A 57,671-nucleotide genomic window follows, 5' to 3' on the forward strand; every position below is an offset into this window, starting at 1 on the left:
CCACGTCGGACCCTGCTCACGGAGGCCAAGGCGAGCGTCGCGACGACCGGTCGCGGCAGCAGGTCGGCCCCGGTGCTCGAGATCGCCGACACCCCGACCCGCGTTTTCCTCTCGACGACGGGCCGCGTCCTGCGGGTGGACCACCTCGACCCCGACTCCGCTGCCCCCACTCCCCCGACCCGACGCACGAAGCACGATGCCGTCCTCTCGTCGATCGACACGACGACGCGGACCGAGATCGGCGCCGTGACGAACCTCGGCCGCCTCGTCCGGTTCACCCCCGTCGACCTCCCGTCCGTGCCGCACACGTCCGTCCAGCTGGGTGCGGGGGTGCCCATCCGGGACTACATCGGCGTGGTCGACAAGAAGGAGCGCGTGCTCGGGCTCGTCTCGCTGACCGCCGACCGGAGCATCGCGCTCGGCACGGCCCGCGGGGTCGTCAAACGGGTCGCGACCGGCCAGTACCCCGCCCGACCCGACTTCCCGGTCATCACGCTGAAGAAGGGCGACCAGGTCGTCGGCGTCGCCCAAGGGGTCGACGAGGACGAACTCGTCTTCGTCACGTCCGCCACGCAGTTGCTCCGGTTCACCGCCTCCGCCGTCCGGCCGCAGGGGCCCGCGGGTGGCGGGGTGGCCGGCATCAACCTTCCGGACGACGCGACCGTGATCTTCTTCGGTGCCGTGCCCGCGGGTCGGGAGGCCGTCGTCGCGACGGTCTCGTCGAGCAACTCGACGATCGCCGGCACCGACCCCGGACGTGCCAAGCTCAGCGCGTTCGACGAGTACCCGGGCAAGGGGCGAGCCACGGGCGGCGTCCGGTCCCACTCGTTGCTGAAGGGCGAGGACGCCCTGTCGCTGGCCTGGGTCGGCCCGGCTCCCGCTCAGGCGGTCGGGCCGGACGGTTCGGTCCGCACTCTGCCCGCCGAGCTCTCACGCCGTGACGGATCGGGCACGCCCCTGGACGCGCCCGTGGGCTCGGTCGGCGCCTCGGTGGCGCACATCGCCGATTCGGCCACCGGCCTCGAGGCAGGTGCCGAACCGGACGAGTGACTCCTCGACGGAGCGACCGAGGCGGCGTCCTCGACGTCGAGACAGGGCGTCCTCGTTCTCGGTGACGGCCTGCTCAGGACTCAGACGTCGATGCGGTCACGGCTGAGACCGGCGCCGTCGATGATGAACTCCTTGCGAGGAGCCACGTCGTTGCCCATCAGCAGTTCGAAGACGCGGGCGGCGTTCTCGGCGTCGTCGACCTTGACGCGCCGCAGCATGCGGTTCTGGCGTTCCATCGTCGTGGTGCGGAGCTGTTCGGCGTCCATCTCGCCGAGTCCCTTGTACCGCTGGATGGGGTCCTGGAACTTCTTGTTCGTGCGTTTGAGCCCTGCGAGGACACCGTGCAGCTCTTTCTCGGAGTACGTGTAGATCGTCTCGTTCGGCTTGCTGCCGGGGTGCATCACGACCACTCGGTGCAGAGGGGGGACGGCCGCGAAGACTCGACCGGCTTCGATCATCGGTCTCATGTACCGGAAGAACAGCGTCAGCAGCAGCGTCCGGATGTGAGCACCGTCCACGTCGGCGTCGCTCATGATGATGACCTTGCCGTAGCGGGCCGCCTCGAGATCGAAGGACCGTCCTGACCCGGCTCCCAGCACCTGGATGATGGAGGCGCACTCGAGGTTCGAGAGCATGTCGCTGACCGAGGCCTTCTGCACGTTGAGGATCTTGCCGCGAATGGGCAGGAGCGCCTGGAACTCGCTGTTCCGGGCGACCTTGGCCGTGCCCAGCGCGGAGTCCCCTTCGACGATGAACAGCTCGCTGTTCGCCACGTCGTTCGACCGGCAGTCGACCAGTTTGGCCGGCAGGGTCGAGTTCTCCAGGGCGTTCTTGCGACGCTGGGTCTCTTTGTGCGCCCGTGCGGCGATGCGGGTCTTCATCTCGGCGACGACCTTGTCGAGCACGAGGGCGGTCTGCGCCTTGTCTTCTCGCCGGGTCGACGTGAACAACGCGCCCAGCTCGTTCGCCACGACGTTCGCGACGATCGCGCGGACGGCCGGCGTGCCCAGGATCTCTTTCGTCTGGCCCTCGAATTGTGGCTCGGGCAGGCGCACCGTGAGGACCGCCGTCAGACCGGCCAGGACGTCGTCCTTCTCGATCTTGTCGGTGCCCACCTTGAGGCGACGGGCGTTGGCTTCGACCTGCTGCCGCACGAACTTCAGCAGCCCGGCCTCGAAACCGGTCTGGTGCGATCCGCCCTTCGGCGTCGCGATGATGTTGACGTAGCTGCGGAAGACCGTCTCGTACCCCCCGCCCCAGCGCAGGGCGATGTCGACGTCGCACTGGCGTTCGAGTTCGGTGGCGATCATGGCACCACCGTCGGTGAGCACGGGCACCGTCTCGGTGTAGGTGCCCGACCCGGTCAGACGCCACGTGTCGGTCACGGCGGTGTCGGGGGCGAGGAACTCGACGTATTCGCTGATGCCCCCGTCGAAGCGGAAGGTGCTCTCGAGCGGGAAGCCGCCGTCCGTGAGGGAACCCACGCGTTCGTCGCGCAGGGTCAACGTCAGCCCCGGGATGAGGAAGGCCGTCTGCCGGGCCCTGGCCGACAGCTCATCCGTCTGGAACGAGGCCCCTCGGGTGAAGATCTGGCGATCGGCCCAGTAACGCACCCGGGTGCCGGTGACGCCACGCTTGGTCTTGCCCACTTCTCGGAGCACGCTGCCGGACACGAAGGGGGTGAACGGTGAATCGGGGGTGGGTTCGTCGACGTCCTCGAAGGTGCCGGGTTCACCGCGTCGGAACGACATGGCGTACGTCTTGCCGCCCCGGTCGACCTCGACGTCGAGCCTCTCGGACAGTGCGTTGACGACGGAGGCACCGACGCCGTGGAGGCCGCCGGACGACGTGTAGGACCCGCCGCCGAACTTCCCGCCGGCGTGGAGCTTCGTGAACACGACCTCGACACCGCTCAGACCCGTCTTGGGTTCGATGTCGACGGGCACCCCGCGTCCGCTGTCGCGGACCTCGACGCTGTCGTCGGGGTGCAGAACGACGTCGATGGTGTCGCCGTGCCCGCCCAGCGCCTCGTCGACCGAATTGTCGATGATCTCCCACAGACAGTGCATCAGGCCCCGGGAGTCGGTCGACCCGATGTACATGCCGGGGCGTTTGCGCACGGCCTCGAGGCCTTCGAGCACCGAGAGGTGCCGGGCCGAGTAGTCGGAGGCGGGGGCGGACGAGGTGGGGGGCATTGTTCTCCTGAGGGGCCCGCCGCCATCTCTCGACGACGGGAATGCGGGGAGGCGGTGACCGCGTTACAGCCTACCGAGGGCCGCCGACACGGCAGTCCCGACACTCGACCGGCCCCTCGCCGCTACGCGATGAGCGAAATCCGGTGCCGATGGCACGCGATACCGACGTCGGCGTGTTTTGATGAGTGTCTCACCCACCGCACCACCGTCAGGAGGAGCATCACATGACTCAGATGGCCCCCGACCAGACCGCCGTCGACGAGCTCGGCTCCCGTTACCAGTTGAGCGCCGCGGACCGCTGCGACAGCTGCGGAGCCCAGGCCTACATCCGCGCGACCATGGCCACCGGCGAACTGCTCTTCTGCGCCCACCACGGCGCGAAGTTCAAGGAGAAGCTGCAGCCCACCGCCATCGAGTGGCTCGACGAGAGTTCGAAGCTCCTCGCCCACTGAGACGCCGCGCCTCCCCGGACCACAGCCCGGGCCGGCGGTACGACGAAGGCCCCGCATCCGATCGATGCGGGGCCTTCGTCGTGTCTGCGGACCGACGTCGTCACATGGCCTTGAACGAACGCTCGAGGTTGTCGGCGATGACCTTCTGCGACGCGGCGGCGTACTCGTCGAGCTTCGCGTGCCCGGGGCCTGCCGAGTAGGAGATCATCCGGCGGCTCAGGGCGACGCGGAGCACCCGGTCGGTGAGGACGGGGTTGAGCGGCAGGACCGGGCCCTTCAGCTGCGTGCCGAAGGAGACCCCGCGTCGGACGCCCTCGCGACCGTCTCCGTTGCCGCCTCCGTGGACGACGGTCCCGAAGGGCTCCGCCTCCGCCCCGAGTTCGAGATGAGCGGCGTGGTCCTCGAAACCGAAGAGGGTGACCTCGTCGCCCTGGTAGTCAGTGCTCACCTGCAGGTAGTTCGTCCGTCGCGGAGCCCCGCGGCGGACCACTGCGTCGAAGAAGCCGACACCCTCGACCGTCGCCCCGTCGACGTCCTCGACGCCGCGGCTGAGGAGCTCGAGACCGCCCCCCACCGCCACGACCGGCACACCGGACGCCGCGAACGACTCGAGCGCCGGCGCGAGGCGGCGAGCATCGGCGGCGACGGCTCGCACGCCGGACAGGGGGCCGTGCCCCACGACGACCACGTCGGCCACGGTCGGCACGTCGTCGCCCACGCGGTACTCGAGCACGCGGCTGTCGACCCCGGCTCGCCGCGCGCGCACCGAGAGCGACGTCACGTTGCCCCGATCGCCGCTCACGCCGAGCTCTTCCGGGTAGAGGTGGACGATTCGGAGGACGTCGTCGCTCACGCGGTCTTCTCCAGGTCGGGGTGGCCGAGGATGCGACGGGCCAGCATCATCTGCTCGTAGTTCGTCACGAAGTGCTTGGTCTTGTCGCTCGGGGACGGAAGCGCTCGCATCAGACGGATGGCCTTCGAGATGTCTTCTTCGATCACGTGGACCGGGATGCCCTCGTGCTCGAGCCTCAAGGCCAACTGCCACGCCTTCGCGCCGGCGAGGACGTCGACGTGGTCGAGGTGCGAGAAGTCGATGTCGTAGATCCACGAGATGTCGGGCGTGCCCTCGTCGATGGCCAACATGACCTGCTCGACGCCCTGCGGGAGTGCGTCGAGGTTCATCTGGAGGCTCGCCGCGTTCTTGAACATGATGAACTCGGCTTCGTCGGCGCCGAGGGACATGCGCTCACCACGACCGTAGGCCGGCTTCATGCTCGCGAACGCCCGCCGGACGGCGGCCGGGTCGACCGGGTGCCCCAGGACGACCGAGGCCGTCTGGAGCGCCGCTGCCGCGTCGACCGCGTAGTGGAGACCACGGGCCGGCAGCCGGACGTCGATCGGAGTGCCCGAGACCGTGATGGTGGCACCTGTGCCCGTGAGCGCGGTCACCTCGGTCTCCGCGGTCAACGAGGAGTCGGCCTCACGGCTGAAGTCGTGCGCGTTCTGCAGGCCGTTGGGTGACGCGGAGACGACCTCGGAGGAAGCGCCGAACCGGGTCACCGTCTGGCGACCGACCGGCTGGTAGGGGCCGAGGTGCTGGTCGTCGCGGTTCGTGACGACCGCGACCGTCGCCTCGGCGGCGGTGTCGGTCATCATCGTGCCGACCCGCTCGGTCTCGAAGAACCGGTACAACTGGTCGACCTGCACGTTGAGCATGAGCACCGTGGAGGGGTGCAGGGACTTCGTCAACTCGACCGCGAAGGCCTCGTCGACCTCGATCACCCCGATGTCGTCACGGACGCGACCGAAGGGCGTCACCTCACGGAGAAAGGCCGACGCGATGCCCTGCGGGAGGTTGGCACCCGTGGGGTTCGTGAACACCTTCAATCCGTGGGCACGAAGCGTCTCGGTGAGCATCATCGTGGTCGTCGACTTGCCGTTCGACCCGAGCACGAACACGACGCCGCGATCGAACTGGGACGACACATGGGTGAGGAAGTCGGGCGCGAGCTTCAGGACCGTCTGCCCCGGGTACGCCGACCCGCCACCACGCAACCGGGCGACCGCCCGGACGAGACGGCCGGCCAGCACGGGGACCAGGTAACGCACGGGCCTACTCGAGGTAGTCGCGGAGCGACTGTGAACGCGACGGGTGGCGGAGCTTCGCCATCGTCTTGGACTCGATCTGGCGGATGCGCTCGCGCGTCACGCCGAACGTGTCACCGATCTGGTCGAGGGTTTTCGGCATGCCGTCACCGAGCCCGAAGCGCATGCGGATGACACCGGCCTCGCGCTCGGACAGGCTGTCGAGCAGCGATTCGAGCTGTTTCTGCAGCATCGTGAACCCGACGGCGTCGGCTGGCACGACGGCCTCGGTGTCCTCGATGAGGTCGCCGAACTCGCTGTCGCCGTCCTCACCCAGGGGCGTGTGGAGCGAGATGGGCTCGCGGCCGTACTTCTGGACCTCGACGACCTTCTCGGGCGTCATGTCGAGTTCACGCGAGAGCTCTTCGGGCGTGGGCTCGCGTCCCAGGTCTTGCAGCATCTGACGCTGGACACGGGCGAGCTTGTTGATGACCTCGACCATGTGCACCGGGATGCGGATGGTGCGAGCCTGGTCCGCCATGGCCCGCGTGATGGCCTGACGGATCCACCAGGTGGCGTAGGTGGAGAACTTGAAGCCCTTGGTGTAGTCGAACTTTTCGACGGCGCGGATCAGGCCGAGGTTTCCCTCTTGGATCAGGTCGAGGAACTGCATGCCACGGCCCGTGTAACGCTTGGCGAGGCTGACCACGAGTCGGAGGTTGGCACCGAGCAGGTGGCTCTTGGCCCGCTGACCGTCGCGCGACACCCAGCGCAGCTCACGCTCGAGCTCGCGGCTCAGGCCGGTGCTGTTCGCGAGCTTGTCGTCGGCGAAGAGACCCGCCTCGATCCGCATGGCGAGCTCGACCTCTTCGGCCGCGTTCAACAGGGCGACCTTGCCGATCTGCTTCAGGTAGTCCTTGACGGGGTCGGCCGTCGCACCCGTGATCGTCGTCGAGTAGACGGGCATCTCGTCGTCGTCGTCCTGCGAGATGACGAGCGCGCCGGTGGGGAGGATCTCGGGGACGGGCTTGGCGCCCTCGCCGTCCGCGTCGTCGGCGGCAGCCGGGTCGACCGCGGCCTCGGCGTCGACCTCGTCGTCGGCGGGTTCGGCTGCGGCGGCCTTCTTGGCCGCGGCGGTCTTGGCCGGAGCCTTCGTCGCCGCCTTCTTGGCGGGAGCCCTCTTGGCCGGCGCCTTCTTGGCGGGAGGAGCCATGGTCTCGGCCTCGACGGCCGTGTCGTCGGTCACGGCCTCGTCGGGGGCCGTGGTCGCCTTGCTTCGTGTAGCCATGCGAACACCTTTCAGTTCTCGGTACGTTCCGGACCGGACGCGATCGTCGCGTTCACGTGCGCCGGTGGGGACGTCGACCGGCACTGGGCGTCGGCCGAATTCGGGCAGTACTAGGACCCATGTCAAGTCCTCGATCGAATGCGCGTCGACGACGTCGACGCGGTAACTCGATCGATGGACATGAACGGGTCCGTATCCCATTATTGCACGTCCGACCGGTGCCGAGCGACAAGGGCGACCTCAGGCGGTCTGTCCCCTCCGGGCCCGGGTGCGTGCGGCATGCCATCTCTTGTTGAGGGCAACCCAGAGCGGCGCCACCTCTATTCCTTCCTCCAGCCGCAGGCCCCGGCGGGTGCGCCGACGCTCGACGAGCAGAGCCACCACGCCACCGCCGATCACCACGTACTGCACGAGCAGCGCGATGCGGAACGACTCGAACGCGAAGAGGTCGCTCGGCTGGCCCGAGGCGATGCGGGCGGCATCGAGTCGATCGAGCACGACGCCGATGAGGAACATCATCACGAAGCTCGCCAGGAAGCCACCGACGTTGACCACCCCGTTGGCCACGCCGAGGCTGCGAAGCGGGTTGAAGGTCCGCGCGAAGTCGAAGCCGATCAGGGAACCGGGCCCGCCCACTCCGAGCACGACCACGAGCACGTAGGCGAGCCAGTGCGGGGGTATCCCCGGCCACGCGAGCAGCGTCGTCCAGACCACGGCCAGCACCGTGACGATGCCGAGGACCAGGTTGGAGCGTCGCATCGGGTACCGGGCGACCAGCACCCCGAGGACCGGCCCCGCCACGACACCGGACAGCACGAGGAGGGAGAGCATGCCCGAGGCCTCGGCGGTCGTGAAGCCCAGACCGCCCACCAACAGGGGGACGCCCCACAGCAGGCTGAAGACCGTGCCCGACGACTGCGTCACGAAGTGCGACCAGAACCCCAGCCGGGTCCCGGGACGCCGGACGCTCTGTCCGAGCTGTCGCCCCGCGTCGGCCCAACTGACGACCGTCTCGGAGCGGACGCGACCGGTCGGCGACTCCTTGACGACCATGAGCACCACCACGGCGGCCACGACCGACAACGCCCCCGCGCTGAGGAAGGCGGGGCCCCACCCCGCCCCGTGCAGGACGATCGACAGCGGCACGGCCGACAGCACCTGACCCAGTTGTCCGACGTTGCCGGTCCACTGCGACACCTGCGGCAGGATCGGACCACGGAACCACGAGGGCAGCAGACGGATCACCGAGATGAAGGTCATCGCGTCGCCGGCGCCGACGAGCACGCGGCCCACGACGGCCACGCCGATCGTCGGGGGCGAGAGCGCCACGACCAGCTGGCCCGCCGCCAGCATGACGGCCCCTGCGACGATGAGCCTCTTGGGCCCCACCCGGTCGAGCAGGACGCCGACCGGGATCTGCAGCCCGGCGTAGACGACAAGTTGGACGACGGCCAGGGTCGACAGGGTGGAGGCGGAGACGCCGAAGAGCTGCTGGGCCTCGACGCCCGAGACGCCAAGTGACGACCGCTGCAGGACGGCGACGACGTAGGCGAAGACGGCGGCGCCCCAGACGAGCCAGGCGCGTGCGGAGTTCACCCCGTGACCCTAGCCGACCGGGCGCCGGACGCCGGCCCGCGCCTCCTGCGTCCGCGGATCGGAACGGACCCGGGAGGTGCGGTGCCGGTCAGGCGCGGTCGTCGCCCTCGCCGTCGACCCGCCGGGTGGCGAGGAACTTCTCGAGTTCGGCCGCCAGTGCGTCGGCCGTGGGCACCTGGCCGTCCTGGTCGGTCAGCGGCGACGGCAGCGGGTTTCCCTGCATGTAGGTGTCGTGACGTTCCTCGAGCGTGGCGACCAGCCGGGAGAGCTCGTGGTTGCCGGCGACCTGCTCGTCCACCTTGACCATGAAGTCCCGACCCTCTTCGCGGAGGCGGTCGGTCGGGAAGATCAGACCCGTCGCGGCACTGATGCTCGACAGCGCCGCCACGGCGGCGTCGGGGAACTCGGTGTCGGCGAGGTAGTGCGGGACGAGCAGGACGAAGCCCGCCGTCGGGTGACCCGTCTCGCCGAGCCGGTGTTCGACGAGGTGCAGAGCGTTGGCGGGGGCCTGGGTCACGGGCTTCCAGACGGACATCGCCTCGACCAGGTCGGACCGGTTGCCGCTGACCGTCACGCCGATGGGACGGGTGTGGGGCACGGGCATCGGGATCGAGTGCACCCAGGTCGTGGTCGAGACGCGGTAGCGCTCGACGAGCTGCACGACGGCCGCGGTGAAGCGCTGCCACTGGAAGTCGGGTTCGAAGCCCGCCAGGAGGAGGAACCGCTGACCGAGGTCGTCGTGGACGAGGTAGAGGGAGAGGGTCGACGGCTCGATCTCGGAGATGTGGTCCTGGTCGAACGTGAAGGTCGGGCGACGGGCCCGGTAGTCGAGGAGCTCGTCGGCGTCGAACGTCGCCACGAGGGTGTGGTCGAGGGTGTCGAGGACGTACTCCGCGAGCTGGCTCACCGCCGAGCCCGCGTCGGCGAACCCGGTGAGTCCGGCGACGAGCGGGAGGCCCTCGGGCACGCCGTCGGCGTCGGGGGTGAAGTCGTAGAGAGCTGCGGGGTCGTGCATGGTCTCCATGCTAGGCACCGGTCGTCGCCAGGAGGGCCCGCGACCACGTGCCGAGAGCGAACACCACGGTGGATACGATGGATGGATGACCGTCGCCACCCTCTCCGTCCTGCCGTCCGATCCGATCACCGCCGAGGCCGACGTCCTCGTCGTCGGAGTGGTGAAGGGGGCCGACGGTCCCGAGCCGACCCTCGAGGTCCCGGGGCTCGCCGAGTCCTTCGCCGCCCTCGGTGTCACGGGCGCCCGGGACGAACTCGTCAAGGTCCCCGCGTCCGGCGTCACCGCCACCCTCGTGGCGCTGGTCGGCTTGGGCGACACCGTCACGACCGAGAGCCTCCGCTACGCCGCCGGCTCGGCCGTCCGTCAGCTCACGGCCGTCGACCGGGTCGTCCTGGCCTTGCCCGTGGGCGACGCCGCCGACGCACTGGCCGCCCTCGAGGGCGCCGCGATCGCCTCGTACGAGTTCGACGCGTTCCGGCACTCCTCGGCGTCCGACACCCGTCGACACGCTCGCGACATCGCCCTCGCGACGGCCACGGAGGTCCAGGAGTCCGTCCTCGGCCGTGCCGCCGTGGTGGCCGAGGCGGTGCACACCGTCCGTGACCTCGCCACGACTCCCCCGCAGCAGATGTACCCCCAGGCACTCGCCGACTTCGCCGTCGCGCACGCGTCGGACGACGCCCTCTCGGTGACCGTGCTCGACGAGGACGGCCTCCGTGACGGCGGGTACGGGGGCATCCTCGGCGTCGGTCAGGGCTCGAGCCGCGGTCCCCGACTCGTCAAGGTCGAGTACTCCCCCGCCGGAGCCGCCAAGCACCTCGCCCTGGTCGGCAAGGGCATCACGTACGACACGGGCGGGTTGTCCCTCAAGCCCGCCGGGAGCATGCTCGGCATGAAGGACGACATGACCGGGGCCGCCACGGTCCTCGCCGTGACGGTGGCCGTGGCCAAGCTGCGGCTCCCCGTGCGGCTGACCGCCTGGCTCTGCATCGCCGAGAACATGCCGAGCGGCACGGCGATCCGACCCGACGACGTCCTCACCATCAAGGGCGGCACGACCGTCGAGGTGACGAACACCGACGCCGAGGGCCGCCTGGTCATGGCGGACGGGTTGGTCGCGGCGAGCGACGAGCAGCCCGACGCCATCGTCGACGTGGCCACCCTCACGGGTGCCCAGGTCGTCGCCCTGGGCATGCGCTACGTCGGCGTCATGGGCAACGACGACCTCGCGTCCGAGATCGTGTCGCTCGCCGACACGGCCGGCGAGACCTTCTGGCGCATGCCGCTGGCCTCCGAACTCCGCGCGCGCCTGAACTCCGACGTGGCCGACCTCGTGAACGCGACCCCGGGCAACACGGCCGCAGGCATGCTGCTCGCCGGCGTCTTCCTCAACGAGTTCGTCGGCTCGCGGGAGGGCACGACGACGCCGATCCCCTGGGCCCACCTCGACATCGCCGGTCCGTCCAACAACAAGGGCGGCGGATACGGCTACACGGCCAAGGGCTCGACGGGCGTGACCGTCCGTACCCTGATCGAGCTGGCCGACAAGTTTTCTGCTGCGTAGTAGGGTCGAGGGGGCGGGAGAAACCCGCTGAGATCGGTCCCCCGAGAGCATCCTCCGACGCGCGTCACGACGACGCCGCCGAACGGTGCGGTCGGTTCGGGGACGGGCGTCGTCGCCACCGCGACGGCCCCGCCTCGGCGTCGGGGCACCGCGGACGCACGAGGGAGTTGCTGGGTGTCGGAACAGAATTTTGACCTGGTGGTGCTCGGTGGCGGGAGCGGCGGATACGCCGCAGCGCTGCGAGCGAGCGAGTTGGGCCTGAGCGTCGCACTCGTCGAGAAGGACAAGGTCGGGGGCACGTGCCTCCACCGAGGCTGCATCCCCACCAAGGCGCTGTTGCACTCGGCCGAGGTGGCCGACGTGTCGCGCGAATCCGCCAAGTACGGCGTCAACACCGATTTCCACGGCATCGACATCGCCGCCGTGACCTCGTACCGCGAGGGCATCGTCGCCAGCAAGTACAAGGGTCTCCAGGGGCTCGTCAAGGCACGTGGCATCACGACCGTCGAGGGTGAGGGCAAGCTCACGTCGCCCTCGACCGTCCAGGTCGGCGAGACCACGCTCAAGGCCAAGAACATCGTGCTCGCGACGGGTTCGTACTCGCGGAGCCTCCCCGGTCTCGAGATCGGCGGCAAGGTCATCACCAGTGAGCACGCCCTCGCGCTCGACCACGTGCCGAACAAGGTCGTCATCCTCGGCGGTGGCGTCATCGGCGTCGAGTTCGCCAGCGTCTGGAAGAGCTTCGGCGTCGACGTGACCATCGTCGAGGCCCTGCCGCACCTCGTCCCCAACGAGGAGGAGTCGATCTCGAAGCAGTTCGAGCGCGCGTTCCGCAAGCGCGGCATCGCCTTCTCGCTGGGCGTCCGGTTCCAGGGAGTCGAGCAGAACGACGACGGCGTCGTCGTCACCCTCGAGGACGGCAAGACGTTCGACGCCGACCTCATGCTCGTCGCCGTCGGCCGTGGCCCGTCGACCGCCGGTCTCGGCTACGAAGAGGTCGGCATCACGATGGACCGCGGTTTCGTCCTGACGAACGAACGTCTCGCGACGAACGTGCCCGGCGTCTACGCCCTGGGCGACATCGTGCCCGGCCTGCAGCTCGCGCACCGCAGCTTCCAGCACGGCATCTTCGTCGCGGAAGAGATCGCCGGCCTCAAGCCGCAGGTGATCTCCGACGTGAACATCCCCAAGGTCACCTACTCCGACCCCGAAGTCGCTTCGGTCGGCCTGACCGAGGTCAAGGCCGCCGACCAGTACGGCGCCGACAAGGTCACCAGCTACGACTACAACCTCGCGGGCAACGGCAAGAGCCACATCATCGGGACCAGCGGCTCGGTCAAGGTGGTCCGCGTCGTCGACGGTCCCGTCGTGGGCGTGCACATGATCGGCGCCCGTGTCGGCGAACTGATCGGTGAGGCACAGCTCGCCGTCAACTGGGAGGCCTACCCGGAGGACGTCGCTCCCCTGATCCACGCGCACCCCACGCAGAACGAAGCCCTCGGCGAAGCCATGCTGGCCCTCGCGGGCAAACCGCTGCACGCGATGTAGATCCCTGGCACCATCGCTCCTGCTCAGCAGGGGCCCGCACCACCACCACAGCAACCACAGACACACATGTCGTCAAAGGAGCCCCACAGATGAGCGAATCCGTCAACCTCCCGGCACTCGGAGAGAGTGTCACCGAGGGTACGGTCACCCGCTGGTTGAAGAACGTCGGTGATCGCGTCGAGGTCGACGAGCCGCTGCTCGAAGTCTCGACCGACAAGGTCGACACCGAGATCCCTTCGCCTGTCGCCGGCGTGATCGAGGAGATCCTCGTCGCCGAGGACGAGACCGTCGAGGTGGGCACGGCCCTCGTCCGCATCGGAGACGGCAGCGCCTCCGAGTCGCCGGCGGACGAACCGGAAGCCGCCGCAGAACCGGAGCAGGCACCCCCGGCACCCGCCGAGCCGGAGGCCGAGGAGCCCGAGCTCCCGTCGTCCGCGGCCCCTGCCCCGGGTGAGGACTCCGCCGCCAGCGCGCCCGAGCCCGCCCCCGCGGTGGACCCCGCGCCCGCCGCCCAGCAGGACGGCGCACAGCAGGACGACGCACAGCAGGACGCCGCCGGCCAGCAGCCGGCCGCCGCACAGCCCCAGGCCGCCCGGCCCAGCAGCGAGCAGCCGGCCCCGTCGGCACCGACGCCGTCGCCCGCCATGGGATCGTCCGAGACGTCGGCACCCGCCACGCCGGCCCCGAGCAGCGGTGCGCCGGTCGGTTACGTCACCCCGCTCGTCCGCAAGCTGGCGAACGAGAAGGGTGTCGACATCTCGACCCTGACCGGCAGTGGCGTCGGCGGTCGCATCCGCAAGGAGGACGTCCTCGCCGCCGCCGAAGCCGCCGCGACCTCGACGACCTCGGCGCCGGCCTCCTCCGGTCCCGCCCCGATCGAGGTGTCGCCGTTGCGCGGCACGACCGTTCCGATGTCGCGCCTCCGCAAGGTCGTCGCCGAGCGTGCGGTCCAGTCGATGCAGGCCATGGCCCAACTCACCAGCGTGGTCGAGGTCGACGTCACCAAGGTCGCGGCCTTCCGGGACGCCAACAAGGGTGCCTTCCTCGAGAAGACCGGCAACAAGCTGTCCTTCCTGCCGTTCTTCACCCTGGCGGCCGCCGAGGCGCTCAAGGCGCACCCGAAGCTGAACGCCACCGTCGACGGTGACTCGATCGTCTACCCCGACCACGAGCACGTGGCCATGGCGGTCGACACGGAGCGCGGCCTGCTGACGCCGGTCATCAAGAACGCCTCGGACCTCGACCTCGCGGGCATCGCCGGCCAGATCGCCGACCTCGCGCAGCGCACGCGTGACAACAAGTTGAAGCCCGACGAGCTGGCCGGTGGCACTTTCACCGTCACCAACACGGGATCGCGCGGCGCCCTGTTCGACACCCCCGTGGTCTTCCTTCCGCAGGTGGCCATCCTCGGCACCGGCATCGTCGTCAAGCGCCCCGTGGTCATCAAGGCAGACGGTTCGGAGTCCATCGCCATCCGGTCCATGGTCTACCTGGCCCTGTCGTACGACCACCGCATCGTCGACGGCGCCGACGCGGCGCGCTTCCTGGTCGCCGTCAAGGAGCGCCTCGAGGGCGGGGACTTCACGTCCAAGCTCGGCATCTGACGCCCCTCGCGTGAGGCCCGACCGGCCTCAGCGATCGACGATCACGTCGCGAAGCCGCCAACCGGCCTCGGTCCTCATCACGAGGACCGAGGCCGTTTCGCCGTGCGGGCCCGTCGCCTCGAGCAACGCCGTCCCCCCGGTTCGTGACACTCGTCCCGTGAGCTCGAGAGGGACCATTGCCGCCGCGGCGAGCGAGGGGTCGTCGAGCACGTCGGCGTCCCGGAGGGCGATGGGCGAACCGGGTTGATCGACGGCGTCGAGACAACTCGGCGTGGCGTCGCGCAGGCACGTCAGCCGTGCCTGCAGGAGCACCTCGGCAGCTGCACCGGCATCGTCACCCCCCACCAGGGCTTCGACCTCGCCGGGCGTCACCGCCCCGCCCGTCCGAGCGGGTGCCGGCGTGCGGGTGTCCGCGGAGTCGCCGGACGGGCTCACCGGCGCCGACGACTCGGACCCGGGCGCGAACGGACCCACCCCGTCGGCCGGTCCGTCCTGACGTGGACCGTCATCACGTGCCGAGGCGGCCGCTCCGAGGACGAGAGCCACCCCGGCGACGACGACTCCTGCGGCCGCGAGCAGTCGGTATCGCCGACGGACGGCTCGCAGGGCGTCGACCAGCCGCCGTGGGCGGAGGTCGGCCACGCCCGCGATCACCCGGTCGATCGCCTCCGACTCGGGCAGGAGTGCGAGCCAGCCCGGCATGACCGGTTCGTCCTCGGCGACCGACTCGACGCGATCGCCCCCGGGGACCTCGTCGCCGTCGACCACGGCGTCGACACTCGAGAGCGGGACCGCTTCGCCGAGGTCGAAGACCGATTCGACGAGGGACTCGAAGCTCGTCGAGTCCAGGACCGGCGCCGAGGATCGCGAGGCCGGTCGCACCGCCCGCTCGACCAGGGCCCGGGCGAACTCGGCCGCCACGGGCAGCGACGTGCGCTCGGCGTCCGGCCCCGCATCCGACCCCGCGTCCACAGGATGGACGCCGACCAGGACGGGTGCCCCGCGGGCGTCGATCTCGACGTCGTCGACGTCCAGGGCACGGACGGCCGTGCCCCGACGGGCCAGATGCTGGACCGCGCCGAGCACGGGGACGACGAGGGTGATGACCTCCCCGGTCTCGGGTCGACCGCGGGCGGCCAGCCACGAGGCGAGTGGGTCGCCGCCGACGTCCGCGAAGACGAGCACGACCTCGCCGGACGGGTCCGTCACCACGTCGACGAGGGTGGCGACGTGGGCGTGGTCCGCCCGGGAGAAGGCGACCGCCTCGGCGACGGGAGAGCGCCCGGTCGGACGCGACCCGCGCCTCCTGAGCACGACGCGTGAGCCGTCGGGTGCCTCGGCGATGATGCGCTCCACCCCGCCGTCGAGGCGCCGGGAGAGCACGCGGTAGGGGCCGATCGACTCGTTCGTCATGAGGCGATGGTGTCGTCCGGTGGTCGTCGGCGCCCTCGCGCCGGGGAGCCCTGTCGACCGGCGACGGACCGGAGTCCCTGGGGAGGATTCGTCGGGACCGCCAACCCCGTATCCTGGTGCACATGGCTCGACGCACGTCTCCCGAGAACACGTCCCCGAAACCGCCGAAGGAACCCGGCCGTTTCAAGCAGATGTGGCAGGTCTTCCAGATGACCCGCCGCGTAGACAAGACGGCGCTGCCGATGATGCTGCTGGCGTTCTTCGTGCCCGTGCTGCTCGGCGTGGCCGCGGCGCTGCTGCTCACGGGTGGCAACGTGCTCGCGCTGGTGCTCTACATCGTCGTCGGCGTCATGCTCGGGTTCCTGCTGCTGCTGATCGTGCTGGGTCGTAAGGCCGAGCGCGCGGCCTACTCGCAGATCGAGGGGCAGCCGGGTGCCGTCGGTGCCGTCATGAAGAGCGGCCTGCGTCGTGCGTGGCGTGCCGCCGAGATGCCCGTCGCCGTCCAGGGGCGCAGTCAGGCCGCGGTGTACCGCGCGGTCGGCCGGCCGGGCGTGGTGCTCATCGCCGAGGGCGGCGCCGGCCAGACCCGCCGACTCGTCGACGAAGAGCGTCGCAAGGTCACGCGCATCCTGCCGAACGTGCCGGTCCACGTGCTGAACGTCGGCCCCGATGCCGACTCCGTGCCCCTCCACAAGCTCGCCGGACGCATGAACAAGCTCAAGTCGTCCATCAACCGCAACGAGGTGCTGGCCGTCAGCAACCGCCTCCAGTCCCTCGGCCAGAACGGCCTGCCCATCCCCAAGGGCGTCGACCCCTTCAAGGTGCGGTCGGGCCGTCCGCGCTGACCCGGCGACCCCCGCCTCGACGTGACGTGACGACGGCGCCCCTCCGACCAGGAGGGGCGCCGTCGTGCGTGCGGGACGGGTGCCTCAGACGCGGACGAGCAGCGTCCCGGCGACGCGATCGTGCAGCCCGCGCTGGTCGAGGTCCCAGACGACGGCCGGGATGACGAGCACGAGCAGCACCGACCGCAGGACCGGCCGGCCGACGCCGATGCGACCGCCCGCCATCGGCACGAGGCGCATGCCCAGGGCGAGGTGCCCCAGGGTGCCGCCGAAGAGCACCAGGAACAGGATCTGCATCAGCAGGAAGACCCCGGTGATGGCCAGGCCCTCACCGCCGAAGAAGAGTGCGGCGACGGCGTAGGCGATCGCCCAGTCGACGGCGAGCCCCGCCACGCGCCGTCCGAGTCGGGCTACGGAGCGCGGCCCCTTCTCGGGCAGCCCGAGACGCTCGCCCGGCCAGCGTTGCGCGCCGTCGTCGGGGCCGCCCACGGAGGCGGGACGAGAAGGAGGCGCGGTGCGATCGGGCATGCATCGAGCCTACCGAGGGGCCGAGCCGTAACATGCCCGAAACATCAGGGACACCGCAGCGAAACGGCCCCTCCGTAGCCTCGACGGAGGCTGCGTCCCGCATCCGATCCGTTCCAAGCCCATTGGAGAGACATCTAGATGTTCACTGATTCTTCCGAGGTGCTGAAGTTCATCAAGGACACCGACGTCAAGTTCCTTGACATCCGCTTCACCGATCTTCCCGGTGTCCAGCAGCACTTCAACATCCCCGCCTCCACGGTCGACGAGGAGTTCTTCTCCGTCGGACAGCTCTTCGACGGGTCCTCCATCCGGGGCTTCGCCTCGATCCACGAGTCGGACATGCAGCTCATCCCCGACGTCACGACCGGGTACGTCGACCCGTTCCGCGCCGAGCGCACGCTCGTCCTCGTCTTCGACATCTTCAACCCGCGCAACGGCGAGCTGTACAGCCGTGACCCGCGTCAGGTCGCCAAGAAGGCCGAGAAGTACCTCGCGTCGACCGGCATCGCCGACACCGCCTTCTTCGCCCCCGAGGCGGAGTTCTACATCTTCGACGACGTCCGCTACGAGGTGAAGCAGAACGCCAGCTTCTACAGCGTCGACTCCGAAGAGGGCGCCTGGAACACCGGCCGCGTCGAAGAGGGCGGCAACCTCGCCAACAAGACGGCGTACAAGGGCGGCTATTTCCCCGTCAGCCCCGTCGACAAGACGGCCGACCTGCGCGACGACATCAGCCTCAAGCTGATCGACTCGGGTCTGGAGCTCGAGCGTGCGCACCACGAGGTGGGCACCGGCGGCCAGCAGGAGATCAACTACAAGTTCGACACGATGGTCCACGCCGCGGACGACATCCTCAAGTTCAAGTACATCGTCAAGAACACCGCCGAGCAGTGGGGCAAGGTCGCGACCTTCATGCCGAAGCCCCTCTTCGGCGACAACGGCTCGGGCATGCACACCCACCAGTCGCTCTGGAACGACGGCAAGCCGCTGTTCTACGACGAGAACGGCTACGGCGGCCTGTCCGACCTCGCCCGCTGGTACATCGGTGGCCTGCTCAAGCACGCTCCCGCCGTCCTCGCCTTCACGAACCCGTCGATCAACTCGTACCACCGTCTGATCCCGGGCTTCGAGGCCCCCGTGAACCTGGTGTACTCGGCCGGCAACCGTTCGGCGGCCATCCGCATCCCGATCACCGGCACGAACCCGAAGGCCAAGCGCATCGAGTTCCGCGTCCCCGACGCCGCCTCGAACCCGTACCTGGCGTTCGCCGCGCAGCTGATGGCCGGCCTCGACGGCATCCAGAACCGCATCGAGCCGCACGAGCCGGTCGACAAGGACCTCTACGAGCTGCCGCCCGAGGAGGCGAAGAACATCCCGCAGGTGCCCGCGTCGCTCGAGGGTGCGCTCGACGCGCTCGAGGCCGACCACGAGTTCCTGACCAAGGGCAACGTGTTCACCGAGGACCTCATCGAGACCTGGATCGCCTACAAGCGCGAGAAGGAGATCCTGCCCATGGCGCAGCGTCCTCACCCCTTCGAGTTCGAGCTGTACTTCGGCGTCTGACGCCGTCGCACCACGAGAGGCCCGCATCCCCGAGGGGGTGCGGGCCTCTCGCGTCGCTGCCGCAGCGGTCCTCGGGGTGACGACCCGCGCCTCCTCTGGGTCACCCCGGACCAGGAGGCGCGGGGGCGCACGCAGGACGGGCCGCCTCCCGAGGGAGGCGGCCCGTCAGCCCGTGCCCGACGATCCGGTCAGGCGGGTACGGCGGTCGGCGTCAGCACGCGACGCTGGGCCGGCGTGCGACGGCCGCCCAGCGGACGGACCTCCCAGCCGGCGGCCGACCAGACCTCGGCGTCGAGCACGTTGCGCGCATCGATCACCACGGGGTTGGCGGCGAGCTCGGCGAGCCCGGCCGCGTCCGCCCCGACGAACTCGGGCCACTCGGTGAGGAGCAGCACCGCATCGGCGTCCGTCACGGCCTCGGCAGCCGAGTCGGCGAACGACAGCGTCGGGAAGCTCCGCTGGGCCGTCTGCGTGGCCTCGGGGTCGACGACGAGCACCTGGGCGCCCCGGAGGTGCAGGGCCGCCGCGACGTTGAGGGCCGGCGAGTCGCGCACGTCGTCGGTGTGCGGCTTGAAGGCCGCCCCGAGCACCGCGATGCGCCGGTTGAGCACGGAGCCGCCGCAGGCGTCGATCGCCTGGTCGATGACCCGCTGGCGCTGGGCCATGTTGATCTCGTCGACCTGTTGCATGAGCCCGACGACGCGGTGGGCGGACAGCTCGTTGGCCCGGAACATCAGGGCACGGATGTCCTTCGGCAGGCACCCGCCGCCGAAGCCGAGCCCCGCGTTCAGGAACTTGCGTCCGATGCGGTCGTCGAAGCCCAGCGCGTCGGCGAGAGTCGAGACGTTGGCACCGGCCGCCTCGCACAACTCGCTGATGGCGTTGATGAACGAGATCTTCGTCGCGAGGAACGCGTTGGCGCTGACCTTGACGAGTTCGGCGGTCGGCAGGTCGCACGAGATGACGGGCGTGCCCGTGGCGATCGGCAGGGCGTAGACCTCACGCATCAGGGCCTCGGTGCGGACGTCGGTGCCGCCGAAGACGATGCGGTCGGGACGCAGCGTGTCCTCGACGGCATGGCCCTCGCGGAGGAACTCGGGGTTCCAGACGAGGTCGGCCGAGACACCGGCGGGGACGACGCCCGCCACGATCTCGCGCAGGTGCGCCGCCGTTCCGACCGGGACGGTCGACTTGCCGACGATGAGGCCGTCGTGGCTCAGGGCGGCGGCGACGTTGCGGGTCGCCTCCTCGACGTACGAGAGGTTCGCGGCGTGACTCCCCCGGCGCTGCGGCGTGCCGACGCAGATGAAGTGCACGTCCGACAGGGCCACGGCCTCGGCGAGGTCGGTGGTGAAGGAGAGTCGACCGGAACCCACGTGCTCGAGGATGAGTTCGGGCAGGCCGGGCTCGAAGAACGGCACGCGCCCCTCGGCCAGGGCGGCGACCTTGGCGGGGTCGGTGTCGACCCCGATGACGTCGAAGCCCATCTCGGCCATGGCCGCCGCGTGCGTGGCGCCGAGGTAGCCGGTGCCGATGACGCTGATTCGGGGCTTCACCGAGGTGGCGTCGGCCCCCGTCGCGGCGACGGCGGACTCGGGGGTGGTGGCGTCTTTCTTCATGATGCGCTCCTGGGGATGGGGAAGAGGCGGGAGAAGGGGAAGGTGGTGGCTGTCGTCACGGCGACGGCTGCAGGTCGTAACCGACGTCGCGTCGGGTGATCCCCGCGGTGAAGGCGGCGAGGCTGTCGGACCGGGACGTGAGGCGCCAGTCGTTGGTCGACCGCACCCCGTCCACGACCGTGGTGGCGACGAGGTCGAAGTACGAGAAGCCGATGATGTCCGCGTTCGCCGGATCGGCCAGCGCGGCGAACAGCGAGTTGAACCACTGCGCCTTCTCGCTCGTGGCCGTCGGATCCGACGAGCCACCCGTCTCGCTGGCGCCGATCTCGGCGAGCAGGATGTTCTTGCCCGGTGCGATCGCCCGGAGCTGCTTCAGGGTGGCCCCGAAGGTGCTGTCGAAGGTCGGCTTGGACTTGTCGTCGTACGGCGGACGGTAGTAGCCCGACATGCCCACGATGTCGACGTACTCGGGGCCCGGGTAGAGGGTCGCCAGGAAGGCCTCCGTGGTGTGGTTGCTCCCGCCCGTCTTGCCCGTGGCCAGACGGTCGACCCGCGTGGGCGCCCAGATCCAGGCGACCAGGTCGTTCGCACCCTGCCGCTCGAACAGGTCGTGGACGTGCTGCCAGGCCTTCACGTAGTCCGCGGGACCGTTGCCGTTGACGGCGCCCTTGCTGTTGCCGTAGTCGGTGCTCCAGGGGTACCAGGTGCCGTTCATCTCGTGGTCGAACCGCAGGGCCAGCGGCATGCCGTTGGCCACGATGTCGTCGGCGTAGGTGGTCAGATACGAGTCGAAGCTGCCGTCGATGATCTTCGTCAGGCTGTAGTCGGGCTGTTCGGGCTCGTTGTTGCCGGCCTTGATCGGCTGCGACTCCCACGTCAGGACGGGCAGCTTGCCCCGCGACCAGGACGAGCGGACGGCGTCGGCACGGAACTCCTGGTCGAAACCCTGGAAGTACCCGACCATGTTGGCCTCGGAACCGACCGCCGCCTCCTGCGCGTCGTAGGTCGCCCAGTTGAACGGCGCCTGGTCCGTGAAGAGCCCGAAGTACCGCGAGTCGGGGTCGATGATCGAGGCGAGGGACGGCGTCTCGACCGTGACGGGGCCCGTGGCGCCGCCTCCGGTCGATCCGTTCGACCCCGTGCCGCCCGACCCGGAGCCGGTCGACGCGCCGGTCCCCCGACCGCCGGCGGTGCCTGCGGCGCCCGACCCGGTGCCCGCGCCCCCCGACTCCGCGGCGGTCTGTGCCTGGGCCAGCGCCGACTCGGCGGAGGCGAGCTTCGCCTGCGCCGCGGTCAGCTGTCCCTCGGACGTCCAGGCCTGCTGCTGCACGTCGGCCAGGGCGGCCTTGCTCTCGGCGAGCTGCTTCTTCGCGGAGACCAGCTGGTCGAGCAAGGCGGACCGGTCCGCCTTGAGCGACGAGACGTTGATGGACGGGTCGACGCCCGTGACCTCGGTGACGGCACTGCGGACGATGTTGTCGGACGGCGAGACCCAGATGAGCCACGAGATCATCGCGAGCAACACCACCACGGCGGTGGCGCCGAGCGCCGTGCGTCGGGCGTTGCCGTGCGAGGTGGCCCACCAGGCGCCGGAATGCATGTGGACGGGAGTGACGAAGTCCTGCGTCGAGTCAGACAATGAAGAAGACCTCCAGGGCGATGATGGCGGCGCCGATCAGGTACGGGAACCCGGCTTTGGGGTTGAGGCGACGACGAGGAGGCGCGGTGGCGGTGGCCACGGCGGCCACCGGTGCCGGCGTGGTCGCGCCGTCGGCCTCGGCGGCCAGGGCCGCCTTGCGGCTCCGGACGAGGACCGCACCCTGTTCGTCCGTCTCGTCGGCAGTCGAGCCGAAGTCGAAGAGCGTGTCGACCCCCGGGTCGACGCCGTCGCGGAACTGCCGTTCGAGGGCGTCGATGGGGGCCTCCTCGGCCACCTCGTCGAGCGCACCCTGCATCTCGTCGTTGGCCGCGCCTCCTGCGTAGGCCCCGGCCCGGGTGCCCCAACCGCTGGCGTGACCCATGCGGAAGAACCCGATGACCCGGATGGGCATGAGGAAGAACGTCGACACGATGATGAACACCGGGAGGCGGAAGAAGTCCGAGGGCTTCTCGGCCAGGTGGCGCATCTGACGGATCGACATGCTGAGCACGGACGAGACCACCATGAGGACGACGATGCTGATGAGACCGGTCTGCACGCCGTACTCCTCGAGGATGCCGCGGTACAGGTTCACGCCCTGGCCGGTGATCCCCCGGTAGATCCAGCCGCCGATGACGCCCATGAGCATGAAGGGCAGCACGATGTCCATGGCGAAGAAGAACGCGAGGAGCGGGGCGTGCCCGACCATCCACGGCATCATGCGGAGGGTGTTGTACTGGCTCCCGCGAGCCCAGCGCAGCTGCTGCTTGTAGAGCTTCTTGACCTGGAGCGGGGCGTCCGTGTAGACGAGGCTGGTGTGCTGGTAGACGGTGCGGTAGCCCTCCTTGAGCGTGAGGTTCGTCAGGGTGCGGTCGTCACTGACCTCGAGGAACACGCCCATGAACTTCTCCGTCATGAACTTGTCCATGACCCGGACGAGGATCTCGCGGCGGAAGGCGATGGTGCGGCCCGGCAGGCAGCCGATCTGCCCCAGCACGCTCTGCGCCGGCATCGAGTAGAGGGCACGGGAGTTCTCGAGCCAGTCGGCCCACCGCGTGATCCAGCTGCGCTCGGGCTCGAGGATGCGCTGGCGGGTGGTGACTCCCCCGACGTTCTCCTGGGCGAACGGACGGAGCAGCTCGGAGAGGGTGCCCGGCGTCCAGACCGTGTCGGAGTCGACCAGGACGGTGATGTCTCCCCGGCTGAGCTCGGTGCCGATCATGACGGCGTTGCGCTTGCCCGGGATCGGCGTGTGCACCCACCGGACGAGCGGCCCGAACTCCTCGCAGACGGCGGCGAGCTCGGGGTTGGGCTTGCCGTTGATGACGACGATGATCTCGCCGGGACCCTGTTCGACCATGCGGCCGATGACGTCCCGGAAGAGGTCGAGCGGTTCGTCCACGACGGGGACGACGACGCTGGTCGTGCCGCGGAACTCGCCCGTGAAGGGGCGGTAGCGGCGGGAGAGCAGGACCTTGATGATCCAGAGCACCCAGATGAGGGCGCTGTAGGCGGCGAAGAGGTAGATCTCGGGGTATCCGCCCGCCATGGATCGGATCTGCAGGATGAAGGTCAACACGATGGCCACCTGAGGTGTGAGAAGGGATCGGCTTCCGCAACGCTGGGGAATTGGTCTATCGGGTTGAGGGAATTCTCAGTCACTCACGGGCGGCTCACAACCACCCCCCGACCGCGGGTGGCCTGGCGCGCCGGTCGGGGTACGTCGGGTCGGGCAAGGTGCTGTCGACAGAAGTGCTGACACGTCGGTGAGGGCTCGACGTCCGAACGGAACCGTTCGATCGGTCCGCAGGTGGGACGGGCAGCCGTGATCCGACGCCGAACGAAAAGCCTGGTCACGAGCCCGGAATCAGCGCCCGGCACGGGCGTTGCCCAATGGGCAGCGATGGGCCTCGACGCCGCCGTCGACGACCACCCCCCACCCGTGGGTCATCTGCCCGAAATCCGATGGACACGTGCACAGGGGTACAACACCGCCAAACGGGGTACAGCGGAATGGCCCGACGTCGACCCGAGCGGATCGACCGCCTCCGGCGCAGCCCGGGCGTGTCGCACGTCCCGGACGGGTCAGCCGAGCGGCTCGGGTGCCTCGTCGATGCCGTAGAACTCGCGCTCGAAGACGGCGCGTGACCGACGGGTGGCCGCGAGGTAGTCCTCTTCGAGGGTCGTGGCGGAGCCCGGCGGGTACTCCATCAGGCGCGCCACGCCTTCCAGCTGCCCACGGTCCCGTGGCAGGACGTCCTGTGTCCGGGAGGTCCAGAGGGTGACCGCCGAGCGCGCCCGGGAGGCCATGATCCAGGCGTCGTGCAGCCGCCGGGCGTCCTCGTCGGCCACCAGGCCGGCGTCCACCGCCGCGGCGAGGGCGTCGAGCGTCGACGGGGTCCGGAGGCCGGGCACGTCCACCCCGTGCTGCAGCTGGAGCAGTTGGACGAACCACTCGACGTCGCTCAGCGAGCCCCGACCGAGCTTGAGGTGACGCGAGGGCTCGGCGCCCTTGGGCAGACGCTCGGACTCGACCCTGGCCTTGATGCGCTTGACCTCGCGGACCTGCTGCTCGGTCAGCTCGGCGGGGTACCGCACCGCGTCGGCGACGGCCATGAAGTCGTCGAGGAGCGTCTCGTCACCGGCCACGGGCCGGGCGCGCAACAACGACTGGGCCTCCCAGGTGAGCGACCAGCGAGCGTAGTAGGCCCGGTACGAGGACAGCGATCGGACCACCGGCCCGTTCTTCCCCTCGGGGCGCAGGCCGGTGTCGAGGTCGAACGGCACGAGGGCGTCGGACGTGAGTCGGCTCATCTCGGCGGCCACCGTGAGGGCACGCCGATGGGCCGTCTCGTCGCCCTCGGGAGCGCGGTAGACGTAGAGCACGTCGGCGTCGGAACCGAACCCGAGTTCTTCTCCCCCGTACCGGCCCATGGCGATCACGGCGAACTCGAGGTCGCCGGCGTCCCGGCGGGCGAGGGCCAACGCCCCGGTCACCGAGGCCGTCGTCACCGCGGTCAGGCCCCGGGCCAGGGTGCCGATGTCGAGGATGCCCAGGATGCCGCCCACGGCGAGCCGCAGGATCTCGCGGCGCCGCGCCTGCCGCAGGACCGTCGCCGCCGCGTCGGGCGAACGGTGCCGCGCCAGGGTGGCGGCCGTCTCGTCGAGGAGGCTCGAGAGGGAGCGGGCCTTGAGCTCCGCGTCGTTCTCGAGCCACGCCGCGGCCTCGGGGATGCGCTCCAGCAGGTCGGCGGCGAAGGTCGACGACGACAGGACGGTCGTCAGTCGGTGGGCGGCCCCCGACGAGTCCCGCAGCATGCGGAGGAACCAGTACGACTCGCCGAGGCCGTCGCTCAATCGCCGGAACGCGAGCAGACCGAGGTCGGGGTCGGTGCCGTCGGCGAACCACTGCAGCATGGCCGGCAGCAGGTGGCGCTGGATGCTCGCCCGGCGGGAGACGCCGGCCGTCAGGGCGGCGATGTGACCGAGCGCGCCCTTCGGGTCGGCGAATCCGATGGCCGCGAGCCGCGCCGACGCCTGGTCGGAGCTGAGCGCCAGGTCTTCTTCGGGTCGCGCCGCGACGGCCGACAGGAGCGGGCGGTAGAACAGCCGCACGTGCAACGTACGGACCCGACGCTTCACCCCTTGCCACAGGTCGACGAGTTGGGCGGCACCCGGCGCGAGACCGGTGCCGCGGGCGAGGACCCGGAGGGCGTTCTCGTCCGTCGGCATGAGGTGCGTGCGCCGCAGTCGCGTCAGCTGGATGCGGTGCTCCAGCAGGCGCAGCACGCGGTAGTCGCGGTCGAACTCCGCGGCCTCGGCTCGTCCGACGTAGCCCCGCGCGGCCAGGGCGCCCAACGCGTCGAGCGTCGAGCGCTGGTGCACGCGTTCGTCGGCCTGCCCGTGGACGAGCTGCAGCAGCTGGATGGTGAACTCGATGTCGCGCAGTCCGCCGGGACCGAGTTTGAGCTGCTGGTCGACCTCGCCCGCCGGGATCAGGGCCGTGACCCGTTCGCGCATGGCCTGGACCGACTCGACGAAGTTCTCGCGTGAGGCGGCCGACCAGACGAACGGCGCGACGGCCGCGACGTAGCGCTCGCCGAGGTCGACGTCGCCCGCGAGGGGCCGCGCCTTCAACAGGGCCTGGAACTCCCACCCCTTGGCCCAGCGCTCGTAGTACGCGACGTGCGACTCGAGCGTGCGGACGAGGGCGCCGTCCTTGCCCTCCGGCCGCAGGTTCGCGTCGACCTCCCAGAGGTCGGGTTCGACGGCGAGGTCCGAGATCGCCCGAGCCGCGTGCATCGCCAGACGGCTGCCGATCTCGACGGCTCGACCGTTCTCGAGCCCGTCGACGCCCTCGGCGACGTAGACCACGTCGACGTCGCTGAGGTAGTTCAGCTCGCGGGCCCCGGCCTTGCCCATGCCGATGACGGCGAGCCGGGTGCGCTCGACGTCGGCGGCGGGGAACGGGACCTCGCGTCGGGCCACGTCGACGGCGGCGTCGAGGGCGGCGCCCGCGAGGTCGGCGAGGGCGGCGGCCACGCGGGGCAGGACCTCGACGGGGTCGTCGGCCTCGAGGTCGAACGACGCCAGCTGCAGCAGGTGACGCCGGTACCGGACCCGGAGCGCGACGCGCGCCTCGTCGCCGGTCAGCCCGGTCGCCGCCCGACGGACGTCGTCACGGTACGTCGCGGCCGACGGTGGTTCGTCCAGCGGTTCGAGCAGGACGCCCGCCTCGGCCGGGCGACGCGCGACGAACTCGGCGAGGCCCTCGGAGGCACCGAGGATCCTCAGGAGGCGCGGGCCGGCCTCGCCGTCGAGCAACTCGACCACGCCGGCACGATCCCGCTCGACCGATCGCTCGAGGTGCGCCAGGGCCGCGTCCGGGTCGGCCACCGTGGCGAACCACGGGACCAGGTCGCGCACCTGGGGCACCTCGGCGACGAGGCGGTCGAGCCGGTCACGCCCGGCACCGAGGTCGGAGAACCCGAGCCGCGCCAGCTCGGAGAGACCGGTCGCGGATCGGGGCATGAGGGCGGGGTGGCCGGTCGACTAGAGGATCTCGAGGTTCGAGCGCAGCTCGAACGGCGTGACCTGTGCCCGGTACTCTTTCCACTCTTGTCGCTTGTTGAGGAGCACGTAGTTGAAGACCTGCTCGCCCAGCGTCTCGGCGACGAGTTCGCTGTTCTCCATGATCGACAGGGCGTGGTCGAGGCTGGCGGGCAGCTGACGGTAACCCAGGGCACGACGCTCGGCGTCGCTCAGGCCCCAGACGTTGTCCTCGGCCTCGGCGGGCAGCTCGTAGCCCTCTTCGATGCCCTTGAGCCCCGCCGCCAGCATCAGCGAGAAGGCCAGGTACGGGTTCGCCGCGGAGTCGATGGCACGGTACTCGACCCGGCTCGAGTTGCCCTTGTTCGGCTTGTAGAGCGGGACGCGCACGAGCGCCGAGCGGTTGTTGTGGCCCCAGGTCACGAAGCTCGGCGCCTCGTCGCCGCCCCAGAGGCGCTTGTAGCTGTTGACGAACTGGTTCGTCACGGCCGTGATCTCGGGGGCGTGCTTGAGCAGGCCCGCGATGAACTGACGACCGATGGTCGACAGCTGGTACTCGGCGCCCGCCTCGTAGAAGGCGTTGGAGTCGCCCTCGAAGAGCGACATGTGCGTGTGCATGCCCGAACCGGGGTGCTGGCTGAACGGCTTCGGCATGAACGAGGCGAAGACGCCCTGCTCGATGGCGACCTCTTTGATGACCGTCCGGAAGGTCATGATGTTGTCGGCCGTCGTCAGCGCGTCGGCGTAGCGCAGGTCGATCTCGTTCTGACCGGGCCCCGCCTCGTGGTGGCTGAACTCGACCGAGATGCCGAGGTCTTCGAGCATGCGGACGGAGCGGCGACGGAAGTCGTGGGCGGTCCCGCCGGGGACGTTGTCGAAGTAGCCGGCCGAGTCGACCGGCTGGGGGCCGTCGGCGCCGAGCTGGGCGCTCTTGAGGAGGTAGAACTCGACCTCGGGGTGCGTGTAGAAGGTGAAGCCGCGCTCGCCCGCCCGGGCCAGGGTGCGCTTCAGGACGTTGCGCGGATCCGCCACGGCGGGCTGGCCGTCGGGCGTCGTGATGTCGCAGAACATGCGGGCGGTCGGATCGATCTCGCCCCGCCAGGGCAGGATCTGGAAGGTCGTCGGATCGGGCTGCGCGAGGACGTCGGCCTCGTACGAGCGCGTCAGGCCCTCGATGGCCGAACCGTCGAAGCCGATGCCCTCGGCGAACGCCCCCTCGACCTCGGCCGGGGCGATGGCGACGGACTTGAGGGTGCCGATCACGTCGGTGAACCAGAGGCGGATGAACTTGATGCCGCGCTCTTCGATCGTGCGGAGGACGAAGTCCCTCTGTTTGTCCATGCCACGGCCTTTCTGCTCCGCCACTACGGTAGTGGACATGCCCCGACTCCGCTTGGCGCTCGCGCAGACCAACCCCGTCGTCGGCGACCTCGCCGGCAACTCCGCCCAGATCGTCGAGGCGGCCCGCCGGGCCCACGCCGCCGGCGCCGACCTCCTCGCCGCGGGCGAGATGAGCGTCACGGGGTACCCGATCGAGGACCTGGCCAGCCGGCCGAGCTTCCTCCAGGCCAGTCGGCACGCCGTCGAGGTGCTGGCCGAGACCCTCGAGGCCGAGGGCCTGGGCGACCTCCCCGTGGTGGTCGGCCACGCCGACGGACCGTTCGAGCCGCGCCTCCTGGGCACGAGCAACGCCCCGACCGCCATCGCGAAGAACTGCGCCAGCGTCCTGCAGGGCGGTCGCGTCGTGACGACCACCGCCAAGTACCACCTGCCCAACTACTCGGTCTTCGACGAGTACCGCGTGTTCATCCCCGGCGACGAGTTGCTCGTCGTCCGCGTGGCGGGCGTCGACGTCGCCCTCGTGATCTGCGAGGACCTCTGGCGCGACGGCGGCCCCGTCGAGCGCGTGCTGCACGCCGACGCGGGCCTGCTCGTCGTGATCAACGCGAGCCCGTTCGTCCGCGACAAGGACGAGGTGCGCCTCCCCCTCGTCACCCGCCGGGCCGTCGAGAACGACACCCTGGTGGCCTACGTCAACATCGTCGGCGGTCAGGACGACCTCGTCTTCGACGGCGACAGCGTGGTCGTCGACGGCAGCGGCACGATCCTGGCCCGGGCCCCGCAGTTCGACGAGCACCTGCTCGTCGTCGACCTCGACCCCGAGCCGGCCACGGACACCGAGCTGCCCGAGGGCATCCGCCGCGTCGAGCTCGACCCGGCGTCCGACGCGACCGTCGGTTCCGGTGGCTCCGGGCCGGACGCCGGGCGCGCCTCCTCGTCCCCGGTCGAGCGCGACGTCGCCGACCTGCCCGACGACCGCCAGCAGCTCTGGAACGCCCTCGTGCTGGGCACTCGCGACTACGTGCGGAAGAACGGGTTCCGCAGCGTGATCCTCGGACTCTCGGGCGGCATCGACTCGGCCGTGTGCGCGGCGATCGCCGCCGACGCCATCGGGGCCGACGCCGTGTACGGCGTCTCGATGCCCAGCCAGTGGTCGAGCGAGCACAGCCGCAGCGACGCCGACGACGTCGCCGAGCGGATCGGCGTGCGGTACTCGACCGAACCGATCGCCGGCCTCGTCGCACCGTTCGAGGACCAGTTGCACCTCACCGGCCTCGCCGCCGAGAACGTCCAGGCCCGCGCCCGGGCGCTCGTGCTGATGGGGTTGTCGAACCTGCACGGCCACCTCGTGCTGACCACGGGCAACAAGACCGAGCTCGCCGTCGGCTACTCGACGATCTACGGCGACTCGGTCGGTGGGTTCGCCCCGATCAAGGACGTCCCCAAGACGATGGTCTGGGAGCTCGCCCGGTGGCGCAACGCCCACGCCGAGTCGATCGGCGAGACCGCGCCCATCCCCGAGAACTCGATCACGAAGCCGCCGTCGGCCGAGCTGCGGCCGGACCAGAAGGACGAGGACTCGTTGCCGCCCTACGAGGTGCTCGACGGCATCCTCGAGGGGTACATCACGAACGCGCTCGGGGCGGCCGACGTCGTGGCGCTCGGCTACGACGCGGACACGGTGGCCGAGATCACGAAGCTGGTCGACCGCTCCGAGTGGAAGCGCCGCCAGGGGGCGATCGGCCCGAAGATCTCGGGCATGGCCTTCGGCCGGGACCGCCGTCTGCCGATCACCTACCGGCCGACGACGGTCTGACGCCCGATCGGCCCGTCGGCGACCGGTCGTCCCGACGGCGACGCGCCGACCGGACGACCGGACCGGTCAGTCGTTCGCGGCCTCTTCGGCGTCGAGGGCGGCGTTGCGGGCCTTGATCGTCTCGATCGCCCGGGCCGCCTCGTCGCGGGTGGCGTAGGGCCCGGCGCGGTCGACGGCCGGAGAGACCTTGCCCTCCTCGACCTCGTGCGTCTTCGTGTTGAACCAGAACTCGGCCATGGTGTCGTCCTCTCGGTGCGGCTGTCGAGAACGCGAGCCCGTCGCGCTCCCCCTAAGCTTGATCGTATGCCCCGGGACTCCCACGGATTCTTGACCCCGGGCCGGATCTCAGCGCAGCGTCCGGTCCCCCCGTCGATCGCCCGACCCGAGTACGTCGGCAAGGCCGCTCCGGCCGAGTACACCGACGGCGACGTCTACGACGCCGAGACCGTCGAGCTGATCCGCGAGAGCGGCCGCATCGCCTCGCAGGCCATCGACGCCGTCGAGGCCGCCCTCCGCCCCGGCGTGACGACCGAAGAACTCGACCGCATCGCCCACGAGTTCGTCGTCGCCCACGACGCCTACCCGTCGACCCTGGGGTACCGCGGGTACCCCAAGTCGGTCTGCACCTCGGTGAACGAGGTCATCTGCCACGGCATCCCCGACGACACCGTCCTGGTCGACGGCGACCTGATCAACGTCGACATCACGGCGTTCAAGAACGGCGTCCACGGCGACCTGAACCGCACCTTCGTCGTCGGCGAGGCCGCCCCCGAGACCGTCGACCTGGTCGACCGCACCCGTGAGGCGCTGAGGCGCGGCATCAAGGCCGTCGCCCCGGGGCGTCAGGTGAACGTGATCGGTCGGGCGATCGAGTCGTACGCCAAGCGCTTCGGCCTGGGCGTCGTGCGCGAGTACACCGGCCACGGCGTCGGACGCGCCTTCCACTCCGGCCTGATCATCCCCCACTACGACGCGCCGCAGTACGACGACGTCATCGAGGTCGGGATGGTGTTCACCATCGAGCCCATGTTGACCCTCGGTGGCATCGAGGCCGACGTCTGGGACGACGACTGGACCGTCACCACCCGCGACAAGAGCCTCACGGCCCAGTTCGAGCACACCCTGGTCGTCACCGAACGCGGTGCCGACATCCTCACGCTCTCCTGAGAAAGGACCACCCATGGCACGCACCGCAGTGGGAATCGACATCGGCGGCACAGGCATCAAGGGGGCGATCGTCGACCTCGACAGCGGCGAGCTCCTCTCGGACCGCATCAAGAAGAGCACTCCCGAGGGCGGCGAACCCGACGCCATCGTCGCGGTCGTCCGGCAGATCGTCGACGAACTCGGCCTCGACGACGCCTCGGTGCCGGTCGGCGTCTGTTTCCCGGCCGCCATCATGGACGGCAAGACCCTCTCGGCCGCCAACGTGTCGAAGAAGTGGATCGGCTTCGAGGCCGAGAAGCTCTTCGAGACCACACTCGGCCGCGACATCCACTTCGTCAACGACGCCGACGCCGCAGGCTACGCCGAGACCCGTTTCGGGGCCGCGAAGGACGTGAAGGGCCTCGTCGTCATGACGACGCTCGGCACGGGCATCGGCACCGCCCTGATCAACGACGGCGTGCTCATCGTCAACGCCGAGCTCGGGCACCTCGAGATCGGTGGCAAGGACTACGAGACCAAGGCCTCGTTCGCGGCGAAGGAGCGCGACGACCTCAGCTGGAAGCACTGGGCGAAGCGCCTGCAGAAGTACTACTCGCACCTCGAGGCCCTGCTCTACCCGCGCCTGATCATCGTCGGCGGCGGCGTCTCGAAGCACCACGACGAGTTCTTGCCGCTGCTCGACCTGCGGGCCGAGATCGTCCCGGCGAAACTCCGCAACAACGCCGGCATCATGGGTGCCGCCGCCCTGGCCGCCGACTCGAACCCGGCGTTCTGAGGCGAGACGCGACCGACGCGAGACGACCCCGGCCGAGGAGGCGCGCCTCCTGGGCCGGGGTCGTCTCGCGTGAGGCGAATGGGCCGACTGCTACGCCGGGTTCTGTCCCGGTGCCGAGGCACCATGGACGGCCATCTCTCTCGGAACTACGTTGCCGCAGCTCTCTAGCGGTCTACCCGGGGACTCGGCGAGCAGCCTCGTCGTCCCCTCTTTGACCTTGCTCCGGGCGAGGTTTACATAGCCGGCCGGTCACCCGAGCCGCTGGTGGTCTCTTACACCGCCGTTTCACCCTTACCCCGTGTCGCACCCGGAGGTGCGACGCGTGGCGGTCTGCTCTCTGTTGCACTTTCTCGCGGGTTGCCCCGGGTGGGTGTTACCCACCGCCCTGCTCTGTGGAGCCCGGACGTTCCTCGGCGACGGGCTCTCGCCCGCCGACGCGACCGTCTTGTCGACCCATTCGCGACCCCGAGCCTAGCGGTGCGACGCCCCTCCGTGTGCCACGGCTCGTGCGGGGGCCCCGCCCCTGGTCAGAGGCCTGATTCGTAGGTGCGGACGAGGACCGCGTTGCTGTCGGGGCAGAGCACGACGTCGTCCTCGGCGGCGGCACGCACGGCCGCGAGGTCGCTGCCCGTCAGGGCCACGCCACTCGCGCTCGACACGCCACCACGCAACAACGAGGCACCCACGCCGTAGCGGTCTCGCTGACGCTCGTAGAGGGCCAGCAGATCGGCGGGCACCGTGGCGGCGATGGTCTCGCGGTTGGCGACGACCTCGGCCCGGTCGGCCTCGAGCTCGGCGAGCTTCGCGTCGCGCCCGGTCTCGGCGTCGACGCGGCGGGTGTCGAGCTGGTCGAGCTCGCCCCGCGTCACCGCCGCGACGGCACCCAGGCTCTCGACGCGTTCCATCACCTCGAGCTGGAGGTCCTCCAGGTCGGAGCGACGCTTGGCGAGGGCGGCGAGCTCGCCCTCGAGGGCGGCCACGTCCTTCGAGGACGACGACGACGCGATGCGCTGTTCGTCACGGACGACGCGCGCCTCGACGACGGCGACGTCGGACTCGATGCGCTTGAGCTCGCTCTGCGCGTCCTCCCAGGCGCCCTGCTCGGTCGCGAGGCGGCTGCGGAGGCGAGAGCCGTCGCCCTCGAGCGACGCGAGGACGGCGATCTCGGGGAGGTTCGCCCCCTTGTGCGCGATCTGGCGGAGTGCGGTGTCGAGTTGCTGCAGGTCGAGCAGCAGGGCCTGGTGCTCGTAGCTGGCTTTCATCAGGGGCATGGGGACTCTTCTCGGGGTCGGGGGGAGGCAGGGACGGGGCGACGAGGAGGCGCGTGCCGCGAGGTCTCGCGGCTCGCGACCCGGCGACGTCGCGACGGGCGGCTCGGCGTGCTCACTGCACGACGGCGAAGTCCCACGGGTCGGTGCGCAGGTCGCTGAGGGTGACCTCGACGTCGTGCAGCTCGCGGCGGAGCTGCGCGGCCGCCGTGTCGAGCCAGAGCCACTCGGCCGCCCAGTGCGACACGTCGACCAGGGCGGGGCCGCGGCCGAGCCTCATGAGTTCGCGCGCGTCGGAGGCGGGGTGGTGGCGCAGGTCGCTGGTGACGTACACGTCGGCGGCCAGCACCGCCGGGTCGGCCAGCAGCGAGTCGCCGGCACCGGCGCAGAGGGCGACGGTCTCGACGACGCGGTCGGCGTCACCTGCCACACGGATGCCGGACGCGGTCGGGGGCAGCACGTCGCCGAGCTGGCGGGCGAGGGCCACGAGCGTCATGGCGTGCGGCAGGCGCCCGACGATGCCGAGTCCCGTGTCGTCGGTGGCACCCCGGGTGATCGGGCGCTGGTCGACGAGGCCGAGCTGGTGCGCGAGCACGCGGGACGTGCCGGTCTCGACGACGTCGGCGTTGGTGTGGGCGGCGACGAGGCCGCACCCGGCACGGACGAGCCGTGCGACGAGGGCACCCTTGGTGGTGTCCTCCGACACCGTCGAGACGCCGTGGAACAGCAGCGGATGGTGGACCAGCAACAGGTCGGCCCCCATGCCGACGGCTTCGTCGACGGTGTCGAGCACGGCGTCGACGGCCAGGTGCACGTGGGTCACGGGCCGGTCGGGGTCACCGACGACGAGACCGGGAGAATCCCACGACGACGCGCCCGCGAGAGGCCAGAGACGTTCGATGACGGAGTTGACCGAGGCGAGGGTGGACACCTCGACAGCCTAGTCGCGAGCCGTCGAGCGGAACCCCGTGATCATGACCGCGACGATGAACGCGACGACCGAGGCGCCGAGCAGGGCGACGACCACCGAGACGGACGTCGACAGGCCGGTGAGGCCCACGGCCCGGACGACGAATCCCTGCCAGGCGAACGAACCGAGGTCGCTCAGGAGCAGACCGAAGCCGACGACGGTACCGACCACGACGCCGGCGACGACGCCCACCGGACCGCGGCGGGCGACGCGGGTGGCGTCGTCGGGGCGGGTCGAGACCGAGGCGAGCGCGGTCAGGCCGACGAGGCCGGTCGCGACGGGGACGGCGACCGTGGCGAGGACGGCCGAGGCCACGGCCAGGGCGGGGACGAAGGCCAGCACGACGGCCGCGACGACGATCAGCGCGGCCGTGGCGGCGACCACGAGCGCGAGGGGACGACGCAGCAGGGGCGGGACGGGGGCGGAGGCGACCGTCTGCCCGTCGGAGGCCGACCGGGTCGGCGTGACCAGCGCCTCCTGGTCGGCTGCCGCCCGGGCGTCCGGGGCGTCGGCGGAGTCGCCGGCGTCGAGCGCGAGGGGACGGGGACCGGTCGACGGGACGACGACGGGAGCCGAGGTCGGGGTGGCGGCGGCCGGGCGCGCGTCACGGTCGGCGTCCGGCGCGTGGCCCGCCTCGACGACGGGCCTGGCCTGACGGATCGTCCCGGGCGTCACGACGGGCAGGACCCCGGTGAACCGGAGGCGCGTGGCCTCGAGGGCGCGCGCCGCCTCGTCCGTGCCGACGCGGGTGATCTCGTCCTCCCAGGAGGCGAAGCGCGCGGCCTCGACCTCACGCAGGGCCAGCTGGGCCTGGACGACGGCCATCAGGTCGATGGTCGCGGTGTCCTCGAGGCGCTTCTCGACCAGGCGGGCGAGCACCTCGTCGTCGAGCGTCATGCGCTCCGGTGGCTGGGGCAGATCGTCGGGCACCGACACGGCGAGCACCGGCAGGGTGATCGCCGAGGTGTCGACCGAGTGGCGGGCCACGCTCGCCGGGCGGGCCTCGAAGGCGTCCGTGGGCACGACGTCGTCGAGGACGACGTCGGCGCGGTGCGAGGGGATCGAGACGGGACGGGGCACCACGGGAGTGGCGGAGTCGACGGGGCGGGCCTCGGTGTGGCGCGTCTCGGCCTGACGTGTCTCGGCCTGACGGTCCTCGGTCGTCTCGTCGAGCCGGTCGACGAGGGCCTCGGCGGCCTCGGAGGTCTCGGAGGTCTCGGGGGCGAGGGTCTGGTTCACGGGGTGGTGCTCCTGCTGGTCCGGGCGAGCGGAGGGCTCGGGGCCGGTGTCGTCGAGGGGTGCGACGAACGTCACACGGCGCCGGTGGAACGTGACGTCGTCGTCGAGGGGTGCGATGCCCCCGACGCTCGCGGTCTGCACGTTGTCGGCCATGCTCGGATGGTAGGTGACGAACGACCCCGTGACGGGCGGACTCGCCGGTCCGACCGGCACATTCGTCGTCCGGGGTGCCCCGGCCGACCTCCGGCCGACCCCCGGCCGACCCCCGGGCGTCCGCGAGGCCCCGAGCGTCAGGAGGCGCGGGTCAGGTGGGCGAGCACCTCGCGGGACACTCCTCGCGAGCCCAGGCCGAGGTGGCCCGACCGGGGGTGCACGGCGAGCGTCGCGTCCGGCAAGCCGGCGACGGTCCGCGCCACCAGGTCGAGGGGGTAGAAACCGTCGGCGCCACCGGCCACGACGAGCGTCGGGGCCGTGACCTCGCTCAGGCGGTCGCCCACGTCGAACGAGTCCTCGGCGTCCAGCGTCACGACCAGGTCGTCGTGTCGGTCGCCGACGACGAAGTGGTGTGCCACCCGTCCGAGGCGCCGCAGGGCGTTCGAGGACGGGACGCCGGTGGTCGTCTGACCGAGCATCGCGGCCGAGGCACCTCTCGCGTCACCGGCCCGGAGGCGCTCGGCCGTGCGCCGCTGGGCCTCGCGCCCGGCCTCCCCCAGCCGGTGGGCGGAGGACACGAGGACCAGTCGACGGACGAGCTCGGGGTGGTCGACGGCCAGTCGGAGCGCGATGCTGCCGCCCGTCGAGGTGCCGACCACGTCGATCGGGCCGTCCGCGATCTCGGCCGCGGCCCGGGCCACGTCGTCGGCGAGGTCCTCCATCGTCGTGCCCTCGGGCAACCCGCGGCGACGACCGAGCGTCCACAGGTCGAGCCGCCGGACGAGCGGCGCCGTCTCGAGCCGCAGCAGGGTCCGGTCCCAGGTCGAGGGGTGGTGGCGACCCGGGCCGACCCCGGGCAGCAGGATCGTCGGGACGCCGTGCCCCCGGCGCACGAAGGGCAGGCCCGCCACGGTGCCCCTGGTCGTCGCGCTCCGCGGGCTCACGGCCGGCCCAGCCGCCGGAACCGCGCGGGGGCGTCGCCACCCTCGACGAGGTCGACGAGGATCGACCCCACGAGAGGCGTGAACTTGAAGCCGTGCCCGGAGAACCCCGCCCCCACCACGACGGGGCCGACCCGGTCGAGCACGAAGTCCTCGTCGTCGGTGGTCGTGTACGTGCAGCTGATCGGGTCGGCGGTCTCGGCGTCGACGCCGGGCAACCACTCGCGGGCGTACCGCCGCAGCTGCTCGAGCTGCCCGGGGTCGGGTTCGAACGACCGGCGGTCGGGGTGCACGACGGGTCCGGCTCCGTGCCAGCCCGCCTTGACGCCCTCGCCCGGCGTGAGCATGCCGTAGACGACGCCCGGCCACCACGACTCGCCGGGTCGGTCGGGGTCGGGACGGTGGTTGACGCTCGGCCACACGGCCTCGGCGTCGGTCACGGCGAAGTGCGCCGGTTGCTCCTGGGTCACGGTGAGGCGAGGGAGGCGGACGAGGCCCCCGACGACGTCCTCGGTCCAGGCGCCCGCCGTCACCACGACCCGCCGGGCGACGATCTCGTCATCGGCCGTGACGACCCGGACGCGCTCCGGCCCCTCGACGTGCAGGCCCGTGACCGGCGTCGACCAGCGCAGTCGCGCCCCGTGGGCCTCGGCCGCCCGGGCGAGGACCGTCAGGGCCTCGGCGGCCCGGATGCGACCGCTGCCCGGCACGTGCAGCACCTCGGTCTCGAAGCGGAGGCCCCTCCACCGCTCCCCCGCCTCGGCGGCGTCGACCAGCTCGCTGGGGACGCCCGCGTCGACGTGCAGGGCCCGCATCCGACGGAGCATCGCCGGGCGACCGTGGTTGACCACCCCGACGAGGTCGAGCAGCGGGGTGCCGGTCTCGTCGGCCAGCGCGTCCCACCGCCGCCGCGCCTCCTGCACGAGGGCGACGTAGTCGGCGTCGTCGTAGGCGACGTTGAGGTTCCGGGTCGCGCCGTGGGAGGCACCCCGGTGGTGCCCCTGCTCGAAGCGCTCGACGAGCACGACCTCGTGTCCGCGCGACGCGGCCTGCCAGGCCGTCGCGAGGCCCATGGCGCCGCCGCCGACCACGACCAGGTCGACGTCGACGCGGGACGGACTCGGCTGACCGGACGACATCCCCCGAGCATAGGAGGCGCGGTGCGGCCGCGCCCCCGGCTCACGCCCCGTGGCACGCCCGTCCCCTGGCCCGCCGACGGGGGCTGCTGTGGCCGGGCCGCGTGCCGGTAACATCCCTCGACGGCCGCCACGGGACGCGGCTCGCGCAGCAGCAGGGGGAACTCGTGGACCGACCAGACGACCGGACGACGACCGAGGGGGCCTCGGACGCGACCCCCGTGTCCGTCGTGGCCGAAGGACTCGTGCAGCGGTTCGGACCGCTCGAGATGCGCGTCCTGCCGAGCGACTACCCCGCCGGCGCCGTCGGGGTCCCGGGAGCCGGCCACCCCGAGATGCTGCGCGTCCGGCTCGGCGCCACCGAGTTCGTCGACCTGGGGCACGACGGATCGCACTGGTTCGCGGTGCCCCTGCGCATCGACGCCTCGGGGCCCACGCCCCTCGAGCAGCGGCGCCGGGACCCCCTCGACATCGGGGTGGGCGAGGAGACGTCCGTGGTGCTCGACGCGGCCTCGGCCATGGTGCGACGGTGGGCCGCCCTGGTCCCGCCCGCGTCCCGTCTGGGCACCGCCTGGCCCGCACCGCAGGCGTTCGCGTCCGGTGCCGTCGCGGGTGCCCCGGCACCGAGGCGACGGCGGGGCGTGCTCCTCGGCGTGCTGGGTGCGGTGGGCGTCCTCGCCGTCGGCGGGATCTGCTTCGCCCTCTACCAGGCGAACGGGGGCGAGGGAGGCGTGATCGAGACCGGTTCCGAGCTCGTGAGCGAGCTCACCACCGGGGACTGCTTCGACATGACGGAGGGGATCGACGACGAGTACCAGACGTTCGTCGACGTGACCGCCTGCGGCGAGGTGCACCACTTCGAGGTGTTCGCCGAACCGGTCCTGGACGACGAGGCGTTCCCCGGCGACGACGAGGTCGGGCAGCTCGGCGACGACGCGTGCTTCGAGGTCTTCGACGACTACGTCGGGTCCGCCTGGGAGGACTCGGCCCTCGACTACGGCTGGTTCACGCCGACCGAGGACACCTGGGCCACCGGCGACCGCGAGGTCACCTGCTACCTCGCGACCGCACCCGAGGGCGAGTCGGCCAGCCTGGCGGGCAGCGGTCGCTGACCTGCGGGGCCGGGGTCGAATCCGCGACACGAACGGGGGCGGCCCCGTCCGCCGTCGACCTGCGATGATCGGCGGATGACCTGGCGCAAGCTCCTCAAGGCGTTCCCCACCGTGATCCTGGTGGTCGACATCCTCATCAGGATCGTGTCGGTGGCGGTCGTGCCGCGCAACCGGCGACCGAGTTCGGCCATGGCGTGGCTGTTGGCGATCTTCGTCGCCCCCATCCCGGGCAGCGTCCTCTACGGTCTCCTCGGCAGCACCAAGCTGCCGAAGGACCGGCGGGACAAACAGCGCGAGATCAATTCGCTCATCCTCGAGAACACGCAGGGTCTCGACAACCGCGTGCCGACCGACACCCAGCCGCCGTGGTTCGGGACGGTGGTCCAGCTGAACCGCACGCTCGGTGCCATGCCCCTCATCCCCGGCAACACGACGCGGCTGCTGCCGGACTACGCCGGATCGATCGCGGCCATGACCGGGGCCGTCGACGCGGCCGAACGATACGTGCACGTCGAGTTCTACATCTTCACGCGCGACGAGTCGACCTTCCTCTTCTTCGACGCGCTCAAACGTGCTCACGACCGTGGCGTCAAGGTGCGGGTGCTCTACGACCACTGGGCCACGATCCGCAACCCCCAGGGCCGGGTGACGCGCACCTGGCTCCGCGATTCCGGCATCCGTTTCGAGGAGATGCTGCCGTTCCACCCCACGAAGGGCATGTGGCGCCGACCTGACCTGCGCAACCACCGCAAGATCGTCGTCGTCGACGGCGACGTGGCGTTCACCGGCTCGCAGAACATGACCGACCCCAGCTACAACAAGCGCGGCAACATCCGGCGCGGCCTGCAGTGGAAGGACCTCATGGTGCGGCTCGACGGTCCCGCCGCCATCGGCCTCAACGCACTCTTCATCACCGACTGGTACAGCGAGACGGACGAGTTGCCCACGGACGCCGGGGCCGAGCCGCCCGTCGAACGACGCGGGGGCGACGACGCCTACGAGTGCCAGGTCGTGCCGAGCGGACCCGGGTTCGACGGGGAGAACAACCTCCGGTTGTTCAACGCCCTGGTCTACGGCGCGCAGGAACGCCTCATCATCGCGAGCCCCTACTTCGTGCCCGACGAGTCGATGCTCTACGCCATCACCACCGCGGCGGAGCGCGGGGTGGACGTGCAACTCTTCGCCTGCGAGGTCGCCGACCAGTTCCTCGTCTACCACGCGCAACGCTCGTACTACGAGACGCTGCTGCGGGCGGGGGTGCGGATCTTCCTCTACGAGAAGCCGATCGTCCTGCACTCGAAGCACTTCACGGTGGACGACGACGTGGCGGTGATCGGCTCGAGCAACATGGACATGCGGTCGTTCAGCCTCAACTTCGAGGTGTCGCTCATGGTGCGCGGAGCGGGCTTCGTCGACCAGGTCCGCGAGGTCGAGGCGGACTACCGCGCGAAGTCGCACGAGATCACCCTGGCGAGCTGGCTGACGAGGCCCGCTCCCCTGCAGGTGCTCGACAACGTCGCGCGCCTCACGGCGGCGGTGCAGTAGGTCCGCCGTCTCCGGGCGGCCCGGCCAGGGGTGGTCGGCCGGTGGACGGTCGACGCCCTGAGGGGCAGAGTGTCGGCATGGACCAGAAGGAACACCTCAGCCGGTACCTGACCCGTTCGCGCGACGACCTGGTGCGCAAGCTCGACGGACTGTCGGAGTACGACGTCCGTCGCCCGCTGGTGCCGAGCGGCACCAACCTGCTCGGGCTGGTCAAGCACGTCGCCACCGTGCAGCTCGGCTACCTCGGCGACGTCTTCGGGCGACCGAGCGGCATCGAGACGCCGTGGTTGACCGACGAGAGCGAACCCGGGGCCGACCTGTGGGCGACTCCGGACGAGAGCCGCGGCTTCGTCGTCGACCTCCTGCAGCGGTCGAACGCCCACGCCGACGAGACCGTCCGGGCGTTGCCGCTCGACGCGCCCGGTGACGTCCCCTGGTGGGGACCCGACCGCCGTGCCGTCACGCTGCACCAGATCCTCGTGCACCTGACCGTCGAGACCGCCCGGCACGCCGGCCACGCCGACGTCGTCCGCGAGTTGATCGACGGCGGCCTCGGCAACGGCCCCGCCGACCCGAACGTGCCGGACCGCGATGCCGACGGATGGCGACGACACCACGACCGCGTCGAGGCCGCCGCCCGCGCCGCAGGCCACTGAGCGCCCCGCGCCACCGTCCGCCCCGGGCCCGCGTGCGCCTGACCCGTGACGTCGGCAATTCCTGCCTCCCGGCGCGAGACCGGCCTGACCGCCCCGCGGGCGGCACGTACCGCCGCAGGGACCAGGAGTTGCCGACGCGCGGGTCAGGCGAACAGCTTGCCGACCTCTGTCGCGAGCTGCTGCGCACCCAGCACGACGAAGAGCACGGCGCAGATCCCCATGAGCGAGTTGCTCACCCACCGGCTGCGCCACTCGGCCGGCGTGCGTGACGAGTTCAGCAGCCAGAGCAGGGTGATCGCCAGGAACGGCATGAAGAGCGCCCCGAGCACCCCGTAGAGCACGATCAAGCCGATCGGCCGGTCCAGGAAGAGGATCGCCATCGGAGGAACCGTGAGCCAGACGACGAAGACCCGGTAGTAGAGGCCGCCGATCCGGCGTCGGGGGTCGTCCGCGTCGAGACCGCGAAGGGTGCCCACGAAATCGGCGAACATGAGCGACACGCCGTTCCACACGCCGAGGATCGACGAGAACGAGGTCGCGAAGAACCCGATCAGGAAGAACCAGGTCATGAAGGTGCCGTAGCGCTCGCCGAGGACGGCCGCGAGCTGGACCAGCCCCCCTTCGCCGTCGGCCAACGCGATGCCGCCGGAGTACAGGAGCTCGGCCCCGACCACGAGCATCGCGAGGACGAAGACGCCGCTCACGACGTAGGCGACGCCGTTGTCGAGTCGCATGACCTTCATCCAGCCCGGACTGTGCCAGCCCTTCTCGCGCAACCAGTAGCCGTAGGCGGCGAGCGTGATGGTGCCGCCGACCCCGCCGGTGACGCTGAGCGCGACGACCAGCCCGTTCTCGGGGATGGTCGGCACGAGACCGGCCGCGAGTTCGCCGAGGTTCGGCAGGGTGACGATCGCCGAGCCGACCACCGTGACGAACATGAGGCCGACGAAGAAGGCGATGACCTTCTCGAAGAACGAGTACTTGCCGAACCACACCATGACTCCGCCGAGCACGCCGGCACCGATCGCGAACACCTTGAGGTCGACCCCCGGGAAGAGCGCCTGCAACGGCAGCGCGGTCGAGCTCATCGCGGCGGCCCCGTAGACGAAGCCCCAGACGACGACGTAGACGCCGAAGTACACGCTCGTCCAGCGCCCGAGCGATCGCCACCCCTCGAAGATCGACCGCCCCGTGGCCAGCGACCAGCGCCCGGCACCCTCGACGAGGGCGATCTTGACGACGACGCCCACGACCACGGTCCAGGCGAGGGCGTAGCCGAAGCGGGAGCCCGCGACGAGGGTGGCGACGAGGTCTCCCGCCCCGATGCCGGTGGCCGCGACCACCAGCCCGGGGCCGATGACGCGCCATCTCTTCGTCGAGACGGGGGTCGTGAGGTCGGGTGTCCGGAGGACGTCGTCGTCGGCAGCCATGTCGGCCAGTCAACCGGCTCCGACGAGAGGCGACCACCGTCGCGCGACGGATGTCGTCGAATCGTGACGTCTCGGCAAGCTCGCAGGAGGCGCCCCTCGCCAGGTCCGGGTCGGGAGCGTAGCGTCACCGGGGTGATGCCTCCCTCCGCGAGAACCGTCGGCGAACTCAGGCGCTCGGGGCACGTCCCCAAGCCCCTCCGCACCGAGATCCGAGACAACCTGCTCGACGCCCTGCGCGAGGGACGTGATCCCTGGCCTGGACTCCACGGCTTCCGGTCCACGGTCATCCCGCAGCTGGAACGGGCCTTGATCGCGGGCCACGACATCGTCCTGCTGGGAGAGCGCGGTCAGGGCAAGACCCGCCTGCTCAGGACGCTCGCCGGTCTGCTCGACGAGTGGTCCCCCGTGATCGAGGGGTCCGAGCTGGGCGAGCACCCGTTCGAGCCGATCACGAGCGAGAGCCGCCGTCGCGCCGCCGAGCTCGGCGACGACCTGCCTGTCGCCTGGCGGGGACGCGACGAGCGCTACGTCGAGAAGCTGGCGACGCCCGACACGAGCGTCGCCGACCTGATCGGCGACGTCGATCCGATGCGGGTGGCCGAGGGACGCAGCCTCGGCGATCCCGAGACGATCCACTTCGGGCTCATCCCCCGGGGCCACCGCGGCATCGTCGCGGTCAACGAGTTGCCCGACCTCGCCGAGCGCATCCAGGTGGCGATGCTCAACGTGATGGAGGAGCGCGACATCCAGATCCGCGGTTACGTCCTCCGCCTCCCGCTCGACGTGCTCGTCGTGGCCAGCGCCAACCCCGAGGACTACACCAACCGCGGGAGGATCATCACGCCCCTCAAGGACCGCTTCGGTGCCGAGATCCGGACGCACTACCCGGCCGAGCTCGCCGACGAGGTCGCGGTCGTCCGTCAGGAGGCCGACCTCGTCGCCGAGGTGCCGGACCACCTCGTCGAGATCCTGGCGCGCTTCACGCGCGCGCTCCGCGAGTCCCCCTCGGTGGACCAGCGCAGCGGCGTCAGCGCCCGCTTCGCGATCGCCGGAGCCGAGACCATCGCGGCCGCCGCCCTGCACCGCGCGACCCGACAGGGCGAGGACGAGGCCGTGGCACGACCGATCGACCTCGAGACGGCCGTCGACGTGCTCGGCGGCAAGATCGAGTTCGAGTCCGGAGAAGAGGACCGTGCCGAGGAGGTCCTCGAGCACCTGCTGCGGACGTCCACCGCCGAGACCGTCCGTGCCCACTTCCGCGGGCTCGACTTCGACGGGCTCGTCGACGCCCTCGAGTCGGGCGTCATGGTGACCACCGGTGAGCAGGTCACCGCCCGGGAGTTCCTGGCCGGTCTGCCCTCGCTCGGCGAGGACGACCTCTACGACCGCGTCGCCGAACGGCTCGGCGCGACGACCGACGGCGGTCGGGCCGGCGCCGTCGAGTTGGCGCTCGAGGGCCTCTTCCTGGCCCGACGCGTGAGCAAGGAGAGCGGCGACGGTGAAGCGGCCTACGGGTTCTGAGGTGCGACGTGGCTAGGGCGAACCGTCGCCTGCACCGGGCCGCCCGCTACCAGAGGTACGCCGACGGGCCCGACCCGCTCGCGCCTCCTGCCGATCTCTCCGAAGCACTCGACGCCGTCGGACGGGACGTCATGGCGGGCACGAGCGCCGAGGCGGCGCTCCGCGAGTTCCTCCGGCGCGGTGGTCGCGACCAGACCGGTCTCGACGACCTCGCCCGCCGGGTCGCGGAACGTCGGCGGGCCCTGACCCGCGACCACCACCTCGACGGCACGCTCCACGAGGTCCGTGAACTCCTCGACCGGGCCCTGCGGGCCGAGCGCGCCCAGCTCGCCCGGGACGTCGACCTCGACGACGGCGACCGCGCGCTCGCCGAGCTCCAGCTCGACAGCCTTCCGCCGTCCCCGGCCGGCGCCGTCGCCGAGCTGACGGAGTACCGCTGGCAGAGCCGGGAGGCCCAGGACGCCTACGACGAGATCAAGGACCTGCTCGGTCGCGAGATGCTCGACCAGCGCTTCGCGGGGATGAAGACCGCCCTCGAGAACGCCTCGGACGCCGACCGCGAGGCCGTGGCCGAGATGCTGCGCGACCTCGACGGCCTGCTCGCCGCCCACGCCCGTGGTGACGACACCCCGGAGCAGTTCGACGACTTCATGGCGAAGCACGGGGCGTCGTTCCCCGAGCAACCGGGCGACGTCGACGCGTTGATCGACGCCCTGGCCGCTCGTGCGGCCGCCGCCCAGCGTCTCCGCAACTCGATGACGGCCGAGCAACGGGCCGAGCTGGACGCCCTGGCCCAGCAGGCCTTCGGCTCCCCCGACCTGATGCAGTCCCTCGAACGGCTCGACGGCACCCTGCGTGCCCTGAGACCGGGGCAGGACTGGAGCGGCTCCGAGGGCATGGACGGCGAACAGGGCCTCGGGCTCGGCGACGGCACGGGGGTCTTCCAGGACCTCGCCGACCTCGACGCGCTCGCCGAGCAGCTGGCCCAGCAGTCGAGCGGCTCGTCGCTCGACGACGTCGACCTCGACGCCCTGCGCCGCCAACTGGGCGAGCAGGCCGCCGTCGACGCCGCGGCCCTGCGGCGGCTCGAGAAGGCCCTCCGCGACTCGGGTGCCCTCCGCCGCCGGGCCGACGGCACGCTGGCCCTGACGCCCCGGGCCATGAGGCAGCTCGGCAAGGACCTGCTGCGCGACGTCGCGGCGAAGATGTCGGGACGAGCGGGGAGGCGCGAGTTGCGGTCCGCGGGAGGCCTCGGCGACCGCTCCGGCGCGAGTCGCGAATGGGCGTTCGGCGACACCGAGCCGTGGGACGTCACCCGGACGATCACGAACGCGATCACGCGGACCGCCGCCGGGGGCGGCCGGACCGACGGCGGGGTGCGGATCGAGATCGGCGACGTCGAGGTGCACGAGACCGACGCCCGGACGCAGGCCTGCGTCGCCCTGCTCGTCGACACGTCGTTCTCGATGGCGATGGAGGACCGCTGGGTGCCGATGAAGCGCACGGCCCTCGCCCTACACACCCTGATCACGTCGCGCTTCCGCGGCGACGACCTGCAGCTCATCGGGTTCGGCCGGCACGCCGAGGTCATGCCGATCGAGCAGCTCGTCGCCCTCGACGCGAAGTGGGACAAGGGGACGAACCTCCACCACGCCCTTCTGCTGGCGAATCGGCACTTCCGCAAGCACCCGACCGCGCAACCCGTCCTGTTGATCGTCACCGACGGCGAGCCGACCTCCCACCTCGAGCCTGGCGGTGAGGTCTTCTTCGACTACCCGCCGCACCCCGTGACGATCCTGCGGGCCGTGGAGCAACTGGACGTGGCCCGCCGCCTCGGCGCGCACACGACGTTCTTCCGGCTCGGCGACGACCCGGGGCTCGCCCGCTTCGTCGATGGGATGGCGCGGCGCGTCGACGGCACGGTGACCGCCCCCGACCTGGACGACCTCGGAGCGGCCGTCATCGGGTCGTACGTCAGAACACGGGCCACGGAACCGCCGGCATAGGGCCGTGCGGCTCGGGGAAGACGGAGGACGCGAGCAGGCGGGCGCAGCGGTCGTCGAGCGCCTCGAGTTCGTCCGACGTCACGAGCGGCGCGAGGGCCGTCCCCAGGCAACCGGACAGACCGGCCCGGACGCGCTCGACCCCGGCGAGTTCATCGGTGGTGAGCGGATCGCCGATCCAGCCCCAGAGCACGGTGCGCAGTTTGTGCTCGGCGTGGAAGGTGAGTCCGTGGTCCACGCCGTGCCGTCGTCCGTCGGGCAGGGCGAGCACGTGGGCACCCTTGCGGTCGGCGTTGTTGACCACGACGTCGAAGACGGCCATGCGGCGGAGGGCATCGGTGTCCTCGTGGATCAGGGCGACCGGCCCGTCGTCGCCCTCGCCCTCCAGCACGAGGCGCCACCCGTCGTCGGGCAGGTCGTCGACCGGGACGAGGTCGACGGCGTCCTGCTCCGGGTCGACGTCCTGCCAGAGCTGGACCATGCCCTCGCCGAGCGGGCCGTCGCGCAGCCAGGTGCGCGGGACGACGTCCCAACCCAGGGCCTCGGAGACGAGGTAGGCCGCGACCTCACGATCGGCGAGGCGACCGTCGGGGAAGTCCCAGAGCGGCCGTTCGCCGGCGACGGGCTTGTAGATGACCGACACGTCGCCGAGGCGGGCCAGGAACGACGCGTTCGACGCCGTGCGGATGCGACCGGTGAGCTCGAGCTCGACGTCGTCCGGCGGAACGGTGGCGGACGCCTCGGGGGGAGCGTCCTCGGCCGACGCCGAGGACATCAGAGGTCGCCGGACAGGACGCAGACGTGGCCCTCGGGGTCGATCGGCTGCCCACAGAAGGGGCAGAGCGGTCGACCGGCCCCGACGATCTCGAGGGTCCGAGCCGCGAACGCCCTCGCCGTGCCGACGGGGATGCGGACGACCAGGACCTCGTCCGGCTCGAGCTCGGCCTCGTCGACGTCGGCGTCGTCCGCCACCTCGACCAGCGGGAACGCCTCGATGACGACCTGGGCGGTGGACGGGTCCCAGCCGAGGCTGAGCGCCCCGGCCCGGAACTCGGGCTCGACGGGCTGGTCGAGGGGCTCGTTGTCGACGAGCTCGACCGGGATGCCGGTGGGCACGCTGACCGGGTTGCCGTCGGCGGCCATCACCTGGTCGAGGATCTCGTCGATCTTCTCGGCGAGGGCGGCCGACTGCATCTTCTCGAGGCCGACGCTCGTGACCCGCGACCCGTCACGGGCCTGGAGGTAGAACGCGCGGGAGCCGGGACGGCCGATGGTCCCGACGACGACCCGATCCGGCCAGTCGAAGGTGTGGACGATGGAGGGCATGCCGCGAGTCTACGAGCGCCCCGCCGCCGACGCTCAGGTCGCGGGAGGCTCGTCGCCGGCGGCGTCGCCGCCCGCAGGACCCGCGCCTCCCCCGACGGCGGCGTCGCCGGCGGGAGCCGCCTGCCGCAGCCACGAGAGGTCGCCCGAGTCCGTGTTCGTCGCGACGACGTCGGGGCGGTTCGGCCCGTAGCGCACGATCGACACCGAGGCCGGGCCGACGCTGATGCGCTGGAACAGGTCGAGGTGCATGCCGTAGGCGTCGGCGAGGATCGACTTGATGATGTCACCGTGGCTGACGGCGACCCACACGGCGCCCGGACCGTGTTCGGCCTCGAACGCGGCGTCGTGCCGGCGGACCGCGGCGACCGCCCGGGACTGCATGGTCTGCAGCGACTCGCCACCGGGGAACACCGCGGCCGACGGCTGGTTCTGCACGACCGACCAGAGCGACTCGCCCGCGAGCTCCTTGAGCGGCCGACCCTGCCAGTCGCCATAGTCGCACTCGGTGATGCCCCGGTCGATCGGCGTCGCCGGCCTGCCGGACTGGCGGTCGAGGATCGCCCTCGACGTCTGACGGCAGCGCTCGAGGGGGCTCGACACGACGCCGACGAGCGGCACGACCGCGAGCCGCTCGGCCGTCCGCCGCGCCTGCTCGCGTCCGACGTCGTCGAGCCGGACGCCCGCCGTCCGTCCGGCGAGCACGCCGCTCGCGTTGGCGGTGGTGCGTCCGTGCCGGACGAGGACGAGGGTGGCCATGCCCCGAGCCTAGACACCGACGCTCGCGGCGGGGGCGCGACCGCCCCCGTGCCCACCGAGGACGACGAGGAGGCGCGGTGCCCGTGTCCCGGCACCGCGCCTCCTGCGGTCTCCCGCCCGGCGGTCGGCGTGACTACGCCGAGGCGGCGGAGAGCGCCTCGACGAGCGGGGTCGTCGGGCGGCCGATCAGACCGGAGAGGTCGCCGCTCGTGTCGGCGAGCAGCCCGTCGCGGATGTTGCCGTCGAGGGCGACGACGAAGCCGACCGTGCCCTCGTCCAGACCGAAGCCCCGCAGGCGCTCGGCGTGCTGCTCGGGCGTGAGCGACTCGTAGCGGACGGGTCGGCCCGTGACGGTCGTGAGCGCCTCGGCGAACTCGTCGAAGTCCCAGGCGTGGTCGCCGGACAGCTCGAAGGTGCGACCGGCGGTCGACTCGTCGAGGGCCGCGACCGCGGCGGCCTCGGCGTAGTCCCGACGGCTGGCGCTGGCGAGACGGCCGTCCCCCACGCTCGCGGCGACCATGCCGGAGTCGCGGGCGGTGGCGATCTCGCCGACGTAGTTCTCGGTGTACCAGCCGTTCCGCAGCAGCGTGACGGGCACGCCGGAGGCGGCGAGGTGCTCCTCGGTCGCCTTGTGCTCGGGCGCGAGGATCAGGGGCGAGGTCGAGGCCGCGAGGACGCTCGTGTAGACGATGCGGGCGGCACCGGCCGCCTTCGCGGCGTCGATCACGGCGGCGTGCTGCGGGACGCGCTGGCCCACGGCGTCGCTCGAGATCAGGACGACGACGTCGCCCGCGTCGATGACGGCCGCGATCGTGTCGGGTCGGGTGTAGTCGAGCTCGGCGGTGCGGACGCCGCGCTCGGCGAGGTCGGCCAGCTTCGAGACGTCGCGCGACGTGGCGACGACGCTGTCGGGGGCGGCGCCGCGGGCGAGGAGGGACTCGACGACGAGGCGGCCGAGCTGGCCGGAGGCGGCGGTGACGATCGTGGACATGGTGTTCCTTTCGGTTGCGTGCCCGGGACAACGACGACGATCCACTGGGACTTCCCATCTGCAGGTACGCACCTTTTCGTAAGCTACTGACGTGGACGTCGGAATCGTGAATGCTGCCCGCCCTGCCCCCTCCGGTCGTTTTCCGGCGGAGTGCCCGAGCCGCGTGGTGCTGACCCACGTGACGAGTCGGTGGGGCGTTCTGATCTTGTTGGCACTGGAACGCGGGCCGATGCGGTGGGGCGAGTTGCGACGCGAGATCGAGGGCGTCAGCGAGAAGATGCTCGCCTCGACCCTGAAGACCCTCGAGGCCGACGGCATCGTCCATCGCGCCGCCCAGCCGACGATCCCGCCGCGGGTCGACTACTCGCTGACCGAGCGTGGCACCGACCTGGCCGCCCGCCTCGTGCCGCTCATGGACTGGATCCTCGACAACGCCGACGAGATCGTCGCGGGCCGGTGAGCGATCGGTCGACCGATCAGGACGACGCCCCCGCTGCCAGGTACGTGGACGCGAGGTAGGCCGTCGCACCCACGATGAAGACGACGAAGATCGGCATCGCGACCAGCAGGAACGTCCTCTCGCGGGGCGGGACGTAGGCACTCGACTTCCGCAGGGTCGACGCGAGCATCCCGACCCCGAGGCCGGGGAAGAGCAACAGCGCGAACGTCGGCAAGGAGTGTTCGACGCCGTGTCGCCGATACGGCGTGGTCGTCCACACCGGGACCTGGGTCCAGACGAAGACGACCAGGCCGAGCGAGACGACGATGCCGACGACGAGGGCCACGCGCATCCACCGGACGAGCACCCGCCCCCGAGCGACGTCGTCGTCCGTGAGCGGCAACGTACGGGGCGTGCCGTCGGGCCGGGTCGTCTTCAGGTCGATGGTCACGTGGTGATGCTAGCGAGTCGGGACGGACCTGTCTGCTCGTCCGCCTCGACTTGCCTGCACGGGCGTCCGCCCATCCGCAGCTGGTTGAGTTCGACCTGACGACCGACTCGACGAAGGGGCAGGCAGCACATGGGCATCTCGGAGAAGGACTACGACGTCGCCGTCATCGGCGCCGGTCCGGCGGGCACCGCGGCGGCCCTGCGTGCAGCCGAACTCGGGGCCCGCGTCGTCGTCCTGGAGGCGGGGCGCGAGGGAGGCACCTGCGTGAACACCGGATGCGTGCCCACCAGGGTGCTGGCCAAGACGGCCCGGCTGATCCGCGAGACCCGGCACGCGGACGTCTACGGCGTCGGCGTCGCTCCCCCGACGATCGACTGGGCGACGACCGTCGCGCGCGTCCGGGAGCGCGTCGACGCGGTGCGGTCGATCAAGCGGGAGGCCGAGCGGTTCGAGGCCGCGGGCGTCGAGCTGGTCCACGAGGGCAGGGCCCGGTTCGTCGACGACTCGACCCTCGTCCTCGACAGCGGGCGGACGATCTCGGCGGCGTCGATCCTGATCTGCGTCGGCGGTCACTCGCGCCGACTGCCGATCCCGGGCAACGAGTTGGCGACGGTCCCCGAGCACGTCCTCGACCTGCCGTCCCTCCCCCACCGGGTGGCCGTGATCGGCGCGGGCAACACGGGCGCACAACTCGTGACGGTGTTCGACGCGTTCGGCAGCGACGTGACGCTCCTCGACGTCGCCCCGCGGGTGCTGACGACGTCGGACGCGTCGATCTCGGAGGCGGTCTCCGTCGCGTTCACCGAGCAGGGCATCGACGTGCGCACCGGGATCGACGGCGTCGAGAGCCTCGCCCGAGCCGACGACGGCTCGATCACCCTGACCTGGCGGCAGGACGACGCGCACGCCCGGGCCGACTTCGACGTGGTCGTCATGGCCACGGGGTGGCCGGCGGACGTCGAGGACCTCGGCCTGGAGAACGCCGGGATCGAGGTGGAGCGCTCGTCCGTCCCCGTCGACCGGTACTTCCGGACCGTCGTCCCGCACGTCTTCGCCGTGGGCGACGCCAACGGCCGCGACATGCTCGTCCAGGCCGCCCAGTTCGAGGGGGAGGCCGCCGCCGAGAACGCCGTCCTCGGCGCCAACCGCCGCACGCCGCACCACCTCCTGCCCGCCGGTGGGTTCACCGACCCGGACTACGCCGGCGTCGGCCTCACCGAGGACGAGGCCCGCGAGGCGGACGAGTCGTGCGTGGTCGTCACGATCCCGTACTCGACCGTGGACCGGGCCGTGATCGACGACCGCGAGACGGGGTTCCTCAAGCTGATCGCCGACCGCCGTCGTGAGCTCGTGCTCGGTGCCCATGCCGTCGGTGAGAACGCCGTCGAGGTGGTCCAGGCGGTCACCACCGCCATGGCCGGCGGTGTCGACGTCGCCACCCTGGCGGAGGTGCGCTTCGCCTACCCCACCTACAGCGCGGTGATCGGGATGGCGGCCCGGGCCGTGCTGGCGGATCGCACCGCGCGCTAGGAGTCGGCGGGCGCCGTGACACGATGGACGCTCCGCCCCGACCGAAAGCCACGATGCGCCTCCTCCTGATCCGCCACGGCGAGACCGCCGACAACGTCGCCCGCACCATCGGCTCGCGCCCCCCGGGCCCGCCGCTGTCCCCGCTCGGCCGCGAACAGGCCGCCGACCTCGGGACGGCTCTGGCGGGCGAAGCGATCGTCGCCGTGCACTCCTCGCGCCTGCGCCGGGCCGGTGAGACCGCCGCGATCGTCGCCGAGGGTCTCGGCCTCCCCCACCACGAGGTCGATGGTGCCCACGAGATCGACGCCGGCGACCTGGAGGGTCTGCCCTACGCCGAGGCCCTGCCCCGGTACGCCGGCACCATGCAGCAGTGGTGGACCGACCCGGAGGCGCGCATCCCCGGTGGTGAGAGCGGCAGCGAGTTCACGGCCCGGTTCCGCGGGGCGGTCGATCGGGTCGTGGCGTCGACACCGGCCGACTCGACCGCGGTGCTCGTCTCGCACGAAGCCGCGATCTGCGTCTGGGCGGCCGACACCGCCCGCAACCTCGACGCCGCGTTCAGTCGCACCCACGGACTCCGCAACACGGGGTCGGTCGTCCTCGAGGGCTCGACCGAGGCCGGCTGGGTCGCCGTCTCGTGGGACGGCGAACCCCTGGCGCACTGACGCGCGCGTCCGTCGACGGCGCCGCAGCGCCTCCTAGGGGCCGCCGAGCCAGTGGTCGATCCGATGGTGGTCCGGCCGGAAGCCGTTCTGGACGCCCCACAGCACCGCCTGCGTCCGACTGGTCGCGCCGATCCGCCGGTAGACCGACCGGATGTACGACTTGACCGTGTTCGGACTGAGGTAGGTCAGTGCCGCGACCTCGGCGTTGCTCTTCCCCTGGGTGATGAGGGCCAGGATCTCGGACTCGCGGTCGGTGATGCCCTCGCGGCGGCCGGGCCAGTCGAGGCCCGGTGCACTCGGCCCCCGCCCCCGCACCTCGCTGACGACGCGCTCGCCCCGGTGGACCGCCTCGAGCGCCTCGACCAGCTCGCGGGCACCGAGGGTCTTCGACAGGTACCCGTGCACGCCCTGCGCCAGAGCCGACTCGACGAGCTCGGGGTGGAAGTTCCAGGTGTAGACGACGACCTTGCCGGCCGCCGGGTTGGCGACCAGCTCGGCGAGCTCGTGATGGTCGGACTCCGGCTGGGCGAACGAGTCGTAGAGGACGACGTCGACCCGGTCGGACAGCGACGTCGTGGCGTCGATCTCGGCGACGACGACCCGGTCGCGGTAGCGGTCGAACATGTGGGCGAGACCGGCGAGCACGACGTCGTGGTCGTCGACGAGTGCGACGGTGATCGACCGGGTCGGAGCGAGGGGCATGAGGACACCATCCCACCCCGAGGGGTGTGCCGCCACACCTCCAGGGGTGGTCTGCTGGGTCCTGCGACACCACGGCACCGACGGTGCCGGTCGCCCATCTCTCCCGGAAGGAGAACACCATGATCGGTCTCATCATCAGCTTGCTCGTCGTCGGCCTCATCGCAGGGTTCATCGCCCGCGCGGTCGTCCCGGGTCGCCAGAGCCTCTCGATCGCCATGACGATCCTGCTGGGCATCATCGGTTCGTTCGTCGGAGGGTTCCTCGGCTTCCTGCTGTTCCAGCACGACCCCACGGACGGGTTCTTCCAGCCCGCCGGCATCATCGGCTCGATCATCGGCGCGATCGTCGTGCTGGTCGTCTGGGTCGCCGTCTCGGGTCGCCGCGGCGCCGCTCGCCGCTGATCCCGTTCCCGGTCGGGGCGGCCGCGGACGGCCGCCCCGCGGGCATCGTCCTGCCGGCGGCGTCCGCGGCCCGCAGGACGGAACGACGACCTCGTGCTCAGGCGGACTCCTCCGCGCTCGTGGTGTGCGGTGCCCCGACGGGCTTGGACTCACTCGAGCCACGCTGGCGGAGGAAGATCGAGAACACGATCATCGCTCCGACCGCCAGGAACTCCGACTGCCAGTTCTGCAGGGTCCTGTTCCAGAAATCCGGGGACGTGACGTACTGGAGCCAGGTCTCCGGTGGTGCGCCGTGTTCCGCGTTCTCCTCGTTCGCGACCACGGTCCCGCCGAGGGACTGTGCGAGCCAGGACGACACGAAGAGGGCGCCCATCACCAACAGGAGCGAGTTCGAGTACACGATGGATGCCCATCCGCCCCGGCGCGCCCACGCGGGCGACCCCGGCCGCGCGTGGTCTCCGACCGATTGTGCCTCGTCGCTGCCGAGGCCCTCGTCCCCCGGTCGCTTCGACTCGGGCGACCCGCGTTGCACCAGCCAGATCGTCGCGGCGATGAACAAGAAGAACTGCAAGAACTCGGACTGCCAGTTCTCGGCCACGTCCACCAGGAAACTCGACGACGACACGAAGTCCCAGTAGGCGAGGAGCGGAAGACCGTGCACCGCGAGTTCCTCGTTGGTGGCGGCGAGCCCGGCGAACGACTGGCCCACGAGGGCGGCGACGAAGATCACGAGGAAGGCCGTGCTGAGCCCCTGGTCTCGGATGGCTCGACGCATCCTCGTCACCGAGCCGTCAACGGGACGGCGATCATCACGACGAGTCCTGCGACGATCACGCCCATCCACAGCCAGAAGACGGCGCGCATCCCCCGCGTCGATCCGGCGTCGTCGTCCTGCCGATCGCTCACCTGGTCACCCTCCTCGACGGGAATCGCCACGAGGCAGTCCTACGTCACCGACTGCGCGGCGACAAGGGGCTTGCTTTCTCCTCCGGGTGCTGCTGTCGGACCGTCGCCAGCCACGCGCCGACGTCGACGCCCGCAGGCGCGACCCGACACGGCGTCCGTGTCCCGCCGGGCCGTGCGACCGAGGAGAACCGCGGTCGTCCGACCACCGTTCGTGAGGTGGGCCCTACCGGGCTCGAACCGATGACATCCACGGTGTAAACGTGGCGCTCTACCAACTGAGCTAAAGGCCCTCGCACCGGGACGAGCCGGGCGAGCGACTACAGGTTAGCGGGTGGACGAACGGACCCGCGCCTCCTGCGATCGTGATCGCGGTCGTCAGGCCGAGACGGGGACGAGGAGGTCGAGCGCGGCGCGGTAGTCGGCGAGCGAGCGCTCCTGGCCGGGCTCCGTGCCGAAGTGTTCGCGGATCACCCCGTCGACGTCGATCAGGAAGGTGGTGCGGGTCGCGAAACCCTTGTTCTCGAGGAAGACGCCGTACTCCTTCGAGACCTCGCCGTGCGGCCAGAAGTCCGCCAGCAGGGTGAAGTCGTAGCCCTTCTCCTCGGCGAAGGCGCGCAACGTGGCCTTGGAGTCGACGGAGACGACGAGCAACTCGACGCGGTGGTCCTGGAACATCGCGAGGTTGTCGCGGAGGGTGCAGAGCTCTTTCGTGCAGGTGCTGCTGAACGCCAGGGGGAAGAACACCAGCGCGACGGGCTTGACGCCCCGGAAGTCGCTCAACCGGACTCGCTCGCCGAACTGGTTCGGCAGGTCGAAGTCGGGAGCCTGGATGGCGTTCTCCAAAGCCATGGGTGCGTTCCTTTCGCGTCGACCCGGGCGGTCGGCGACTGACACGATCGCCGATCCTACGCCTCACTCGTCGGTTTCCACACGGTGGCGTGGCCGGACGTTCCCAGCGCGTGCCGAGCCTGTCCCGGTCCGGGCAACTAGAGTGGGCTGGTCAGGCGGAGTGCGTCTCGGAACCCGGGCACGACGGGCCTGACATCTGTTTGTCCACTCCACGCGGTGGCCCTCCAAGAGACGGCTGCTCCACACAGATGATTGAGGTCAAGGGTGACGGTTAACGATCAGGACCCGTACACGGTCGACAAGGCCGATCGCGATCCCGAAGAGACCGCCGAGTGGCGTGAGTCGCTCGACGCTCTCGTGAAGGCGCAGGGTCACGAACGTGCCCGCGAGATCATGAAGAGCCTGCTCACCCGGTCGAGCGAGCTGCACCTGGGCGTGCCGATGGTGCCGAAGACGGACTACGTCAACACCATCGCCCCCGAGGACGAGCCCGAGTTCCCCGGCGACGAAGACCTCGAGCGCCGCTACCGCAAGTGGGTCCGCTGGAACGCCGCCATCACGGTGCACCGCGCCCAGCGCCCCGGCGTCTCGGTGGGTGGCCACATCTCGACGTACGCCTCGTCGGCCGCCCTGTACGAGGTCGGCAACAACCACTTCTTCCGCGGTCAGGACCACTCCGGTGGCGGCGACCAGGTGTTCTTCCAGGGCCACGCCTCCCCCGGCATGTACGCCCGCGCCTACCTCGAGGGCCGGCTGGGCACGGACCAGCTCGACGGCTTCCGCCAAGAGAAGTCGCACGCCTCGGGCGGACTCAGCTCGTATCCGCACCCGCGCCTCATGCCCGACTTCTGGCAGTTCCCGACCGTGTCGATGGGCCTCGGTCCGATCAACGCGATCTACCAGGCGCAGGTCGCCAAGTACCTCACCAACCGTGGCATCAAGGACGCCAGCGACCAGCAGGTCTGGGCGTTCCTCGGCGACGGCGAGATGGACGAGGTCGAGAGCCGCGGTCAGCTGCAGGTGGCGGCCAACGAGGGCCTCGACAACCTGAACTTCGTCATCAACTGCAACCTGCAGCGCCTCGACGGTCCGGTCCGCGGCAACGGCAAGATCATCCAAGAACTCGAGTCGTTCTTCCGCGGCGCCGGCTGGAACGTCATCAAGGTCGTCTGGGGTCGCGAGTGGGACACCCTGCTCGCGAACGACTCGAGCGGCGCACTGCTCAACCTCATGAACACCACGCCCGACGGCGACTTCCAGACCTACAAGGCCGAGAGCGGCGGCTACGTCCGCGACAACTTCTTCGGTCGCGACCCACGCGCCCTCGAACTCGTCTCGGACTACTCGGACGACGACATCTGGAACCTCAAGCGCGGTGGCCACGACTACCGCAAGGTCTACGCCGCCTTCAAGGCCGCGACCGAGCACAAGGGCCAGCCCACGGTCATCCTCGCCAAGACGGTCAAGGGCTACGGCCTGGGGCCGTCCTTCGAGGGGCGCAACGCGACCCACCAGATGAAGAAGCTCACGCTCGACAACCTCAAGCAGTTCCGTGACGAGCTCCGCATCCCGATCAGCGACGCCCAGCTCGACGAGAACCCGTACCTGCCGCCGTACTACCACCCCGGTCAGGACGACGACGCGATCCAGTACATGCAGGAGCGTCGTCGTGCGCTCGGCGGCTACGTGCCCGAGCGCCGGACCAAGTACACCCAGATCGCGGTCCCCGAGGCGAAGACCTACGACGTCGTCAAGAAGGGGTCGGGCAAGCAGGAGGTCGCCACCACGATGGCCTTCGCGCGCCTCCTGAAGGACCTGCTGCGCTCGCCCGACTTCGGCCACCGCATCGTGCCGATCATCCCCGACGAGGCCCGCACCTTCGGCATGGACGCGTACTTCCCGACGTCCAAGATCTACAACCCGAACGGTCAGCACTACACGTCGGTCGACCGCGAACTTCTGCTCGCCTACAAGGAGAGCCCGCAGGGCCAGATCATCCACGTCGGCATCAACGAGGCCGGCGCGTTCGCGGCCTTCACCGCCGTCGGCACCTCGTACTCGACGCAGGGCGAACCGCTCATCCCGGTCTACGTCTTCTACTCGATGTTCGGGTTCCAGCGCACCGGCGACGCCATGTGGGCCGCCGGCGACCAGATGGCGCGCGGCTTCATCATCGGTGCCACCGCGGGTCGCACGACGCTGACCGGCGAGGGCCTCCAGCACGCCGACGGCCACTCCCTGCTGCTGGCGTCGACGAACCCCGCGGTCGTCTCGTACGACCCGGCGTTCGGCTACGAGCTCGGGCACATCGTCAAGTCGGGCATGGACCGCATGTACGGCACGGACGAGCACGGCAACGCGTCGCACTCCGACCCGAACGTCATGTACTACATCACCGTGTACAACGAGCCGATGGCCCAGCCCGTCGAACCCGAGGGCCTCGACGTGGACGGCGTGGTGCGCGGCATCTACAAGCTCAAGGACGCCGAGAACCTGGGTCCCCGCGCCCAGCTCCTGGCGTCCGGCGTC

Annotated in this window: 49 protein-coding genes, 1 tRNA gene and 1 other RNA gene (2 of these 51 only partly in view); 20 read left to right on the forward strand and 31 right to left on the reverse strand. The window is 70.8% G+C overall.

Features of this window, described 5'->3' with window-relative positions; genetic code table 11:
- Window positions 1–1,050, forward strand: partial view of a DNA topoisomerase (ATP-hydrolyzing) subunit A gene (locus tag EDF21_RS02090; protein WP_123570131.1) — the 3' end only. It extends 1,464 nt beyond the left edge of the window; the window shows 1,050 of its 2,514 coding nt (coding positions 1,465–2,514); the start codon falls outside the window, past its left edge; its stop codon occupies window positions 1,048–1,050.
- Between the two features lie 80 nt (window positions 1,051–1,130).
- Here EDF21_RS02090 and EDF21_RS02095 read toward each other — a convergent pair whose 3' ends face one another.
- A complete protein-coding gene (locus tag EDF21_RS02095) occupies window positions 1,131–3,245 on the reverse strand; it encodes a type IIA DNA topoisomerase subunit B (protein ID WP_056045466.1) in 2,115 nt (704 codons plus the stop codon).
- Window positions 3,246–3,469: 224 nt separating this feature from the next.
- On the opposite strand from EDF21_RS02095, the gene EDF21_RS02100 reads away from it, so the two are divergent.
- Window positions 3,470–3,697, forward strand: a complete 228-nt coding sequence (locus EDF21_RS02100; RefSeq protein ID WP_123570132.1) for a hypothetical protein — start codon at window positions 3,470–3,472, stop codon at window positions 3,695–3,697.
- Window positions 3,698–3,797: 100 nt separating this feature from the next.
- Here the strand turns inward: EDF21_RS02100 and EDF21_RS02105 are convergent, their stop codons facing one another.
- The 5 genes from EDF21_RS02105 to EDF21_RS02125 form a co-directional block, all read right to left on the reverse strand.
- Window positions 3,798–4,550 carry a hypothetical protein gene (locus EDF21_RS02105; RefSeq protein WP_123570133.1) on the reverse strand — a complete coding sequence of 251 codons (753 nt, stop codon included), beginning with the start codon at window positions 4,548–4,550 and terminating at the stop codon, window positions 3,798–3,800.
- Complete coding sequence (locus tag EDF21_RS02110) at window positions 4,547–5,806, reverse strand: MurT ligase domain-containing protein (protein WP_123570134.1); 1,260 nt, start codon at window positions 5,804–5,806, stop codon at window positions 4,547–4,549. Before EDF21_RS02110 ends, EDF21_RS02105 begins: the two co-directional genes overlap by 4 nt.
- A 4-nt stretch (window positions 5,807–5,810) precedes the next feature.
- Entirely contained in the window at window positions 5,811–7,070 is a 1,260-nt protein-coding gene (locus EDF21_RS02115; RefSeq protein ID WP_123570782.1) for an RNA polymerase sigma factor, read from the reverse strand.
- A gap of 240 nt (window positions 7,071–7,310) precedes the next feature.
- A complete protein-coding gene (locus EDF21_RS02120) occupies window positions 7,311–8,666 on the reverse strand; it encodes a nitrate/nitrite transporter (protein WP_123570135.1) in 1,356 nt (451 codons plus the stop codon).
- An 88-nt stretch (window positions 8,667–8,754) separates the two neighbouring features.
- Complete coding sequence (locus EDF21_RS02125) at window positions 8,755–9,681, reverse strand: proteasome assembly chaperone family protein (protein WP_056047489.1); 927 nt, start codon at window positions 9,679–9,681, stop codon at window positions 8,755–8,757.
- 85 nt (window positions 9,682–9,766) lie between these two features.
- Here EDF21_RS02125 and EDF21_RS02130 point away from each other — a divergent pair, with 85 nt between their 5' ends.
- The 3 genes from EDF21_RS02130 to sucB all read left to right on the forward strand — a co-directional run bounded on the left by EDF21_RS02130 (window position 9,767) and on the right by sucB (window position 14,397).
- Entirely contained in the window at window positions 9,767–11,245 is a 1,479-nt protein-coding gene (locus EDF21_RS02130) for a leucyl aminopeptidase (RefSeq protein WP_123570136.1), read from the forward strand.
- Between the two features lie 174 nt (window positions 11,246–11,419).
- Window positions 11,420–12,793, forward strand: a complete 1,374-nt coding sequence (lpdA, locus tag EDF21_RS02135) for a dihydrolipoyl dehydrogenase (protein WP_123570137.1) — start codon at window positions 11,420–11,422, stop codon at window positions 12,791–12,793.
- A gap of 89 nt (window positions 12,794–12,882) precedes the next feature.
- Window positions 12,883–14,397, forward strand: a complete 1,515-nt coding sequence (gene sucB / locus EDF21_RS02140; protein ID WP_123570138.1) for a 2-oxoglutarate dehydrogenase, E2 component, dihydrolipoamide succinyltransferase — start codon at window positions 12,883–12,885, stop codon at window positions 14,395–14,397.
- A 27-nt stretch (window positions 14,398–14,424) separates the two neighbouring features.
- Here sucB and EDF21_RS02145 read toward each other — a convergent pair whose 3' ends face one another.
- Window positions 14,425–15,810: a hypothetical protein gene (locus EDF21_RS02145; RefSeq protein ID WP_123570139.1), complete on the reverse strand. Its 1,386-nt coding sequence runs from the start codon at window positions 15,808–15,810 to the stop codon at window positions 14,425–14,427.
- A 122-nt stretch (window positions 15,811–15,932) separates the two neighbouring features.
- On the opposite strand from EDF21_RS02145, the gene EDF21_RS02150 reads away from it, so the two are divergent.
- Window positions 15,933–16,655, forward strand: coding sequence for a DUF4191 domain-containing protein (locus EDF21_RS02150; protein ID WP_056045492.1), 723 nt, complete (start codon window positions 15,933–15,935; stop codon window positions 16,653–16,655).
- Window positions 16,656–16,739: 84 nt separating this feature from the next.
- On the opposite strand, the gene EDF21_RS02155 is transcribed toward EDF21_RS02150, so the two are convergent.
- Window positions 16,740–17,183, reverse strand: coding sequence for an RDD family protein (locus EDF21_RS02155; RefSeq protein ID WP_123570140.1), 444 nt, complete (start codon window positions 17,181–17,183; stop codon window positions 16,740–16,742).
- 138 nt (window positions 17,184–17,321) lie between these two features.
- Between EDF21_RS02155 and glnA the strand changes: the two genes are divergently transcribed.
- Entirely contained in the window at window positions 17,322–18,746 is a 1,425-nt protein-coding gene (glnA, locus tag EDF21_RS02160; protein WP_043592663.1) for a type I glutamate--ammonia ligase, read from the forward strand.
- Between the two features lie 188 nt (window positions 18,747–18,934).
- Here glnA and EDF21_RS02165 read toward each other — a convergent pair whose 3' ends face one another.
- From EDF21_RS02165 to EDF21_RS02185, 5 genes are all read right to left on the reverse strand, one after another.
- A complete protein-coding gene (locus tag EDF21_RS02165; RefSeq protein WP_082460236.1) occupies window positions 18,935–20,365 on the reverse strand; it encodes a UDP-glucose/GDP-mannose dehydrogenase family protein in 1,431 nt (476 codons plus the stop codon).
- Between the two features lie 55 nt (window positions 20,366–20,420).
- Window positions 20,421–22,004 (reverse strand): glycoside hydrolase family 26 protein, encoded by a 1,584-nt coding sequence (locus EDF21_RS02170; RefSeq protein WP_148053613.1) that lies wholly within the window; start codon window positions 22,002–22,004, stop codon window positions 20,421–20,423.
- Window positions 21,997–23,583 (reverse strand): glycosyltransferase family 2 protein, encoded by a 1,587-nt coding sequence (locus EDF21_RS02175; RefSeq protein WP_123570783.1) that lies wholly within the window; start codon window positions 23,581–23,583, stop codon window positions 21,997–21,999. The genes EDF21_RS02170 and EDF21_RS02175 overlap by 8 nt, the downstream gene beginning before the upstream one ends.
- A 506-nt stretch (window positions 23,584–24,089) precedes the next feature.
- Window positions 24,090–27,035, reverse strand: coding sequence for a bifunctional [glutamine synthetase] adenylyltransferase/[glutamine synthetase]-adenylyl-L-tyrosine phosphorylase (locus tag EDF21_RS02180; RefSeq protein WP_123570141.1), 2,946 nt, complete (start codon window positions 27,033–27,035; stop codon window positions 24,090–24,092).
- A gap of 21 nt (window positions 27,036–27,056) precedes the next feature.
- Window positions 27,057–28,394, reverse strand: coding sequence for a glutamine synthetase family protein (locus EDF21_RS02185; RefSeq protein ID WP_043592660.1), 1,338 nt, complete (start codon window positions 28,392–28,394; stop codon window positions 27,057–27,059).
- A 37-nt stretch (window positions 28,395–28,431) separates the two neighbouring features.
- Here EDF21_RS02185 and EDF21_RS02190 point away from each other — a divergent pair, with 37 nt between their 5' ends.
- Window positions 28,432–30,210: an NAD+ synthase gene (locus EDF21_RS02190; protein ID WP_123570142.1), complete on the forward strand. Its 1,779-nt coding sequence runs from the start codon at window positions 28,432–28,434 to the stop codon at window positions 30,208–30,210.
- Window positions 30,211–30,276: 66 nt separating this feature from the next.
- Here the strand turns inward: EDF21_RS02190 and EDF21_RS02195 are convergent, their stop codons facing one another.
- A complete protein-coding gene (locus EDF21_RS02195; protein ID WP_123570143.1) occupies window positions 30,277–30,447 on the reverse strand; it encodes an SPOR domain-containing protein in 171 nt (56 codons plus the stop codon).
- Between the two features lie 66 nt (window positions 30,448–30,513).
- On the opposite strand from EDF21_RS02195, the gene map reads away from it, so the two are divergent.
- A complete protein-coding gene (gene map, locus EDF21_RS02200) occupies window positions 30,514–31,377 on the forward strand; it encodes a type I methionyl aminopeptidase (protein WP_123570144.1) in 864 nt (287 codons plus the stop codon).
- A gap of 13 nt (window positions 31,378–31,390) precedes the next feature.
- A complete protein-coding gene (ppgK, locus tag EDF21_RS02205) occupies window positions 31,391–32,152 on the forward strand; it encodes a polyphosphate--glucose phosphotransferase (RefSeq protein WP_056045514.1) in 762 nt (253 codons plus the stop codon).
- Between the two features lie 75 nt (window positions 32,153–32,227).
- Here the strand turns inward: ppgK and rnpB are convergent.
- The 6 genes from rnpB to EDF21_RS02235 form a co-directional block, all read right to left on the reverse strand.
- Window positions 32,228–32,608, reverse strand: an RNA gene (gene rnpB, locus EDF21_RS02210) — RNase P RNA component class A.
- A gap of 71 nt (window positions 32,609–32,679) precedes the next feature.
- Complete coding sequence (locus EDF21_RS02215) at window positions 32,680–33,423, reverse strand: zinc ribbon domain-containing protein (protein WP_233568328.1); 744 nt, start codon at window positions 33,421–33,423, stop codon at window positions 32,680–32,682.
- A gap of 112 nt (window positions 33,424–33,535) precedes the next feature.
- Window positions 33,536–34,351, reverse strand: a complete 816-nt coding sequence (locus EDF21_RS02220) for a Nif3-like dinuclear metal center hexameric protein (protein WP_123570145.1) — start codon at window positions 34,349–34,351, stop codon at window positions 33,536–33,538.
- 9 nt (window positions 34,352–34,360) lie between these two features.
- Entirely contained in the window at window positions 34,361–35,782 is a 1,422-nt protein-coding gene (locus EDF21_RS02225; protein ID WP_148053614.1) for a hypothetical protein, read from the reverse strand.
- A 137-nt stretch (window positions 35,783–35,919) separates the two neighbouring features.
- Window positions 35,920–36,693 (reverse strand): alpha/beta fold hydrolase, encoded by a 774-nt coding sequence (locus EDF21_RS02230; RefSeq protein WP_158612834.1) that lies wholly within the window; start codon window positions 36,691–36,693, stop codon window positions 35,920–35,922.
- Window positions 36,694–36,722: 29 nt separating this feature from the next.
- Window positions 36,723–37,862 (reverse strand): FAD-dependent oxidoreductase, encoded by a 1,140-nt coding sequence (locus EDF21_RS02235; protein ID WP_123570148.1) that lies wholly within the window; start codon window positions 37,860–37,862, stop codon window positions 36,723–36,725.
- A gap of 164 nt (window positions 37,863–38,026) precedes the next feature.
- On the opposite strand from EDF21_RS02235, the gene EDF21_RS02240 reads away from it, so the two are divergent.
- From EDF21_RS02240 to EDF21_RS02250, 3 genes are all read left to right on the forward strand, one after another.
- The gene (locus tag EDF21_RS02240) at window positions 38,027–38,971 is read left to right on the forward strand and encodes a septum formation family protein (RefSeq protein ID WP_123570149.1); all 945 of its coding nucleotides are present in this window, start codon (window positions 38,027–38,029) and stop codon (window positions 38,969–38,971) included.
- A gap of 75 nt (window positions 38,972–39,046) precedes the next feature.
- The gene (gene cls, locus EDF21_RS02245) at window positions 39,047–40,516 is read left to right on the forward strand and encodes a cardiolipin synthase (RefSeq protein WP_123570150.1); all 1,470 of its coding nucleotides are present in this window, start codon (window positions 39,047–39,049) and stop codon (window positions 40,514–40,516) included.
- A 77-nt stretch (window positions 40,517–40,593) separates the two neighbouring features.
- A complete protein-coding gene (locus EDF21_RS02250; protein ID WP_123570151.1) occupies window positions 40,594–41,172 on the forward strand; it encodes a DinB family protein in 579 nt (192 codons plus the stop codon).
- 143 nt (window positions 41,173–41,315) lie between these two features.
- Here EDF21_RS02250 and EDF21_RS02255 read toward each other — a convergent pair whose 3' ends face one another.
- Entirely contained in the window at window positions 41,316–42,602 is a 1,287-nt protein-coding gene (locus tag EDF21_RS02255) for an Nramp family divalent metal transporter (RefSeq protein WP_123570152.1), read from the reverse strand.
- 135 nt (window positions 42,603–42,737) lie between these two features.
- On the opposite strand from EDF21_RS02255, the gene EDF21_RS02260 reads away from it, so the two are divergent.
- Both EDF21_RS02260 and EDF21_RS02265 read left to right on the forward strand, forming a co-directional pair.
- Complete coding sequence (locus EDF21_RS02260; RefSeq protein WP_056045542.1) at window positions 42,738–44,123, forward strand: hypothetical protein; 1,386 nt, start codon at window positions 42,738–42,740, stop codon at window positions 44,121–44,123.
- 8 nt (window positions 44,124–44,131) lie between these two features.
- Window positions 44,132–46,129 carry a VWA domain-containing protein gene (locus EDF21_RS02265; protein WP_123570153.1) on the forward strand — a complete coding sequence of 666 codons (1,998 nt, stop codon included), beginning with the start codon at window positions 44,132–44,134 and terminating at the stop codon, window positions 46,127–46,129.
- Here the strand turns inward: EDF21_RS02265 and EDF21_RS02270 are convergent.
- The 4 genes from EDF21_RS02270 to EDF21_RS02285 all read right to left on the reverse strand — a co-directional run bounded on the left by EDF21_RS02270 (window position 46,098) and on the right by EDF21_RS02285 (window position 49,199).
- A complete protein-coding gene (locus EDF21_RS02270) occupies window positions 46,098–46,901 on the reverse strand; it encodes an SCO1664 family protein (protein ID WP_123570154.1) in 804 nt (267 codons plus the stop codon). The genes EDF21_RS02265 and EDF21_RS02270 overlap by 32 nt on opposite strands.
- Window positions 46,901–47,452 (reverse strand): DUF3090 domain-containing protein, encoded by a 552-nt coding sequence (locus EDF21_RS02275; RefSeq protein WP_056045550.1) that lies wholly within the window; start codon window positions 47,450–47,452, stop codon window positions 46,901–46,903. The genes EDF21_RS02270 and EDF21_RS02275 overlap by 1 nt, the downstream gene beginning before the upstream one ends.
- A gap of 33 nt (window positions 47,453–47,485) precedes the next feature.
- Window positions 47,486–48,208 (reverse strand): histidine phosphatase family protein, encoded by a 723-nt coding sequence (locus EDF21_RS02280; RefSeq protein ID WP_123570155.1) that lies wholly within the window; start codon window positions 48,206–48,208, stop codon window positions 47,486–47,488.
- A 133-nt stretch (window positions 48,209–48,341) separates the two neighbouring features.
- Entirely contained in the window at window positions 48,342–49,199 is an 858-nt protein-coding gene (locus EDF21_RS02285) for an NAD(P)H-binding protein (protein ID WP_123570156.1), read from the reverse strand.
- 91 nt (window positions 49,200–49,290) lie between these two features.
- Here EDF21_RS02285 and EDF21_RS02290 point away from each other — a divergent pair, with 91 nt between their 5' ends.
- Window positions 49,291–49,659, forward strand: coding sequence for a helix-turn-helix domain-containing protein (locus EDF21_RS02290; protein WP_082059742.1), 369 nt, complete (start codon window positions 49,291–49,293; stop codon window positions 49,657–49,659).
- A 16-nt stretch (window positions 49,660–49,675) separates the two neighbouring features.
- Here the strand turns inward: EDF21_RS02290 and EDF21_RS02295 are convergent, their stop codons facing one another.
- Window positions 49,676–50,089 carry a hypothetical protein gene (locus tag EDF21_RS02295; RefSeq protein WP_123570157.1) on the reverse strand — a complete coding sequence of 138 codons (414 nt, stop codon included), beginning with the start codon at window positions 50,087–50,089 and terminating at the stop codon, window positions 49,676–49,678.
- Between the two features lie 129 nt (window positions 50,090–50,218).
- Here EDF21_RS02295 and EDF21_RS02300 point away from each other — a divergent pair, with 129 nt between their 5' ends.
- On the forward strand, window positions 50,219–51,619 hold the full coding sequence (locus tag EDF21_RS02300; RefSeq protein ID WP_056045563.1) for an NAD(P)/FAD-dependent oxidoreductase: 1,401 nt from the start codon (window positions 50,219–50,221) through the stop codon (window positions 51,617–51,619).
- A 53-nt stretch (window positions 51,620–51,672) separates the two neighbouring features.
- Window positions 51,673–52,284 carry a histidine phosphatase family protein gene (locus EDF21_RS02305; protein WP_123570158.1) on the forward strand — a complete coding sequence of 204 codons (612 nt, stop codon included), beginning with the start codon at window positions 51,673–51,675 and terminating at the stop codon, window positions 52,282–52,284.
- 33 nt (window positions 52,285–52,317) lie between these two features.
- Here EDF21_RS02305 and EDF21_RS02310 read toward each other — a convergent pair whose 3' ends face one another.
- A complete protein-coding gene (locus EDF21_RS02310; RefSeq protein WP_123570159.1) occupies window positions 52,318–52,986 on the reverse strand; it encodes a response regulator transcription factor in 669 nt (222 codons plus the stop codon).
- A gap of 119 nt (window positions 52,987–53,105) precedes the next feature.
- Between EDF21_RS02310 and EDF21_RS02315 the strand changes: the two genes are divergently transcribed.
- The gene (locus tag EDF21_RS02315; protein WP_123570784.1) at window positions 53,106–53,387 is read left to right on the forward strand and encodes a GlsB/YeaQ/YmgE family stress response membrane protein; all 282 of its coding nucleotides are present in this window, start codon (window positions 53,106–53,108) and stop codon (window positions 53,385–53,387) included.
- A gap of 97 nt (window positions 53,388–53,484) precedes the next feature.
- Here EDF21_RS02315 and EDF21_RS02320 read toward each other — a convergent pair whose 3' ends face one another.
- From EDF21_RS02320 to EDF21_RS02330, 4 genes are all read right to left on the reverse strand, one after another.
- Entirely contained in the window at window positions 53,485–54,162 is a 678-nt protein-coding gene (locus tag EDF21_RS02320; protein ID WP_123570160.1) for a DUF6766 family protein, read from the reverse strand.
- Window positions 54,163–54,167: 5 nt separating this feature from the next.
- On the reverse strand, window positions 54,168–54,323 hold the full coding sequence (locus EDF21_RS16635) for a hypothetical protein (protein WP_158612835.1): 156 nt from the start codon (window positions 54,321–54,323) through the stop codon (window positions 54,168–54,170).
- A gap of 187 nt (window positions 54,324–54,510) precedes the next feature.
- Window positions 54,511–54,583, reverse strand: a tRNA-Val gene (locus tag EDF21_RS02325).
- 85 nt (window positions 54,584–54,668) lie between these two features.
- A complete protein-coding gene (locus EDF21_RS02330; protein ID WP_056045573.1) occupies window positions 54,669–55,142 on the reverse strand; it encodes a peroxiredoxin in 474 nt (157 codons plus the stop codon).
- A 264-nt stretch (window positions 55,143–55,406) separates the two neighbouring features.
- Between EDF21_RS02330 and aceE the strand changes: the two genes are divergently transcribed.
- A protein-coding gene (aceE, locus tag EDF21_RS02335; RefSeq protein WP_123570161.1) for a pyruvate dehydrogenase (acetyl-transferring), homodimeric type crosses the window boundary here: on the forward strand, window positions 55,407–57,671 show its 5' portion. The gene runs 480 nt beyond the window's last position; the window shows 2,265 of its 2,745 coding nt (coding positions 1–2,265); its start codon is at window positions 55,407–55,409; the stop codon falls past the right edge of the window.

Origin of the sequence: Frigoribacterium sp. PhB118, assembly GCF_003751725.1 — a bacterium.
In the GTDB taxonomy this organism is placed as follows: domain Bacteria; phylum Actinomycetota; class Actinomycetes; order Actinomycetales; family Microbacteriaceae; genus Frigoribacterium.

Coding starts and splice junctions, on each gene's coding strand:
- EDF21_RS02095 (WP_056045466.1), bottom strand. CDS start 3,245: ATGCCCCCCACCTCGTCCGCCCCCGCCTCCGACTACTCGGCCCGGCAC.
- EDF21_RS02100 (WP_123570132.1), top strand. CDS start 3,470: ATGACTCAGATGGCCCCCGACCAGACCGCCGTCGACGAGCTCGGCTCC.
- EDF21_RS02115 (WP_123570782.1), bottom strand. CDS start 7,070: ATGGCTACACGAAGCAAGGCGACCACGGCCCCCGACGAGGCCGTGACC.
- EDF21_RS02125 (WP_056047489.1), bottom strand. CDS start 9,681: ATGCACGACCCCGCAGCTCTCTACGACTTCACCCCCGACGCCGACGGC.
- EDF21_RS02130 (WP_123570136.1), top strand. CDS start 9,767: ATGACCGTCGCCACCCTCTCCGTCCTGCCGTCCGATCCGATCACCGCC.
- sucB (WP_123570138.1), top strand. CDS start 12,883: ATGAGCGAATCCGTCAACCTCCCGGCACTCGGAGAGAGTGTCACCGAG.
- EDF21_RS02145 (WP_123570139.1), bottom strand. CDS start 15,810: ATGACGAACGAGTCGATCGGCCCCTACCGCGTGCTCTCCCGGCGCCTC.
- EDF21_RS02150 (WP_056045492.1), top strand. CDS start 15,933: ATGGCTCGACGCACGTCTCCCGAGAACACGTCCCCGAAACCGCCGAAG.
- EDF21_RS02155 (WP_123570140.1), bottom strand. CDS start 17,183: ATGCCCGATCGCACCGCGCCTCCTTCTCGTCCCGCCTCCGTGGGCGGC.
- glnA (WP_043592663.1), top strand. CDS start 17,322: ATGTTCACTGATTCTTCCGAGGTGCTGAAGTTCATCAAGGACACCGAC.
- EDF21_RS02165 (WP_082460236.1), bottom strand. CDS start 20,365: ATGAAGAAAGACGCCACCACCCCCGAGTCCGCCGTCGCCGCGACGGGG.
- EDF21_RS02180 (WP_123570141.1), bottom strand. CDS start 27,035: ATGCCCCGATCCGCGACCGGTCTCTCCGAGCTGGCGCGGCTCGGGTTC.
- EDF21_RS02185 (WP_043592660.1), bottom strand. CDS start 28,394: ATGGACAAACAGAGGGACTTCGTCCTCCGCACGATCGAAGAGCGCGGC.
- EDF21_RS02190 (WP_123570142.1), top strand. CDS start 28,432: ATGCCCCGACTCCGCTTGGCGCTCGCGCAGACCAACCCCGTCGTCGGC.
- EDF21_RS02195 (WP_123570143.1), bottom strand. CDS start 30,447: ATGGCCGAGTTCTGGTTCAACACGAAGACGCACGAGGTCGAGGAGGGC.
- map (WP_123570144.1), top strand. CDS start 30,514: ATGCCCCGGGACTCCCACGGATTCTTGACCCCGGGCCGGATCTCAGCG.
- ppgK (WP_056045514.1), top strand. CDS start 31,391: ATGGCACGCACCGCAGTGGGAATCGACATCGGCGGCACAGGCATCAAG.
- EDF21_RS02215 (WP_233568328.1), bottom strand. CDS start 33,423: ATGCCCCTGATGAAAGCCAGCTACGAGCACCAGGCCCTGCTGCTCGAC.
- EDF21_RS02225 (WP_148053614.1), bottom strand. CDS start 35,782: ATGGCCGACAACGTGCAGACCGCGAGCGTCGGGGGCATCGCACCCCTC.
- EDF21_RS02235 (WP_123570148.1), bottom strand. CDS start 37,862: ATGTCGTCCGGTCAGCCGAGTCCGTCCCGCGTCGACGTCGACCTGGTC.
- cls (WP_123570150.1), top strand. CDS start 39,047: ATGACCTGGCGCAAGCTCCTCAAGGCGTTCCCCACCGTGATCCTGGTG.
- EDF21_RS02250 (WP_123570151.1), top strand. CDS start 40,594: ATGGACCAGAAGGAACACCTCAGCCGGTACCTGACCCGTTCGCGCGAC.
- EDF21_RS02255 (WP_123570152.1), bottom strand. CDS start 42,602: ATGGCTGCCGACGACGACGTCCTCCGGACACCCGACCTCACGACCCCC.
- EDF21_RS02260 (WP_056045542.1), top strand. CDS start 42,738: ATGCCTCCCTCCGCGAGAACCGTCGGCGAACTCAGGCGCTCGGGGCAC.
- EDF21_RS02270 (WP_123570154.1), bottom strand. CDS start 46,901: ATGTCCTCGGCGTCGGCCGAGGACGCTCCCCCCGAGGCGTCCGCCACC.
- EDF21_RS02275 (WP_056045550.1), bottom strand. CDS start 47,452: ATGCCCTCCATCGTCCACACCTTCGACTGGCCGGATCGGGTCGTCGTC.
- EDF21_RS02280 (WP_123570155.1), bottom strand. CDS start 48,208: ATGGCCACCCTCGTCCTCGTCCGGCACGGACGCACCACCGCCAACGCG.
- EDF21_RS02285 (WP_123570156.1), bottom strand. CDS start 49,199: ATGTCCACGATCGTCACCGCCGCCTCCGGCCAGCTCGGCCGCCTCGTC.
- EDF21_RS02300 (WP_056045563.1), top strand. CDS start 50,219: ATGGGCATCTCGGAGAAGGACTACGACGTCGCCGTCATCGGCGCCGGT.
- EDF21_RS02305 (WP_123570158.1), top strand. CDS start 51,673: ATGCGCCTCCTCCTGATCCGCCACGGCGAGACCGCCGACAACGTCGCC.
- EDF21_RS02310 (WP_123570159.1), bottom strand. CDS start 52,986: ATGCCCCTCGCTCCGACCCGGTCGATCACCGTCGCACTCGTCGACGAC.
- EDF21_RS02315 (WP_123570784.1), top strand. CDS start 53,106: ATGATCGGTCTCATCATCAGCTTGCTCGTCGTCGGCCTCATCGCAGGG.
- EDF21_RS02320 (WP_123570160.1), bottom strand. CDS start 54,162: ATGCGTCGAGCCATCCGAGACCAGGGGCTCAGCACGGCCTTCCTCGTG.
- EDF21_RS02330 (WP_056045573.1), bottom strand. CDS start 55,142: ATGGCTTTGGAGAACGCCATCCAGGCTCCCGACTTCGACCTGCCGAAC.